The 54,856-nt window shown below is 40.2% G+C and carries 68 protein-coding genes and 1 riboswitch (2 of these 69 only partly in view); of the genes, 58 read left to right on the top strand and 10 right to left on the bottom strand.

Going from position 1 to position 54,856, the window contains the following annotated elements:
* Nucleotides 1-367: the beginning of a magnesium transporter CorA family protein gene (locus GEZ84_RS01675; RefSeq protein ID WP_023945117.1), read on the bottom strand. 578 nt of this gene lie to the left of the window's left edge; only the first 367 of its 945 coding nucleotides appear in the window; its start codon is at nt 365-367; its stop codon lies beyond the left edge, outside the window.
* Nucleotides 368-498: 131 nt separating this feature from the next.
* On the opposite strand from GEZ84_RS01675, the gene uvrA reads away from it, so the two are divergent.
* The 48 genes from uvrA to GEZ84_RS01430 all read left to right on the top strand — a co-directional run bounded on the left by uvrA (nt 499) and on the right by GEZ84_RS01430 (nt 37,109).
* Complete coding sequence (gene uvrA, locus GEZ84_RS01670; RefSeq protein ID WP_153223086.1) at nt 499-3,330, top strand: excinuclease ABC subunit UvrA; 2,832 nt, start codon at nt 499-501, stop codon at nt 3,328-3,330.
* Nucleotides 3,323-4,384: a M24 family metallopeptidase gene (locus GEZ84_RS01665; RefSeq protein WP_050114637.1), complete on the top strand. Its 1,062-nt coding sequence runs from the start codon at nt 3,323-3,325 to the stop codon at nt 4,382-4,384. Before uvrA ends, GEZ84_RS01665 begins: the two co-directional genes overlap by 8 nt.
* 57 nt (nt 4,385-4,441) lie before the next feature.
* Nucleotides 4,442-4,592: riboswitch (M-box (ykoK) riboswitch) on the top strand.
* A gap of 373 nt (nt 4,593-4,965) precedes the next feature.
* On the top strand, nt 4,966-7,626 hold the full coding sequence (gene mgtA, locus GEZ84_RS01660; RefSeq protein WP_153223084.1) for a magnesium-translocating P-type ATPase: 2,661 nt from the start codon (nt 4,966-4,968) through the stop codon (nt 7,624-7,626).
* A gap of 135 nt (nt 7,627-7,761) precedes the next feature.
* Nucleotides 7,762-8,160 carry a transcriptional regulator Spx gene (spx, locus tag GEZ84_RS01655; protein ID WP_000591165.1) on the top strand — a complete coding sequence of 133 codons (399 nt, stop codon included), beginning with the start codon at nt 7,762-7,764 and terminating at the stop codon, nt 8,158-8,160.
* A 65-nt stretch (nt 8,161-8,225) separates the two neighbouring features.
* On the top strand, nt 8,226-8,795 hold the full coding sequence (locus GEZ84_RS01650; RefSeq protein ID WP_153223082.1) for an SP0191 family lipoprotein: 570 nt from the start codon (nt 8,226-8,228) through the stop codon (nt 8,793-8,795).
* Nucleotides 8,796-8,881: 86 nt separating this feature from the next.
* Nucleotides 8,882-9,148 (top strand): IreB family regulatory phosphoprotein, encoded by a 267-nt coding sequence (locus GEZ84_RS01645; RefSeq protein ID WP_000507059.1) that lies wholly within the window; start codon nt 8,882-8,884, stop codon nt 9,146-9,148.
* A gap of 3 nt (nt 9,149-9,151) precedes the next feature.
* Nucleotides 9,152-9,571 carry a Holliday junction resolvase RuvX gene (ruvX, locus tag GEZ84_RS01640; RefSeq protein ID WP_033609357.1) on the top strand — a complete coding sequence of 140 codons (420 nt, stop codon included), beginning with the start codon at nt 9,152-9,154 and terminating at the stop codon, nt 9,569-9,571.
* A 15-nt stretch (nt 9,572-9,586) separates the two neighbouring features.
* Nucleotides 9,587-9,892: a DUF1292 domain-containing protein gene (locus tag GEZ84_RS01635; protein WP_000017620.1), complete on the top strand. Its 306-nt coding sequence runs from the start codon at nt 9,587-9,589 to the stop codon at nt 9,890-9,892.
* 407 nt (nt 9,893-10,299) lie between these two features.
* Nucleotides 10,300-11,550 carry a bifunctional folylpolyglutamate synthase/dihydrofolate synthase gene (locus tag GEZ84_RS01630; protein ID WP_153223080.1) on the top strand — a complete coding sequence of 417 codons (1,251 nt, stop codon included), beginning with the start codon at nt 10,300-10,302 and terminating at the stop codon, nt 11,548-11,550.
* 76 nt (nt 11,551-11,626) lie between these two features.
* Nucleotides 11,627-12,091 carry an SP_0198 family lipoprotein gene (locus GEZ84_RS01625; RefSeq protein ID WP_153223078.1) on the top strand — a complete coding sequence of 155 codons (465 nt, stop codon included), beginning with the start codon at nt 11,627-11,629 and terminating at the stop codon, nt 12,089-12,091.
* Nucleotides 12,092-12,344: 253 nt separating this feature from the next.
* Nucleotides 12,345-13,877: a cardiolipin synthase gene (gene cls / locus GEZ84_RS01620; RefSeq protein ID WP_050114622.1), complete on the top strand. Its 1,533-nt coding sequence runs from the start codon at nt 12,345-12,347 to the stop codon at nt 13,875-13,877.
* A gap of 256 nt (nt 13,878-14,133) precedes the next feature.
* Nucleotides 14,134-15,687, top strand: a complete 1,554-nt coding sequence (locus GEZ84_RS01610) for a damage-inducible protein CinA (protein ID WP_153223076.1) — start codon at nt 14,134-14,136, stop codon at nt 15,685-15,687.
* 119 nt (nt 15,688-15,806) lie between these two features.
* Nucleotides 15,807-18,014: an anaerobic ribonucleoside-triphosphate reductase gene (gene nrdD / locus GEZ84_RS01605; protein ID WP_050114614.1), complete on the top strand. Its 2,208-nt coding sequence runs from the start codon at nt 15,807-15,809 to the stop codon at nt 18,012-18,014.
* An 11-nt stretch (nt 18,015-18,025) separates the two neighbouring features.
* Nucleotides 18,026-18,166: a hypothetical protein gene (locus GEZ84_RS01600; protein ID WP_000521618.1), complete on the top strand. Its 141-nt coding sequence runs from the start codon at nt 18,026-18,028 to the stop codon at nt 18,164-18,166.
* A gap of 43 nt (nt 18,167-18,209) precedes the next feature.
* On the top strand, nt 18,210-18,716 hold the full coding sequence (locus GEZ84_RS01595; RefSeq protein ID WP_153223074.1) for a GNAT family N-acetyltransferase: 507 nt from the start codon (nt 18,210-18,212) through the stop codon (nt 18,714-18,716).
* Nucleotides 18,709-19,299: an anaerobic ribonucleoside-triphosphate reductase activating protein gene (nrdG, locus tag GEZ84_RS01590; RefSeq protein ID WP_153223072.1), complete on the top strand. Its 591-nt coding sequence runs from the start codon at nt 18,709-18,711 to the stop codon at nt 19,297-19,299. Before GEZ84_RS01595 ends, nrdG begins: the two co-directional genes overlap by 8 nt.
* A gap of 252 nt (nt 19,300-19,551) precedes the next feature.
* Nucleotides 19,552-19,860 (top strand): 30S ribosomal protein S10, encoded by a 309-nt coding sequence (gene rpsJ / locus GEZ84_RS01585; protein WP_001284513.1) that lies wholly within the window; start codon nt 19,552-19,554, stop codon nt 19,858-19,860.
* 217 nt (nt 19,861-20,077) lie between these two features.
* A complete protein-coding gene (gene rplC, locus GEZ84_RS01580) occupies nt 20,078-20,704 on the top strand; it encodes a 50S ribosomal protein L3 (protein ID WP_000160197.1) in 627 nt (208 codons plus the stop codon).
* A 24-nt stretch (nt 20,705-20,728) separates the two neighbouring features.
* Nucleotides 20,729-21,352 carry a 50S ribosomal protein L4 gene (gene rplD / locus GEZ84_RS01575; RefSeq protein ID WP_000024537.1) on the top strand — a complete coding sequence of 208 codons (624 nt, stop codon included), beginning with the start codon at nt 20,729-20,731 and terminating at the stop codon, nt 21,350-21,352.
* Complete coding sequence (locus GEZ84_RS01570) at nt 21,352-21,648, top strand: 50S ribosomal protein L23 (RefSeq protein ID WP_001055347.1); 297 nt, start codon at nt 21,352-21,354, stop codon at nt 21,646-21,648. Before rplD ends, GEZ84_RS01570 begins: the two co-directional genes overlap by 1 nt.
* Nucleotides 21,649-21,665: 17 nt before the next feature.
* Nucleotides 21,666-22,499 (top strand): 50S ribosomal protein L2, encoded by an 834-nt coding sequence (gene rplB, locus GEZ84_RS01565; RefSeq protein ID WP_000512911.1) that lies wholly within the window; start codon nt 21,666-21,668, stop codon nt 22,497-22,499.
* A 103-nt stretch (nt 22,500-22,602) separates the two neighbouring features.
* Complete coding sequence (gene rpsS / locus GEZ84_RS01560; RefSeq protein ID WP_000533766.1) at nt 22,603-22,884, top strand: 30S ribosomal protein S19; 282 nt, start codon at nt 22,603-22,605, stop codon at nt 22,882-22,884.
* Between the two features lie 11 nt (nt 22,885-22,895).
* Nucleotides 22,896-23,240, top strand: a complete 345-nt coding sequence (gene rplV, locus GEZ84_RS01555) for a 50S ribosomal protein L22 (RefSeq protein ID WP_000818137.1) — start codon at nt 22,896-22,898, stop codon at nt 23,238-23,240.
* Between the two features lie 12 nt (nt 23,241-23,252).
* Nucleotides 23,253-23,906, top strand: coding sequence for a 30S ribosomal protein S3 (gene rpsC, locus GEZ84_RS01550; RefSeq protein ID WP_000529936.1), 654 nt, complete (start codon nt 23,253-23,255; stop codon nt 23,904-23,906).
* A gap of 3 nt (nt 23,907-23,909) precedes the next feature.
* Complete coding sequence (gene rplP, locus GEZ84_RS01545) at nt 23,910-24,323, top strand: 50S ribosomal protein L16 (RefSeq protein ID WP_000960946.1); 414 nt, start codon at nt 23,910-23,912, stop codon at nt 24,321-24,323.
* A gap of 9 nt (nt 24,324-24,332) precedes the next feature.
* Nucleotides 24,333-24,539 (top strand): 50S ribosomal protein L29, encoded by a 207-nt coding sequence (gene rpmC / locus GEZ84_RS01540; protein WP_000772918.1) that lies wholly within the window; start codon nt 24,333-24,335, stop codon nt 24,537-24,539.
* 24 nt (nt 24,540-24,563) lie between these two features.
* Nucleotides 24,564-24,824: a 30S ribosomal protein S17 gene (gene rpsQ / locus GEZ84_RS01535; protein ID WP_000440801.1), complete on the top strand. Its 261-nt coding sequence runs from the start codon at nt 24,564-24,566 to the stop codon at nt 24,822-24,824.
* Nucleotides 24,825-24,849: 25 nt separating this feature from the next.
* A complete protein-coding gene (gene rplN / locus GEZ84_RS01530; protein WP_000616545.1) occupies nt 24,850-25,218 on the top strand; it encodes a 50S ribosomal protein L14 in 369 nt (122 codons plus the stop codon).
* 77 nt (nt 25,219-25,295) lie between these two features.
* Nucleotides 25,296-25,601 carry a 50S ribosomal protein L24 gene (rplX, locus tag GEZ84_RS01525; protein WP_000497691.1) on the top strand — a complete coding sequence of 102 codons (306 nt, stop codon included), beginning with the start codon at nt 25,296-25,298 and terminating at the stop codon, nt 25,599-25,601.
* A gap of 23 nt (nt 25,602-25,624) precedes the next feature.
* The gene (gene rplE, locus GEZ84_RS01520) at nt 25,625-26,167 is read left to right on the top strand and encodes a 50S ribosomal protein L5 (RefSeq protein WP_000013542.1); all 543 of its coding nucleotides are present in this window, start codon (nt 25,625-25,627) and stop codon (nt 26,165-26,167) included.
* 17 nt (nt 26,168-26,184) lie between these two features.
* The gene (locus GEZ84_RS01515; RefSeq protein ID WP_001085697.1) at nt 26,185-26,370 is read left to right on the top strand and encodes a type Z 30S ribosomal protein S14; all 186 of its coding nucleotides are present in this window, start codon (nt 26,185-26,187) and stop codon (nt 26,368-26,370) included.
* 284 nt (nt 26,371-26,654) lie between these two features.
* Nucleotides 26,655-27,053: a 30S ribosomal protein S8 gene (rpsH, locus tag GEZ84_RS01510; protein ID WP_000245504.1), complete on the top strand. Its 399-nt coding sequence runs from the start codon at nt 26,655-26,657 to the stop codon at nt 27,051-27,053.
* 224 nt (nt 27,054-27,277) lie between these two features.
* A complete protein-coding gene (gene rplF / locus GEZ84_RS01505; RefSeq protein ID WP_000086637.1) occupies nt 27,278-27,814 on the top strand; it encodes a 50S ribosomal protein L6 in 537 nt (178 codons plus the stop codon).
* 83 nt (nt 27,815-27,897) lie between these two features.
* Nucleotides 27,898-28,254, top strand: a complete 357-nt coding sequence (gene rplR, locus GEZ84_RS01500; protein ID WP_000624044.1) for a 50S ribosomal protein L18 — start codon at nt 27,898-27,900, stop codon at nt 28,252-28,254.
* A gap of 17 nt (nt 28,255-28,271) precedes the next feature.
* Entirely contained in the window at nt 28,272-28,766 is a 495-nt protein-coding gene (gene rpsE, locus GEZ84_RS01495) for a 30S ribosomal protein S5 (protein ID WP_000874202.1), read from the top strand.
* A 13-nt stretch (nt 28,767-28,779) separates the two neighbouring features.
* Complete coding sequence (gene rpmD, locus GEZ84_RS01490; protein WP_000057241.1) at nt 28,780-28,962, top strand: 50S ribosomal protein L30; 183 nt, start codon at nt 28,780-28,782, stop codon at nt 28,960-28,962.
* 144 nt (nt 28,963-29,106) lie between these two features.
* On the top strand, nt 29,107-29,547 hold the full coding sequence (rplO, locus tag GEZ84_RS01485; protein ID WP_000766077.1) for a 50S ribosomal protein L15: 441 nt from the start codon (nt 29,107-29,109) through the stop codon (nt 29,545-29,547).
* Between the two features lie 12 nt (nt 29,548-29,559).
* The gene (secY, locus tag GEZ84_RS01480) at nt 29,560-30,870 is read left to right on the top strand and encodes a preprotein translocase subunit SecY (protein WP_153223070.1); all 1,311 of its coding nucleotides are present in this window, start codon (nt 29,560-29,562) and stop codon (nt 30,868-30,870) included.
* A gap of 150 nt (nt 30,871-31,020) precedes the next feature.
* Nucleotides 31,021-31,659, top strand: a complete 639-nt coding sequence (locus GEZ84_RS01475; RefSeq protein ID WP_153223068.1) for an adenylate kinase — start codon at nt 31,021-31,023, stop codon at nt 31,657-31,659.
* Nucleotides 31,660-31,775: 116 nt separating this feature from the next.
* Entirely contained in the window at nt 31,776-31,994 is a 219-nt protein-coding gene (gene infA, locus GEZ84_RS01470) for a translation initiation factor IF-1 (protein ID WP_001029883.1), read from the top strand.
* A gap of 24 nt (nt 31,995-32,018) precedes the next feature.
* A complete protein-coding gene (gene rpmJ / locus GEZ84_RS01465; protein WP_001808836.1) occupies nt 32,019-32,135 on the top strand; it encodes a 50S ribosomal protein L36 in 117 nt (38 codons plus the stop codon).
* A 17-nt stretch (nt 32,136-32,152) separates the two neighbouring features.
* Complete coding sequence (gene rpsM, locus GEZ84_RS01460) at nt 32,153-32,518, top strand: 30S ribosomal protein S13 (RefSeq protein WP_000090781.1); 366 nt, start codon at nt 32,153-32,155, stop codon at nt 32,516-32,518.
* 17 nt (nt 32,519-32,535) lie between these two features.
* Complete coding sequence (gene rpsK, locus GEZ84_RS01455) at nt 32,536-32,919, top strand: 30S ribosomal protein S11 (protein WP_001118385.1); 384 nt, start codon at nt 32,536-32,538, stop codon at nt 32,917-32,919.
* Nucleotides 32,920-32,961: 42 nt separating this feature from the next.
* Nucleotides 32,962-33,897, top strand: coding sequence for a DNA-directed RNA polymerase subunit alpha (locus tag GEZ84_RS01450; RefSeq protein ID WP_000568987.1), 936 nt, complete (start codon nt 32,962-32,964; stop codon nt 33,895-33,897).
* 11 nt (nt 33,898-33,908) lie between these two features.
* On the top strand, nt 33,909-34,295 hold the full coding sequence (rplQ, locus tag GEZ84_RS01445; RefSeq protein ID WP_000331493.1) for a 50S ribosomal protein L17: 387 nt from the start codon (nt 33,909-33,911) through the stop codon (nt 34,293-34,295).
* A gap of 264 nt (nt 34,296-34,559) precedes the next feature.
* Nucleotides 34,560-34,826: an ACT domain-containing protein gene (locus GEZ84_RS01440; protein ID WP_000644124.1), complete on the top strand. Its 267-nt coding sequence runs from the start codon at nt 34,560-34,562 to the stop codon at nt 34,824-34,826.
* Between the two features lie 9 nt (nt 34,827-34,835).
* Nucleotides 34,836-36,173 carry a PFL family protein gene (locus GEZ84_RS01435; protein WP_153223066.1) on the top strand — a complete coding sequence of 446 codons (1,338 nt, stop codon included), beginning with the start codon at nt 34,836-34,838 and terminating at the stop codon, nt 36,171-36,173.
* Nucleotides 36,174-36,416: 243 nt separating this feature from the next.
* Nucleotides 36,417-37,109 carry a histidine phosphatase family protein gene (locus tag GEZ84_RS01430; protein WP_153223065.1) on the top strand — a complete coding sequence of 231 codons (693 nt, stop codon included), beginning with the start codon at nt 36,417-36,419 and terminating at the stop codon, nt 37,107-37,109.
* Here the strand turns inward: GEZ84_RS01430 and GEZ84_RS10770 are convergent.
* The 4 genes from GEZ84_RS10770 to GEZ84_RS01410 all read right to left on the bottom strand — a co-directional run bounded on the left by GEZ84_RS10770 (nt 37,106) and on the right by GEZ84_RS01410 (nt 41,195).
* Entirely contained in the window at nt 37,106-37,297 is a 192-nt protein-coding gene (locus tag GEZ84_RS10770) for a hypothetical protein (RefSeq protein WP_228113004.1), read from the bottom strand. The genes GEZ84_RS01430 and GEZ84_RS10770 overlap by 4 nt on opposite strands.
* Nucleotides 37,298-37,408: 111 nt before the next feature.
* Nucleotides 37,409-39,067: an ABC transporter permease gene (locus GEZ84_RS01420; protein ID WP_153223064.1), complete on the bottom strand. Its 1,659-nt coding sequence runs from the start codon at nt 39,065-39,067 to the stop codon at nt 37,409-37,411.
* Complete coding sequence (locus GEZ84_RS01415; protein WP_153223063.1) at nt 39,057-40,148, bottom strand: ABC transporter ATP-binding protein; 1,092 nt, start codon at nt 40,146-40,148, stop codon at nt 39,057-39,059. Before GEZ84_RS01415 ends, GEZ84_RS01420 begins: the two co-directional genes overlap by 11 nt.
* 12 nt (nt 40,149-40,160) lie before the next feature.
* A complete protein-coding gene (locus GEZ84_RS01410) occupies nt 40,161-41,195 on the bottom strand; it encodes an ABC transporter substrate-binding protein (protein WP_153223062.1) in 1,035 nt (344 codons plus the stop codon).
* Between the two features lie 320 nt (nt 41,196-41,515).
* Between GEZ84_RS01410 and leuS the strand changes: the two genes are divergently transcribed.
* The 7 genes from leuS to GEZ84_RS01375 all read left to right on the top strand — a co-directional run bounded on the left by leuS (nt 41,516) and on the right by GEZ84_RS01375 (nt 48,011).
* Entirely contained in the window at nt 41,516-44,017 is a 2,502-nt protein-coding gene (gene leuS / locus GEZ84_RS01405; RefSeq protein WP_153223061.1) for a leucine--tRNA ligase, read from the top strand.
* Nucleotides 44,018-44,181: 164 nt separating this feature from the next.
* Complete coding sequence (locus GEZ84_RS01400) at nt 44,182-45,048, top strand: ABC transporter ATP-binding protein (RefSeq protein WP_153223059.1); 867 nt, start codon at nt 44,182-44,184, stop codon at nt 45,046-45,048.
* Complete coding sequence (locus tag GEZ84_RS01395; RefSeq protein ID WP_153223056.1) at nt 45,048-45,890, top strand: ABC transporter permease; 843 nt, start codon at nt 45,048-45,050, stop codon at nt 45,888-45,890. Before GEZ84_RS01400 ends, GEZ84_RS01395 begins: the two co-directional genes overlap by 1 nt.
* A gap of 18 nt (nt 45,891-45,908) precedes the next feature.
* A complete protein-coding gene (locus GEZ84_RS01390; protein WP_153223054.1) occupies nt 45,909-46,364 on the top strand; it encodes a LytTR family DNA-binding domain-containing protein in 456 nt (151 codons plus the stop codon).
* A gap of 9 nt (nt 46,365-46,373) precedes the next feature.
* A complete protein-coding gene (locus GEZ84_RS01385) occupies nt 46,374-46,793 on the top strand; it encodes a DUF3021 domain-containing protein (RefSeq protein WP_153223052.1) in 420 nt (139 codons plus the stop codon).
* A gap of 94 nt (nt 46,794-46,887) precedes the next feature.
* Complete coding sequence (locus tag GEZ84_RS01380) at nt 46,888-47,583, top strand: GNAT family N-acetyltransferase (protein ID WP_153223051.1); 696 nt, start codon at nt 46,888-46,890, stop codon at nt 47,581-47,583.
* Between the two features lie 11 nt (nt 47,584-47,594).
* A complete protein-coding gene (locus GEZ84_RS01375; RefSeq protein WP_153223049.1) occupies nt 47,595-48,011 on the top strand; it encodes a GNAT family N-acetyltransferase in 417 nt (138 codons plus the stop codon).
* Nucleotides 48,012-48,839: 828 nt separating this feature from the next.
* Here the strand turns inward: GEZ84_RS01375 and GEZ84_RS01370 are convergent.
* The 5 genes from GEZ84_RS01370 to GEZ84_RS01350 form a co-directional block, all read right to left on the bottom strand.
* Nucleotides 48,840-48,932 carry a type I toxin-antitoxin system Fst family toxin gene (locus GEZ84_RS01370; protein ID WP_000970382.1) on the bottom strand — a complete coding sequence of 31 codons (93 nt, stop codon included), beginning with the start codon at nt 48,930-48,932 and terminating at the stop codon, nt 48,840-48,842.
* A 304-nt stretch (nt 48,933-49,236) separates the two neighbouring features.
* Complete coding sequence (locus GEZ84_RS01365; RefSeq protein ID WP_084928040.1) at nt 49,237-50,352, bottom strand: tyrosine-type recombinase/integrase; 1,116 nt, start codon at nt 50,350-50,352, stop codon at nt 49,237-49,239.
* On the bottom strand, nt 50,345-50,563 hold the full coding sequence (locus GEZ84_RS01360) for a DUF3173 family protein (protein WP_084927962.1): 219 nt from the start codon (nt 50,561-50,563) through the stop codon (nt 50,345-50,347). Before GEZ84_RS01360 ends, GEZ84_RS01365 begins: the two co-directional genes overlap by 8 nt.
* Nucleotides 50,564-50,790: 227 nt before the next feature.
* Nucleotides 50,791-51,852, bottom strand: coding sequence for a replication initiation factor domain-containing protein (locus GEZ84_RS01355; protein WP_228113003.1), 1,062 nt, complete (start codon nt 51,850-51,852; stop codon nt 50,791-50,793).
* Nucleotides 51,839-52,261 carry a hypothetical protein gene (locus tag GEZ84_RS01350; RefSeq protein WP_142358337.1) on the bottom strand — a complete coding sequence of 141 codons (423 nt, stop codon included), beginning with the start codon at nt 52,259-52,261 and terminating at the stop codon, nt 51,839-51,841. The genes GEZ84_RS01355 and GEZ84_RS01350 overlap by 14 nt, the downstream gene beginning before the upstream one ends.
* A 618-nt stretch (nt 52,262-52,879) precedes the next feature.
* On the opposite strand from GEZ84_RS01350, the gene GEZ84_RS01345 reads away from it, so the two are divergent.
* From GEZ84_RS01345 to GEZ84_RS01335, 3 genes are all read left to right on the top strand, one after another.
* Nucleotides 52,880-53,290, top strand: coding sequence for a helix-turn-helix domain-containing protein (locus tag GEZ84_RS01345; protein WP_228113002.1), 411 nt, complete (start codon nt 52,880-52,882; stop codon nt 53,288-53,290).
* 87 nt (nt 53,291-53,377) lie between these two features.
* Nucleotides 53,378-54,376, top strand: coding sequence for a Holliday junction branch migration DNA helicase RuvB (gene ruvB, locus GEZ84_RS01340; protein ID WP_153223047.1), 999 nt, complete (start codon nt 53,378-53,380; stop codon nt 54,374-54,376).
* Nucleotides 54,357-54,856, top strand: partial view of a nucleotidyltransferase family protein gene (locus tag GEZ84_RS01335; RefSeq protein ID WP_153223045.1) — the 5' portion only. It continues 73 nt past the right edge of the window; the window shows 500 of its 573 coding nt (coding positions 1-500); it begins with the start codon at nt 54,357-54,359; its stop codon lies beyond the right edge, outside the window. The genes ruvB and GEZ84_RS01335 overlap by 20 nt, the downstream gene beginning before the upstream one ends.

The raw sequence follows: 54,856 nt of genomic DNA, 5'->3' as shown, positions 1-54,856 counted from the left end.
TGTAGAAATTACGCAAGCGACGGTTGATAAAGACATCAAGGACTGGTAATGGTTCCAAACACGTAGTGATAATGGTTTCCTCGGTGATGATAATACCAAGTGGGATGGTTACGTAGTAGGTGCGGTTATTTCTTTCCTCTGTGACTGGCACGTCAACGATAATTAGGGTGTACTCGTCTTCAATCGTAATACGAGACATTTCTTCCGCATCGAGCGGTGCTCGAAGGTCGGCAATATCAATATCAAAGGCATTAGCGATTTCGAGTGATTCATGTTGAGTCGGATTGACGAGATTGATCCAAGTACCCGGTTCAAGCGTATCGATCTCTTTAAATTCAGTTGTTGTAGAGAGAAAAACTTGTTTCATATCCCTTATCCTTTCTCATTTTTCAGATTTTTTCACACCGTACTATTATACTACAAATTCAGCCTTTTGGGTAATAGAATCTCACTTTTTTTGGTATAATGGTAAGCAATAATGGACTAGAAAGAACAAAGATGCAAGATAAAATTGTCATTCATGGGGCGCGTGCCCATAATTTAAAAAATATTGATGTGGAGATTCCACGAGACAAGTTGGTTGTCGTGACCGGCTTGTCAGGTTCAGGGAAATCCAGTCTGGCCTTTGATACCCTCTATGCGGAGGGACAACGTCGCTATGTGGAGAGTTTGTCAGCCTACGCTCGTCAATTTTTGGGGAACATGGAGAAACCTGATGTAGATGCCATTGATGGTCTGAGCCCAGCTATTTCCATCGACCAGAAAACGACTAGCAAAAACCCTCGCTCGACGGTGGGAACAACGACTGAAATCAATGACTATCTGCGTCTCCTCTACGCACGTGTGGGGACACCTTACTGTATCAACGGGCATGGAGCTATCAAGGCCTCTTCTGTGGAGCAAATTGTGGATAAGGTTTTGGAATTGCCAGAACGCCAGCGTCTGCAAATCTTAGCTCCTGTCATCCGCAAGAAAAAAGGGCAACATAAGACTGTTATTGAGAAGGTTCAGAAAGACGGTTATGTTCGTGTCCGTGTGGATGGGGAAGTCTATGATGTGACTGAAGTGCCAGACTTGTCTAAGAGCAAGCAACACAATATTGATGTCGTAGTTGACCGTATTGTTATCAAGGAGGGCATTCGTAGCCGTCTCTTTGATTCCATTGAGGCAGCCCTTCGCATCGCAGAAGGCTATGTCATTATCGATACTATGGACGACTCTGAGTTGTTGTTCTCTGAGCATTATGCCTGTCCAGTTTGTGGTTTTACTGTCCCTGAGTTAGAGCCTCGTCTCTTCTCTTTCAATGCTCCTTTTGGCTCTTGTAGTGAGTGTGATGGATTGGGCATCAAGCTGGAGGTGGATACTGATTTGGTAGTTCCAGATGCCAGCAAAACCTTACGTGAGGGGGCGCTAGCACCTTGGAATCCTATCTCATCCAACTACTATCCAAACATGCTAGAGCAGGCCATGACAGCCTTTGGAGTGGATATGGATAAGCCTTTTGAGGACTTGTCAGAAGAAGATAAAAACTTGATTCTATACGGGTCAGATGGCAAGGAATTCCATTTCCACTATGAGAATGAATTTGGTGGCGTGCGCGATATCGATATTCCTTTTGAGGGAGTTGTCAATAATATCAAACGTCGCTACCATGAAACTAATAGTGACTACACTCGCACCCAGATGCGCCTCTACATGAATGAGCTGAGCTGCGGAACCTGTCACGGCTATCGCCTAAATGATCAGGCCTTGTCTGTCCGTGTGGGTGGCGAGCAAGGGCCACATATCGGAGAAATTTCAGACCTGTCTATTGCAGATCACTTGGAATTGGTGAGTCAGCTAACCTTATCTGAAAATGAAGCCATCATTGCTCGTCCTATTCTCAAGGAAATCAAGGATCGTTTGACCTTCCTTAATAACGTGGGTCTTAACTATCTGACCCTGTCTCGTTCGGCAGGAACCCTTTCAGGTGGGGAAAGCCAGCGTATTCGCTTGGCAACACAAATTGGTTCCAACCTATCAGGCGTCCTCTATATCCTAGATGAGCCATCGATTGGGCTCCACCAGAGGGACAATGATCGTTTGATCGCCAGTCTCAAAAAGATGCGCGACTTGGGTAATACTCTCATAGTAGTGGAACACGATGAAGATACCATGCGCGAGGCGGATTATCTGATTGACGTTGGTCCTGGTGCCGGTGTTTTTGGTGGGGAGATTGTTGCGGCAGGAACCCCTAAACAGGTAGCTCGAAACAGCAAGTCTATCACAGGCCAGTACTTGTCAGGCAAACGTGCCATTCCAGTGCCAGAAGAGCGCCGTGTGGGAAATGGTCGTTTTATTGAAGTGACAGGAGCGTGTGAAAACAACTTGCAAAATGTCACGGCTCGCTTTCCTCTAGGAAAATTCATCGCAGTGACAGGGGTGTCAGGTTCAGGGAAATCGACCTTGATCAACAGCATTCTCAAAAAAGCCATTGCTCAAAAACTCAACCGTAATTCAGATAAACCTGGTAAGTTTAAAACCATTACAGGGATTGAGCATGTAGACCGCTTGATTGATATTGACCAGAGCCCTATCGGACGAACGCCGAGGTCTAACCCAGCTACCTATACAGGAGTTTTTGACGATATACGTGACCTATTTGCCCAGACAAATGAAGCCAAGATTAGAGGCTACAAGAAGGGGCGTTTCAGTTTCAACGTCAAGGGTGGTCGCTGTGAAGCCTGCTCAGGTGACGGGATTATCAAGATTGAGATGCACTTCTTGCCAGATGTTTATGTGGCTTGTGAAGTTTGCCACGGGACTCGCTACAACAGTGAAACCCTAGAAGTTCACTACAAGGAAAAAAATATCTCGCAGGTCTTGGATATGACCGTCAACGATGCGGTAGAATTCTTCCAACACATTCCAAAGATTCAACGCAAACTTCAGACCATCAAGGATGTGGGATTGGGATATGTAACGCTAGGGCAACCAGCTACCACCCTTTCTGGGGGAGAAGCCCAGCGTATGAAACTGGCTAGTGAACTCCACAAACGCTCGACAGGAAAATCTTTCTACATTTTAGATGAGCCGACGACAGGACTTCATACGGAGGACATCGCTCGCTTGCTTAAGGTTTTGGCTCGCTTTGTCGACGATGGCAATACAGTCCTCGTCATTGAGCACAATCTAGATGTTATCAAGACGGCAGACCATATCATTGACTTGGGACCTGAGGGCGGTGTCGGTGGTGGAACCATTATCGCAACAGGAACTCCAGAAGAAGTAGCGGCCAACGAAGCTAGCTACACAGGACATTATTTGAAAGGAAAGTTACATCATGAATAAACGTGTACAAGCATTTCTAGCTAAAATGCAAGAAAAAGAACTAGATGGAATTATCATCAACAATCTTAAAAACGTCTATTATTTGACTGGTTTTTGGGGTTCAAATGGAACAGTCTTCATCAGTCATGACCGTCAGGTCTTGGTAACGGATTCTCGCTATATTATCGCAGCCAAACAAGAAACCAGTGGTTTTGAGATTGTAGCAGATCGTGATGAATTGGCTGTCATTGCAGGTATTGTTAAGGACATGGGCTTGTCTCGAATTGGTTTTGAGGACGAGATTTCGATTTCTTATTACCACCGTATGCAGGCAGCCTTTGCAGGAATTGACTTGTTTCCACAGACACAGTTTGTTGAAGGCCTTCGAATGATTAAGGATGAGGCGGAGATTGCAGCGATTCGCAAGGCTTGTTCTATCTCTGACCAAGCTTTTCGCGATGCGCTTGACTTTATCAAACCTGGAAAAACTGAAATTGAAATTGCCAACTTCCTTGACTTCCGCATGCGTGAGTTGGGAGCATCTGGCTTGTCTTTTGACACTATCCTAGCTAGCGGTATCAACTCTTCCAAACCTCATGCTCATCCTATGCACAAACCAGTGGAGCTGGGAGAAGCCATTACTATGGACTTCGGTTGCCTCTATGACCACTATGTCAGCGATATGACACGGACTATCTATCTGGGGCATGTCAGTGACGAGCAGGCGGAGATTTACAATACGGTTCTCAAAGCCAATCAAGCTTTGATTGACCAGGCTAAGGCAGGATTAGGTTTCCGTGACTTTGACAAAATTCCTCGTGATATTATCATCGAGGCAGGCTATGGCGACTACTTTACCCACGGTATCGGACACGGTATTGGACTGGATATTCATGAGGAACCATACTTTAGTCAAACTTCTACAGAAACCATCAAGGCAGGTATGGCTTTGACTGATGAACCAGGCATCTATATCGAAGGAAAATATGGCGTTCGGATTGAGGATGATATCTTGATTACAGAGACAGGTTGTGAATTATTGACCCTAGCTCCAAAAGAGCTGATAGTCATTTAAGAGTCAAACAACTCAAATGATTGACTTTTAAAATTTAAAGGTTTATACTGAAAGACGAAAACGGTAGGTGAGGCTACCATAGGGATACGGATGACTACCGCAAAGCAGTGGAGACACTACTCGTTGGTCAACAGTCCTGGTCGCGAAGGCCAAGACTAAGCTCATTACATTGCCCTATGGAGTTAAAGCTTGAACGAAAAACAGATAATTAGTTTTTTAATCCTGCCATTTTTTGATGGTAGGATTTTCTACTGTTTAAAAACAAAGAAAGGAGAAGAGTATGCAAATTGATGATCATCCAGAGCCGCAGTATATGAGTCAGTTACTGTTTTGTATACTCGCCTTTGAGATTTATACTCTTCTAAAATCAAATTCAAACTACGTCAACGTCGCCTTGCCGCATATATAGGTAACTGACTTTGTCAGTTTTATCCACAATCTCAAAACGGTGTTTTGAGCAACCTGCGGCTAGTTTCCTAGTTTGCTCTTTGATTTTCATTGAGTATTAGACAGTGAGTGACTCCTTGTTTAGAGTGAGAAAGTGAGTAAAAATCGCTATTTTTGCTAAGGAAGGAGAATACATGAAAACTACAAAAGAAAGATTAGCAACAGCTATTAAAGTCTCTTTAGATGAGAGTTTTACTTTTTATCACACCAGTTTAAACGGATTGACAGAGGAACAAGTCGAAAAAAATCGTAGTCTCTATGGCGAAAATATGATTACCAAAGGCCAAGAAGATTCGATTTTGAAAAAGATTTACGAATCCATTATCAACCCTTTCACAATTATCTTGCTTGTCATTGCTACTATATCTTTAGTGACCAATGTCTGGTTGGCAAAACCAGGTCAAGAGGATCCGACGACTTCTATTATCATCGTTGTCCTAGTCCTCATTTCTGGTGGCATACGCTTTGTCCAAGAACTCCGTAGTGATAAGGCAGCCACCAATCTTTCAAAAATGATTGTCAACACAGCGACTGTCATTCGTCAAGGTGAAATTCAAGAAGTACCTATTGATGATTTGGTAGTAGGTGACGTGGTTAAATTAAGCGCTGGTGACATGATTCCAGCAGATCTTCTTTTATTTGAGTCGCGCGACTTCTTTGTACAACAGTCTGGTTTGACAGGAGAAAGTGATGCAGTTGAAAAATTGGCCTTGACCAAGGCAACAGACCAACAATCTGATAGCCTTCTCGAAGCTGAATCCTTGGCCTTTATGGGAACCAATGTTTTGTCTGGTAGTGCTAAGGCCGTGGTTTTGGCGGTTGGTGATGCTACCATGATGGGAGCTATTGAGCAGACTCTAAACACCTATGATGAGCCCACTTCGTTTGAACGGGAGATGAATAGTATTTCTTGGCTCTTGATTCGCTTGATGTTAGTTATGGTTCCCATTGTTTTCTTGTCCAATGGTTTAACAGATGGTGATTGGTTAGAAGCAGGTGTATTTGCACTGAGTGTTGGTGTTGGATTGACACCTGAGATGCTTCCTATGATTATTACCGCTAGCCTAGCAAAGGGTTCTATTATCATGGCCAAGGAAAAAGTAGTTATCAAGAAACTCAATGCCATACAGGACTTAGGGGCGATTGATATCTTGTGTACAGATAAAACAGGAACTCTAACCCAAGATGAAATTGTCCTTGAATATCCCTTGGACATCCACGGACGCTTGGATTTGACCGTCTTGAGACGAGCTTATCTCAATTCCTATTTTCAAACGGGCTTGAAAAATTTGATGGACAGAGCCATCATCAAACGGACTGAAAAGGAAGCAAAAGAACACGCCCTCTTGCAAAATCTGGATAAAACCTTTCAAAAAATAGATGAGCTTCCCTTTGATTTTGAACGTAGACGGATGAGTGTTATCGTTAAGGATGAACACGAAACGGTTAGTTTGGTAACTAAGGGAGCCCTTGAAGAAATGTTGACGATTTCCAGTCATGTGGAATACCATGGAATGATTACTCCCTTGACAGATGCTATTAGAGAAGAAATTTTAGCAGAAGTCAGACAACTAAATCAACAAGGTTTGCGTGTCTTGGGAGTGGCCTATAAGTCAGGTTTGAGGGAAGGTCATGCCTATACAGTTGATGATGAAGGGGATATGATTTTAACTGGTTATTTAGCCTTCCTAGATCCTCCTAAACCATCTGCAGCACCAGCAATTAAGGCTCTGTTAGAACATGGGGTTCAAACAAAGATTTTGACGGGAGACAACGAAAAAGTTACCCAAGCAGTCTGTGAAAAGGTTGGTTTGGATATCAATCAGATGCTGTTAGGATCTGAAATTGATCAGATGAGTGATCAAGAATTGGCTCAAGCCGTAGAGGAAGTAACAGTCTTTGCCAAACTTTCTCCTGACCAAAAAGCAAGAATTATTTTGCAATTTAAGGCCAATGGTCATGCTGTAGGCTATATGGGAGATGGAATCAATGATGCTCCTTCTATGAAAGTTGCAGATGTGGGGATTTCTGTTGATACAGCAGTAGATATTGCCAAAGAAACAGCTGATGTTATCCTACTTGATAAGGATCTCATGGTGCTTGAAAAAGGACTTGTTGAAGGTCGTAAGGTCTATGCCAATATGACCAAATATATCAAAATGACAGTGAGTTCTAATTTTGGGAATATCTTATCCCTTTTGGTTTCTGGGATCTTTTTACCTTTTCTACCGATGGCACCAGTCCATTTGATTATTCTAAATCTAGTCTATGATTTGTCTTGTATTGCCTTGCCTTTTGACAAGGTGGACAAAGATTTTTTGAGAAATCCGCATACCTGGGAAGCTAAGTCTATCACACGTTTCATGATTTGGATGGGGCCTATCTCTTCTGTCTTTGATATTTTGACCTTCAGTTTGCTCTATTTTATCATTGTACCTATGACAACAGGTCAAACTTATGTTCATGGGGCAGAGTCTGCAGTAGGCTTTATTGTTTTGTTCCAAACGGGTTGGTTTATCGAGTCCATGTGGTCGCAGACCATGGTTATCCATATGTTGCGTTCAACTAAAATTCCTTTTTTACAAAGTCGTCCAGCTTGGCTAGTACTTGTGACAACCTTATTGGCTGCAGCTTTTGTGACCTTCCTTCCCTACAGTCCACTAGCTAGCCTTCTTCGTCTAACTCCTTTGAAACCGATCTATTTCATCTTTTTGATTTTCATCATCATTTTGTACATGATTAGCGTGACAATTGTGAAAAAAATCTATATCAAGAAATATAAAGAATGGCTGTAAATTTCATTTTGTCAAGAAAAAAGTACGAAAATGACGAAAAAAGTCAAAAAAATTTAAAAATAGGTCGCAAGTCGGATGTTTTTTATGGTATAATAGACTAAACTGATAGTAACATGTAGCGAAAGGGGTAGGTACATGATTAAAATTTATACAGTCTCAAGTTGTACTAGTTGTAAAAAAGCAAAAACCTGGCTCAATGCCCACCAGTTAAGTTATAAAGAACAAAACCTTGGTAAAGAAGGAATTACGAGAGAAGAATTACTGGATATTCTAACCAAAACAGATAACGGAATAGCCAGCATCGTTTCATCTAAAAACCGCTATGCCAAAGCCCTTGGAGTGGATATTGAAGATTTGAGTGTCAACGAAGTCCTCAATCTGATTATGGAAACGCCGAGAATTTTAAAGAGCCCAATCCTTGTAGATGAAAAACGCCTGCAAGTTGGCTATAAGGAAGACGATATTCGTGCCTTCCTACCACGCTCTGTCCGTAATGTAGAAAATGCAGAAGCACGTTTGCGTGCAGCTCTATAAACATCAAGGCTGGGGGCAACTCCCAGTCTTATTCTATTTTAATTTCAAAAAGAAAGAAGAAAGAAATGAAAAAAATAGTTCTTGTTAGTCTAGCTTTCCTTTTCGTCCTGGTTGGTTGCGGACAGAAAAAAGAAACTGGGACAGCTACAAAAACAGAAAAGGATACGCTTCAGTCGGCATTGCCAGTTATTGAGAATGCTGAGAAGAATACAGTTGTAACCAAGACTTTAGTCTTGCCCAAGTCAGATGATGGTAGCCAGCAAACTCAAACTATTACTTATAAAGACAAGACTTTTTTGAGCCTAACCATCCAACAAAAACGTCCAGTTTCTGATGAGTTGAAGACTTATATCGACCAACACGGAGTGGAAGAAACCCAAAAAGCTCTTCTCGAGGCGGAGGAGAAGGATGAATCCATTATAGAAGCTCGTAAATTGGCAGGCTTTAAGCTTGAAACAAAACTATTGAGCGCAACGGAACTTCAAACAACGACTAGTTATGATTTTCAAGTTTTAGACGTCAAGAAGGCTTCTCAGTTAGAATATCTGAAGAACATTGGCTTAGAAAATCTCTTGAAGAATGAACCAAGCAAATATATTTCAGACAGATTGGCAAATGGTGCGACAGAACAGTAGAAAATCCAAATAAATAAACTGCCTGATTTGTAGAACGTAAGGAATTATGCTATAATGGTACTATTCTAAGGAAAGAGGGTGTTAGAATGGGATTTACTGAAGAAACAGTACGTTTTAAATTGGACGATTCCAATAAAAAAGAAATTAGCGAAACTTTGACTGATGTCTATGCTTCGTTGAACGATAAGGGCTACAACCCAATTAACCAAATCGTTGGTTACGTATTGAGTGGAGACCCTGCCTACGTTCCTCGTTATAATAATGCACGAAATCAAATCCGTAAATATGAGCGTGATGAAATCGTTGAGGAATTGGTCCGCTACTACCTTAAAGGACAAGGAGTCGATCTGTAATCTATGAGAATTATGGGATTGGACGTCGGTTCAAAAACGGTAGGGGTGGCTATTAGCGATCCGCTCGGTTTTACAGCTCAAGGGCTTGAAATCATCCAAATCAATGAGGAGCAAGGCCAATTTGGTTTTGACCGCGTTAAGGAGTTGGTTGATGCTTACAAGGTGGAACGATTTGTAGTGGGCTTACCTAAAAACATGAACAATACAAGCGGGCCGCGCGTGGAAGCTAGTCAAGCCTACGGAGCAAAGTTGGAAGAGCTTTTTGGTTTACCAGTAGACTATCAAGATGAACGCTTGACAACAGTTGCTGCTGAGCGCATGTTGATTGAACAAGCGGATATCAGCCGTAACAAGCGCAAGAAAGTCATTGATAAGTTAGCAGCTCAGCTGATTTTACAAAATTATTTAGATAGAAAATTTTAATATAAAGGAGAGGCTATGTCACACGATCATAACCACGACCACGAAGAACGTGAACTAATCACACTAGTAGATGAACAAGGAAACGAAACCTTGTTTGAAATCCTTTTGACCATTGACGGAAAAGAAGAATTTGGTAAAAACTATGTTCTTCTAGTACCAGTTAACGCAGAAGAAGATGAAGACGGACAAGTTGAAATCCAAGCTTACTCATTCATCGAAAACGAAGATGGAACAGAAGGCGAATTGCAACCAATCCCAGAAGACTCAGAAGACGAATGGAACATGATTGAAGAAGTCTTCAACAGCTTTATGGAGGAGTAAAAATGTTCAGTGAACATTTTTACCCTTACGCTAAAAATAAAGATCGTAAGTAAGTCTGGGAGACTGTATCAGCCCAACTCCCTGAAATTGGGAAGAGTTGGAAAGTCCAGTGGACGTGTTTAGCCCAGCGCTAGAAATTAGAAACGCAGGTAGTCTGGGAGACTGTATCAGCCCAACTCCCAGAAATCGGGAAGAGTTGGAACATCCAGGGGATATTTTTACTCCAGCTCTTTGAAATAAGAGAGAACTGGTAAGTTCAGGGGATGTTTTTAGCCCAAGTTAATATTCATAGTTGCTAGTGATTAGCTAACCAGGTGAGAGGTCGGGACGAAAATCCTGACCTCATTTTTTTGTTATCTACGGAATTTTGCTAGGTAATTGATTAGGCATTTATCAAGGAGATGTGTATGTTTGAAGTAGAAGAATGGCTCCATAGTCGGATTGGTTTGAATTTTCGATCAGGCTTGGACCGAATGCAAGAAGCGGTGGATTTGTTAGGAAATCCCGAGAAGTCTTACCCTATTATCCACGTAACAGGAACTAATGGGAAAGGCTCTACCATTGCTTTTATGAGGGAGTTATTTATGGGGCATGGCAAAAAAGTTGCGACCTTTACCTCTCCTCATATCGTCTCCATCAATGACCGAATCTGCATTAATGGACAACCTATAGCAGACGCAGACTTTATCCGTTTAGCTGAGCAGGTCAAGGAAATGGAGAAAACACTTCTGCAAACCCATGATCAGTTGTCTTTTTTTGAATTGCTGACCTTGATTGCTTTTCTCTATTTTAGGGAGCAAGCGGTGGATTTGGTTTTACTAGAAGTGGGAATTGGTGGCTTACTTGACACGACCAATGTGGTAACTGGAGAGCTTGCTGTCATCACCTCCATCGGACTTGACCATCAGGAGACTCTGGGCGATAGTCTAGAAGCAATTGCAGAGCAGAAAGCTGGTATTTTCAAGGCTGGTAAAAAGGCAGTAATTGCGAAAATACCTTCAGCAGCTAGGCTTGTTTGTCAGGAAAAAGCTGAATCTTTAGCTGTTGCCCTTTATCAGGCAGGTCAGGATTTTTCAATGCTGAATGGTGATTTTTCAAGTTCTTTACTAAATCTTTCACAGCTGAAAATAGGTTTAGAAGGAGCTTATCAGCAGGAGAATGCGGCCTTGGCGTTGCAAACTTTTCTTCTCTTTATGAGAGAAGGAAAGGAATCTATTGATGAGCAGGCTGTAAGACAGGCTTTGGAGAAGACCTATTGGGCTGGGCGTTTGGAGCGTATTCGCCCACAGATTTACTTGGATGGTGCTCATAACCTCCCTGCCTTGACTCGCTTGGTTGAGTTTATCAAAGAAAAAGAGCAGGAAGGCTATCGTCCTCAAATCCTCTTTGGAGCCTTGAAACGTAAGGATTATCAAGGGATGTTGGGGTATCTGAATGAGAATTTGCCACAGGTGGAACTCAAGGTGACTGGATTTGACTATCAAGGGGCTCTTGAGGAGACGGATGTAATAGGTTACGATGTGATTCCTTCTTACCGAGAATTTATTAGCAGTTTTGAAGCAAGGGCAGACGCGCAGGACTTGTTGTTCATTACAGGGTCTCTCTATTTTATCTCAGAAGTACGGGGCTACCTGCTGGACCGTGAGCAGATAAATTGACCGCCTTTTTTGAACTTGTTATACTAGGAGAACTACCAGTTAGAAGGAAAAATTGGTAGAAGAAAGGAAATTCATCATGAAATTAAAAAGATTCACACTTTCTCTTGCTTCTCTAGCAAGTCTTAGTCTCTTAGTAGCTTGTTCACAGAGAGCTCAACAAGTTCAACAACCAGTAGCTCAATCGCAAACTCAACAAACTCAGCAATCACAACCTGCTGCCTCATCTTCAACAGAAAATACAAACCAGGTAGCAACAAGTTCTTCACAAAATGCGCCTGAGGCTCAACCAACCAATATTGATGGAACTTATACCGGTCAGGACGAAGGAGACCGTATCACTTTAGTAGTAACTGGAACAACTGGTACATGGACACAGGTAGAAACTGACGGAGATCAAGAAATCAAGCAGGTTAGCTTCGATGCCGCCAATCAACGCATGATTATTGGGGATGATGCTAAGATTTATACAATTAATGGAAATCAGATGATTATTGACGATATGGATAGAGAAGCGTCTGATCGCATTGTTTTATCAAAATAGACTAGAAGGAGACTGGATTCGTCGGTCTCTTTTACTTTTACTTAGAAAATGATGATAAATACTTGCCTTCTACTGAATACCTGCGCTATACTAGTATTAATACTCTTCGAAAATCTCTTCAAACCACGTCAGCTTCCATCTTTAACCTCAAAACAGTGTTTTGAGCAACCTGCGGCTAGCTTCCTAGTTTGCTTTTTGATTTTCATTGAATATAGTTACCTGTTTTTAGCATTCAAAATATCAAGGAGGGGATATGAAATATAGAAAATTTCAATTATTGATGTCCAAGTATGGCTTTAGTCTTTCGATTATGCTTCTTGAACTTTCTCTTGTTTTTGGTCTCTTTCTTTATTTAGGGCGGATGGCTCCTATTCTATGGATAATTGCCTTAATTTTTATGAGTATGGCAACTATTGTCGCCATTGTCAATCGTTCCATGGCCCCTGAAAGCAAAGTAATGTGGCTAGTGGTGACTTTTGTTCCTATTATTGGTCCTTTGCTCTATCTAATGTTTGGTGAAAGGCGATTGTCCAAAAAAGAAATCAAGCAGTTGGACAAACTTGGTTCCATGCATTTTCGGGAGGATAACAGTAAAGCTCTCCGCCAGAAATTGAAGGAAGAGGATAAGGCGGCTTACGGAGTTATCAAATCTTTGTTGAGTATGGATAACAATGCCGATGTATATGATCGAACGGCCTCACAATTCTTTCCTTCAGGTGAAAGCATGTGGCAATATATGTTGGAAGACCTCAAGAAAGCTGAAAAGTTTATCTTTTTAGAGTATTATATTGTTGAAGAAGGTCTGATGTGGAATAGTATACTAGATATACTAGAGCAAAAGGCAGCTCAGGGTGTCGAGGTCAAGATGCTCTATGATGATATCGGCTGTATGGCGACTTTACCTGGCGACTACACTATTCAGCTTCGTAGTCGAGGCATTGAAGCCCATAAGTTTAACAAGGTGATTCCTCGTTTGACGGTGGCTTATAATAATCGAGACCATCGTAAAATCCTTGTCATAGATGGTCAGATAGCCTATACAGGAGGGATTAACTTAGCCGATGAGTACATCAATCATGTAGAACGTTTTGGCTACTGGAAGGACAGTGGGATTCGCTTAGATGGCCCTGGTGTCAAGGCTCTCACCCGTCTCTTTTTGATGACCTGGTACATCAATCGTGGGGAAATCAGCGATTTTGACCAGTATCACTTGGAAAATCAGCCTTGTTCTGGCCAAGGGCTCTGCATTCCTTACGGTAGTGGACCCAAGCCCATCTTCCGTACTCAGGTAGGGAAAAAAGTTTATCAAAGTTTGATTAATCAAGCCACTGATTCAGTCTATATCACAACCCCCTATCTGATTATTGACTATGATTTAACAGAGAGTATAAAAAATGCGGCTATGAGGGGTGTTGATGTCCGCATCGTGACCCCTTTTATTCCAGATAAAAAATTAATCCAACTCATCACGAGAGGGGCTTATTCGGATTTGTTATCGGCAGGAGTAAGAATTTTTGAGTATAGTCCAGGCTTCATCCACAGTAAACAAATCTTAGTGGATAAGGACTTTGCTGCAGTTGGAACCATTAACTTAGATTACAGAAGTTTACTTCACCACTATGAAAATGCAATTTTGCTATATAAAACGAAATCAATCACGGAGATTCAAAAAGATTTTGAGGAGATTTTTTCAGTATCGCAAGAAATTTTTGCTCATACGATAAAAAATAGCTGGTATCAAAAATTGATTAAGGAAATTGCCCAGTTATTTGCCCCTATCTTATAAGAAATCTAGGACTGAGGACACAAACCAGTCCTATTTTTTTCTTGTCTTTTACGAATAAGAAGATATAGGGGGAAGGATGCTGACTCAGAAAGAATTGAACTATATCACGACATTTAAACAGACACATTTACACCGATTTCGAGAAATTGAAACCTTTGTGAAACTATGTAAAAAATCACTCAAACAGCCATCGCAAGCTGACAATTCTAGGTCTTTTTGATATACTAAGACAGATAAATTGAATAGGAGAAACGACATGGCTGTATATGGCAGAATAGAAGAAGTATCTGAAATGATACAGAGTAATGAAATTGAAAATAGACTGGATAGGAACCTTGAATCTCATGTAGAAAAAGAAGAGCAGGTAGCTTTCCCGTTTTTCAGACTCATCATTGGAAGTACGATTGCGACAATTTTTTCTGTGGTGCTTCCTTTACTTTTAGATATGGTAAGTCCTTCTCAGGCGCAGGATTTGTATATAGGGTGGGCTTTGCATCAGGGAGGACAGCTCTACAGTAGTTATTACGCTGGTCAAGGTCTTATTTATTATTTACTACTTTACATTACCCAAGGAGGCATTCTTTTTGCCTTAGTAGAATGGTTAGCTTTCTTAGGAGGGGGCTATTTCCTTTTTTCTGCAACTGACTATTTGACGGGACAAAGGGATCAAGCTAAGCAACTTCTAACGATATTTTATATTCTGGTGTCTGGTCTTGGTTTTGGAGGAGGCTATGCTACGATTTTAGCTCTTCCATTCTTATTTGCAGGCTTTTCTTTAGTAGCACGCTATCTGTCAAATCCTAACCATGACAAGGGATTTCTACGTCTGGGGATTTTCTTGGCCCTAGCATTTTTTATAGAGTCCCTTACAAGTCTTCTCTTTACTGTTGTAGTAACGATTGGTTTATTTGTTTTTAATGTTGGACATGGACGCTTTATACATGGAATTTATCAATTTTTTGCGACAGCACTTGGTTTTTCTCTCCTATTTTATCCTTTAGGCTACTATGTCATCATTTCAGGAGGTTTTGGAGAGGCTCAGGAGAGTCTTTTATATCCAATTACTTCCCTTCAGATATTTACCAACTCCCAACTAATGGATCATCTTTTATTCTATGGTTTATTGACCTTTGGTTTAGGTGCTCTCGTCCTTATTTTTCTAGGCTTGTTCCAATCTAAAGCATCTAGATTATATGTCATCTCAGTGCCAGCTAGCTTTGTTTTCTTATTTGGACTGGTCTTGCTGATTTTTTCTCAAGAACCTCTTCACGGTTCACGTTTGATTCTAATCCTTCCATTTTTACTCCTTCTTTTGATGACCAGTATTCGTGGGGAACACTCGGGAAGGATGGCACGTCGTCGGAGAAGAGAGGAAGTTCCAACTTTATGGAAAAAATTTATGAGGGGAAATCTCTACTTACCTATTCTAGTAGTGGTTTATCTAATTACAGTTCCTTTTGTAGCTCGTTTTGTCTTGCATCCAGCTTCTTATAGTGAACAACATCAAGTAGTAGATAGAATCAAACAAGAGACGAGTGAGGGAGACCGAATCTATATCTGGGATTCCCATGTTCAAATCTATAAAGAAAGCCAGCGTTTGGCTGGATCCATGTTCTCATCACCTCTTCTCTACACAAATACAGAAGAAAATAAAACTAGTTTGATTAATGATTTAAAAGAAAATCAACCCAAGATGATTCTTGTGAATGACAAGGTGCCAGTCTGGTCTGAAGTAGAAACAATTTTGAAAGAAAATTACCAACAACTAAAGACTGATTACTCAGAGTTTAAAGTCTATAAAATTAAATAACAAAATCAATATCTTGTGTATTTTTAAAAATTTTAGGATTTTTAACACAAGATATTGATTTTTCTTTTTAGAGTGGTATAATACTTTTTAGAAAGAACATTTTAGAAAAGAGCATGCATATGATTGCACTAGAAGAAAAAATTACAATTTTGCCAACTCTCTTCGTCGAGAAACGAGATGGGAGACGTGTTGTGTTTGATGTGGACAAGATTGACAAGGCTCTCCACAAGGCGGCAGACAAGGTTATGGATGTGACACCCTTGGTTGAAAAACGCCTAAATGCTCTGACTGAGCGAATTGTCACAGAAATTCATAGTCGCTTTCCAAAGGGAGTTAAGATTTACGAAATTCAAAATATCGTAGAACATGAACTCCTTGAAGCCAAAGAATATGCGCTAGCTGAGGAATATATCACTTATCGGACACAGAGGGATTTTGAGCGCTCAAAAGCGACAGATATCAACTTTAGCATCCATAAACTTCTCAACAAAGACCAGGCAGTTATCAATGAAAATGCGAACAAAGACAGTGATGTTTTTAACACCCAGCGCGATTTGACAGCAGGGATTGTTGGAAAGTCAATCGGACTGCAAATGCTTCCTAAGCACGTAGCCAATGCCCACCAAAAGGGGGATATCCACTATCATGATTTGGACTACAGCCCCTATACACCTATGACCAACTGCTGTTTGATTGATTTTAAGGGTATGTTGGAAAATGGTTTTAAGATTGGAAATGCAGAGGTAGAGAGTCCTAAGTCTATCCAGACTGCGACTGCTCAGATTTCGCAAATCATCGCCAACGTTGCTTCTAGCCAGTATGGCGGCTGTTCAGCTGATCGTATCGATGAAGTCTTGGCACCTTATGCAGAGAAGAATTACCAAAAACACCTCAAGGATGCGGAAGAATGGGTTTTGCCTGAAAAACGGGAAGATTACGCTTGGAAGAAAGCACAAAAAGACATCTATGATGCCATGCAATCTCTCGAGTATGAAATCAACACTCTCTTCACTTCAAACGGACAAACACCTTTTACTTCGCTAGGTTTTGGTCTAGGAACCAATCGTTTTGAACGAGAAATTCAAAAGGCAATTTTAAACATTCGTATCAAGGGTCTTGGTTCAGAACACCGTACGGCTATCTTTCCTAAACTTATTTTTACTCTGAAAAGAGACCTTAATTTAGAGGAAGGAACTCCCAACTACGACATCAAGCAGTTGGCTCTCGAGTGTGCAACCAAGCGAATGTACCCAGATGTTTTATCTTACGATAAGATTGTTGACTTGACAGGCTCCTTCAAGGTGCCCATGGGTTGTCGTTCGTTCCTTCAAGGATGGAAGGATGAAAATGGTGTTGAGGTCAATTCAGGCCGTATGAATCTGGGTGTTGTGACGGTTAACTTACCTCGTATCGCCCTTGAATCTGAAGGAGATATGAACAAGTTCTGGGAAATCTTCAACGAGCGTATGAATATCGCAGAAGATGCTTTGGTTTACCGTGTCGAACGGACCAAGGAAGCTACACCAGCCAATGCTCCTATCCTCTATCAGTACGGTGCTTTTGGCCATCGTCTAGGTAAAGAAGAAAGTGTTGACCAGCTCTTTAAGAATCGTCGTGCGACAGTTTCGCTGGGCTATATCGGCTTGTATGAAGTAGCGACTGTTTTCTTTGGTAATAGCTGGGAAAGTAATCCAGATGCTAAGGAATTCACGCTAGACATCATTCGCGATATGAAACGTCGTGTAGAAGAGTGGTCTGACCAATATGGCTACCATTTCTCTATCTACTCAACACCATCTGAAAGTTTGACAGACCGTTTCTGCCGACTGGATACAGAGAAGTTTGGTTCTATTCCTGATATTACAGATAAGGAATACTACACCAATTCTTTCCACTACGATGTTCGTAAAAATCCAACACCGTTTGAAAAACTGGATTTTGAAAAAATCTATCCAGAAGCAGGTGCGTCAGGTGGTTTCATCCATTACTGTGAGTATCCAGTCCTCCAGCAAAATCCAAAGGCCTTGGAAGCTGTGTGGGATTATGCTTATGATCGTGTGGGTTATTTGGGGACCAATACTCCAATTGACCGTTGCTACAAGTGTGACTTTGAAGGGGATTTTGAACCAACTGAAAGAGGATTTGCTTGTCCTAACTGTGGCAATAGCGACCCTAAAACAGTAGACGTTGTTAAACGGACTTGTGGCTATTTAGGCAATCCTCAAGCCAGACCTATGGTCAACGGTCGTCACAAGGAAATCGCAGCGCGTGTCAAACATATGAATGGCTCAACGATTAAAATAGCTGGGCATCAAGTAACAAATTAGAAAGAAATGAAATGGGAAAATATCAATTAGACGATAAGGGGCGTGCACAAGTGACCCGTTATCACGAGAAACACTCTAAAGGTGGAGCTGGTAAAAAAGAACGCTTGCTCAACCTCAGAGAACAATTTTTAAACAAGAACAAGAAAAAATAAAAGTGAGAGTCAGCTCTCGCTTTTCTCTTAGTGGGAGGTAAGGATGGAATTACGCAGACCAAGATTAGCAGATAAAGAAACAGTTTTAGAGATGATGGCAGAGTTTGAAAAATATCAGTCGCCTCACGACGGTGGTTTCTGGGATACAGAAAATTTTTCTTATGAGGAATGGTTGGAAAGTAATCAGAATCAGGAAATGGGGATTAATCTGCCTGAAGGATGGGTTCCTGCAATTCAGTTAGTGGCTTTTTCTGAGAAAGGTCAAGCAGTTGGATTTCTTAATCTCCGGTTGCGCCTCAGTAACTTTCTACTAGAAGAAGGTGGCCACATTGGCTACTCCATTCGTCCATCAGAAAGAGGCAAAGGTTATGCTAAAGTGACGCTTCGTCAGGGCTTGCAAGTTGCTAAGGAAAAGAACATCAAGAAGGCTCTTGTGACCTGTAGCGTGAATAATCCTGCTAGCAGAGCAGTCATTCTAGCAAATGGAGGTCTCATTGAGGATGTTCGTGATGGAGTCGAGCGTTATTGGATAGAGGTGGAGAATGAATAATCCCAAACCACAAGAATGGAAAAGTGAGGAGCTCAGTCAAGGCCGTATCATTGACTACAAGGCCTTTAACTTTGTAGATGGAGAAGGCGTGCGTAACTCTCTCTATGTAGCAGGCTGTATGTTTCACTGCGAGGGGTGTTATAATGTAGCGACTTGGTCCTTCAATGCTGGCATTCCCTATACAGCAGAGTTAGAAGAACAAATCATGGCAGATCTTGCTCAGCCCTATGTTCAAGGCTTGACTTTGTTGGGAGGGGAGCCCTTTCTCAATACAGGCATTCTTTTGCCACTTGTTAAACGCATTCGGAAGGAATTGCCAGACAAGGACATCTGGTCATGGACAGGTTACACTTGGGAAGAAATGATACTGGAAACTCCAGATAAACTGGAACTCTTATCACTGATTGACATTCTTGTCGATGGAAGATATGACCGAACTAAGAGAAATCTCATGCTCCAGTTTCGAGGTTCGTCCAACCAACGAATTATCGATGTGCAAAAATCCCTCAAAAGTGGGCAAGTAGTGATTTGGGACAAGCTCAATGACGGAAAAGAAAGCTATGAACAGGTGAAGAGAGACTAACTTTCTTCTATGAAAACAGTTAAATAAATGACCTATCAAAAAAGAAAACAGTTTCATCGTAAAAAACGAAAAAATAGCAACAAATCCCTTGCAATCGCAGGGGATTTGTGTTATTCTATTATGGTGCTGTAAATTACAGCCTTAGCTTTGATGCAAGAGGTTGCGATACGCTCGGTTGCATTGCCACGCAACCCGCGTCGGTTTTCTTGTGGAGCTAGCCTATTATCTTAAATAGACGAAAAGGAGAAAAAGATGGCAAACAAAAAAATCCGTATCCGTTTGAAAGCTTACGAACACCGTACGCTTGACACAGCGGCTGCAAAAATCGTAGAATCAGCTACTCGTACAGGTGCACAAGTTGCGGGTCCAATCCCACTTCCAACTGAACGTAGCCTCTACACAATCATTCGTGCGACCCACAAATACAAAGACTCTCGCGAACAATTTGAAATGCGTACACACAAACGTTTGATCGATATCGTTAACCCAACTCAAAAAACAGTTGATGCTTTGATGAAATTGGATCTTCCAAGTGGTGTAAACGTAGAAATCAAACTTTAATCTAAAATATAAAAGAGCAGAGGCTAGTGTTTCAATCTAATTGAACACGGGCTAAACTCGGTGTGAAAAAAGATAAACTTCCTAGTGTCTGCTAGACACTGCATCAGTTTCCTATTTTCACTTTGAGTTTGACGCCCTTTGTATCTTAGACTTGAGCATAAAAAACGCTCGTTAAAAACTTTTTGAATAAAAAATATAGAAAAGGAACTATTTTCTCATGACAAAAGGAATCTTAGGGAAAAAAGTGGGAATGACTCAAATCTTCACTGAAGCTGGCGAATTGATCCCTGTAACAGTTATTGAAGCAACTCCAAACGTTGTTCTTCAAGTTAAAACTGTTGAAACAGACGGATACAACGCTATCCAAGTTGGTTTCGATGACAAACGCGAAGTATTGAGCAACAAACCTGCTAAAGGACATGTAGCGAAAGCTAACACGGCTCCTAAGCGCTTCATTCGTGAATTCAAAAACGTTGAAGGCTTGGAAGTTGGTGCTGAAATTACAGTTGAAACATTCGCAGCTGGGGACGTTGTTGACGTAACTGGTACTTCTAAAGGTAAAGGTTTCCAAGGTGTTATCAAGCGCCACGGACAATCACGTGGACCAATGGCTCACGGTTCTCGTTACCACCGTCGCCCAGGTTCTATGGGACCTGTTGCACCTAACCGTGTATTCAAAGGTAAAAACCTTGCAGGGCGTATGGGTGGCGACCGCGTAACAATTCAAAATCTTGAAGTTGTACAAGTTGTTCCAGAAAAGAACGTTATCCTTATCAAAGGTAACGTACCAGGTGCTAAGAAATCTCTTATCACTATCAAATCAGCAGTTAAAGCTGGTAAATAATAAAGAAAGGGGAAATCAGTCACAATGGCAAACGTAACATTATTTGACCAAACTGGTAAAGAAGCTGGCCAAGTTGTTCTTAACGATGCAGTATTTGGTATTGAACCAAATGAATCAGTTGTGTTTGATGTGATCATCAGCCAACGCGCAAGCCTTCGTCAAGGAACACACGCTGTTAAAAACCGCTCTGCAGTATCAGGTGGTGGACGCAAACCATGGCGTCAAAAAGGAACTGGACGTGCTCGTCAAGGTTCTATCCGCTCACCACAATGGCGTGGTGGTGGTGTTGTCTTCGGACCAACTCCACGTTCATACGGCTACAAACTTCCACAAAAAGTTCGTCGCCTAGCTCTTAAATCAGTTTACTCTGAAAAAGTTGCTGAAAACAAATTCGTAGCTGTAGACGCTCTTTCATTTACAGCTCCAAAAACTGCTGAATTTGCAAAAGTTCTTGCAGCATTGAGCATCGATTCTAAAGTTCTTGTTATCCTTGAAGAAGGAAATGAATTCGCAGCTCTTTCAGCTCGTAACCTTCCAAACGTGAAAGTTGCAACTGCTACAACTGCAAGTGTTCTTGACATCGCAAATAGCGACAAACTTCTTGTCACACAAGCAGCTATCTCTAAAATCGAGGAGGTTCTTGCATAATGAATTTGTATGATGTTATCAAAAAACCTGTCATCACTGAAAGCTCAATGGCTCAACTTGAAGCAGGGAAATATGTATTTGAAGTTGACACTCGTGCACACAAACTTTTGATCAAGCAAGCTGTTGAAGCTGCTTTCGAAGGTGTTAAAGTTGCCAATGTTAACACAATCAACGTAAAACCAAAAGCTAAACGTGTTGGACGTTACACTGGTTTTACTAACAAAACTAAAAAAGCTATCATCACACTTACAGCTGATTCTAAAGCAATCGAGTTGTTTGCTGCTGAAGCTGAATAATCTAAGGAGGAAATATCGTGGGAATTCGTGTTTATAAACCAACAACAAACGGTCGCCGTAATATGACTTCTTTGGATTTCGCTGAAATCACAACAAGCACTCCTGAAAAATCATTGCTTGTTGCATTGAAGAGCAAGGCTGGTCGTAACAACAACGGTCGTATCACAGTTCGTCACCAAGGTGGTGGACACAAACGTTTCTACCGTTTGGTTGACTTCAAACGTAACAAAGACAACGTTGAAGCAGTTGTTAAAACAATCGAGTACGATCCAAACCGTTCTGCAAACATCGCTCTTGTACACTACACTGACGGTGTGAAAGCATACATCATCGCTCCAAAAGGTCTTGAAGTAGGTCAACGTATCGTTTCAGGTCCAGAAGCAGATATCAAAGTCGGAAACGCTCTTCCACTTGCTAACATCCCAGTTGGTACTTTGATCCACAACATCGAGTTGAAACCAGGTCGTGGTGGTGAATTGGTACGTGCTGCTGGAGCATCTGCTCAAGTATTGGGTTCTGAAGGTAAATACGTTCTTGTTCGTCTTCAATCAGGTGAAGTTCGTATGATTCTTGGAACTTGCCGTGCTACAGTTGGTGTTGTCGGAAACGAACAACATGGACTTGTAAATCTTGGTAAAGCAGGACGTAGCCGTTGGAAAGGTATCCGCCCAACAGTTCGTGGTTCTGTAATGAACCCTAACGATCACCCACACGGTGGTGGTGAAGGTAAAGCACCAGTTGGTCGTAAAGCACCATCTACTCCATGGGGCAAACCTGCTCTTGGTCTTAAAACTCGTAACAAGAAAGCGAAATCTGACAAACTTATCGTTCGTCGTCGCAACGAGAAATAATATTAAACTAGTCGCTTAAGCAACTAGTAAATCCGCCAGCTCGGTAGCGCTCCATGTGAGCGCAAGCCGCTGTGGTACAACATTTAAAGGAGAAAATATAAAAATGGGACGCAGTCTTAAAAAAGGACCTTTCGTCGATGAGCATTTGATGAAAAAAGTTGAAGCTCAAGCTAACGACGAAAAGAAAAAAGTTATTAAAACTTGGTCACGTCGTTCAACGATCTTCCCAAGTTTCATTGGTTACACTATCGCAGTTTATGACGGGCGTAAACACGTACCTGTTTACATCCAAGAAGACATGGTAGGTCACAAACTTGGTGAATTTGCACCAACTCGTACTTACAAAGGTCACGCTGCAGACGACAAGAAAACACGTAGAAAATAAGGAGAACATAAATGGCAGAAATTACTTCAGCTAAAGCAATGGCTCGTACAGTACGTGTTTCACCTCGTAAATCACGTCTTGTTCTTGATAACATCCGTGGTAAAAGCGTAGCCGATGCAATCGCAATTTTGACATTCACTCCAAACAAAGCTGCTGAAATCATCTTGAAAGTTTTGAACTCAGCTGTAGCTAACGCTGAAAACAACTTTGGTTTGGATAAAGCTAACTTGGTAGTATCTGAAGCATTCGCAAACGAAGGACCAACTATGAAACGTTTCCGTCCACGTGCGAAAGGTTCAGCTTCACCAATCAACAAACGTACAGCTCACATCACTGTAGCTGTTGCAGAAAAATAAGGAGGTAAAATCGTGGGTCAAAAAGTACATCCAATTGGTATGCGTGTCGGCATCATCCGTGATTGGGATGCCAAATGGTATGCTGAAAAAGAATACGCGGATTACCTTCATGAAGATCTTGCAATCCGTAAATTCGTTCAAAAAGAACTTGCTGACGCAGCAGTTTCAACTATCGAAATCGAACGCGCAGTAAACAAAGTTAACGTTTCACTTCACACTGCTAAACCAGGTATGGTTATCGGTAAAGGTGGTGCTAATGTTGATGCACTCCGTGCAAAACTTAACAAATTGACTGGAAAACAAGTACACATCAACATCATCGAAATCAAACAACCTGATTTGGATGCTCACCTTGTAGGTGAAGGAATTGCTCGTCAATTGGAGCAACGTGTTGCTTTCCGTCGTGCACAAAAACAAGCAATCCAACGTGCAATGCGTGCTGGAGCTAAAGGAATCAAAACTCAAGTATCAGGTCGTTTGAACGGTGCAGATATCGCCCGTGCTGAAGGATACTCTGAAGGAACTGTTCCACTTCACACACTTCGTGCAGATATCGATTACGCTTGGGAAGAAGCAGATACTACATACGGTAAACTTGGTGTTAAAGTATGGATCTACCGTGGTGAAGTTCTTCCAGCTCGCAAAAACACTAAAGGAGGTAAATAACCAATGTTAGTACCTAAACGTGTTAAACACCGTCGTGAATTCCGTGGAAAAATGCGCGGTGAAGCAAAAGGTGGAAAAGAAGTAGCATTCGGTGAATATGGTCTTCAAGCTACAACTAGCCACTGGATCACTAACCGCCAAATCGAAGCTGCTCGTATCGCCATGACTCGTTACATGAAACGTGGTGGTAAAGTTTGGATTAAAATCTTCCCACACAAATCATACACTGCTAAAGCTATCGGTGTGCGTATGGGATCTGGTAAAGGGGCACCTGAAGGTTGGGTAGCACCAGTTAAACGTGGTAAAGTGATGTTCGAAATCGCTGGTGTATCTGAAGAGATCGCTCGCGAAGCGCTTCGTCTTGCTAGCCACAAATTGCCAGTTAAATGTAAATTCGTAAAACGTGAAGCAGAATAAGGAGAAGGCATGAAACTTAATGAAGTAAAAGAATTTGTTAAAGAACTTCGTGGTCTTTCTCAAGAAGAACTCGCGAAGCGCGAAAACGAATTGAAAAAAGAATTGTTTGAACTTCGTTTCCAAGCTGCTACTGGTCAATTGGAACAAACAGCTCGCTTGAAAGAAGTTAAAAAACAAATCGCTCGTATCAAAACAGTTCAATCTGAAGCGAAATAATAGACTAGGGAAGGAGAAATTTCAATGGAACGCAATAATCGTAAAGTTCTTGTTGGACGTGTTGTATCTGACAAAATGGACAAGACAATCACAGTTGTAGTTGAAACAAAACGTAACCACCCAGTCTATGGTAAACGTATTAACTACTCTAAAAAATACAAAGCTCATGATGAAAACAATGTTGCCAAAGAAGGCGATATCGTACGTATCATGGAAACTCGCCCGCTTTCAGCTACAAAACGTTTCCGTCTTGTAGAAGTTGTTGAAGAAGCGGTCATCATCTAATCAAACCTGAAAGGAGAAAACTGAAATGATTCAAACAGAAACTCGTTTGAAAGTCGCAGACAACAGCGGTGCTCGCGAAATCTTGACTATCAAAGTTCTTGGTGGTTCAGGACGTAAATTTGCAAACATCGGTGATGTTATCGTGGCATCTGTAAAACAAGCTACTCCTGGTGGTGCGGTTAAAAAAGGTGACGTTGTTAAAGCAGTTATCGTTCGTACTAAATCAGGTGCTCGTCGTGCTGATGGTTCATACATCAAATTTGACGAAAACGCAGCAGTTATCATCCGTGAAGACAAAACTCCTCGCGGAACACGTATCTTTGGCCCAGTTGCACGTGAATTGCGTGAAGGTGGCTTCATGAAGATCGTGTCACTTGCTCCAGAAGTACTTTAATTTTTAGAAACAAACTAGTCCCCTAGCTTCAAGCTAGGGTGCCCTTATGGGCGTAAGAAAAATCAAGGAGAAACCTAATGTTTGTAAAAAAAGGCGACAAAGTTCGCGTAATCGCTGGTAAAGATAAGGGAACAGAAGCTGTTGTCCTTACTGCCCTTCCAAAAGTAAACAAAGTTATCGTTGAAGGTGTTAACATCGTTAAGAAACACCAACGTCCAACTAACGAGCTTCCTCAAGGTGGTATCATCGAGAAAGAAGCAGCTATCCACGTATCAAACGTTCAAGTTTTGGACAAAAATGGTGTAGCTGGTCGTGTTGGTTACAAATTTGTAGACGGTAAAAAAGTTCGCTACAACAAAAAATCAGGCGAAGTGCTTGATTAATCACGAAGGAAAGGAGAAGTATAATGGCAAATCGTTTAAAAGAAAAATATCTTAATGAAGTAGTTCCTGCTTTGACAGAACAATTCAACTACTCATCAGTGATGGCTGTGCCTAAAGTAGATAAGATCGTTTTGAACATGGGTGTTGGTGAAGCTGTATCAAACGCTAAAAGCCTTGAAAAAGCTGCTGAAGAATTGGCACTTATCTCAGGTCAAAAACCACTTATCACTAAAGCTAAAAAATCAATCGCCGGCTTCCGTCTTCGTGAAGGTGTTGCGATCGGTGCAAAAGTTACCCTTCGTGGTGAACGTATGTACGAATTCTTGGATAAATTGGTTTCAGTTTCACTTCCACGTGTACGTGACTTCCACGGTGTTCCAACAAAATCATTTGACGGACGCGGAAACTACACACTTGGTGTGAAAGAACAATTGATCTTCCCAGAAATCAACTTCGATGACGTTGACAAAACTCGTGGTCTTGACATTGTTATCGTAACAACTGCTAACACTGACGAAGAGTCACGTGCATTGCTTACAGGCCTTGGAATGCCTTTTGCAAAATAATATAGGAGGTAAATCTAATGGCTAAAAAATCAATGATTGCTAAGAACAAACGTCCAGCGAAGTTCTCTACTCAAGCTTATACTCGTTGTGAAAAATGTGGTCGTCCACATTCAGTTTACCGCAAATTTAAACTTTGCCGTGTTTGCTTCCGTGAATTAGCTTACAAAGGACAAATCCCTGGTGTAACAAAAGCATCTTGGTAATTTAAGTTATCAAGGGCGTCAAAACTCCAAGTGAAAATAGGAAACTTGACGAAGAAACTGAAGTTTCTAGGAAAGTTTATCTTTTTCACACAGAGTTTAGCCCGGGTTCAGTTGGGCTTGCCAATTTGAACACGAGCTACAGCTTTGGCAAAAAAGACCAATTTTCTTTGGAGCATCGCTCCTGCATCAAATTGCCTATTTTTGCTCGTGCTGTTACGCTCTTTGTATCATGTATTAACTAGCAAGTGCAACTTGCAAACTACTAGTAAGAGGAGAAAAACAAAATGGTTATGACTGACCCAATCGCAGACTTCCTAACTCGTATTCGTAACGCTAACCAAGCAAAACACGAAGTACTTGAAGTACCTGCATCAAACATCAAAAAAGGGATTGCTGAAATCCTTAAACGCGAAGGTTTTGTAAAAAACGTTGAAATCATCGAAGATGACAAACAAGGCATCATCCGTGTATTCCTTAAATACGGACCAAACGGTGAAAAAGTTATCACTAACTTGAAACGTGTTTCTAAACCAGGACTTCGTGTCTACAAAAAACGTGAAGACCTTCCAAAAGTTCTTAACGGACTTGGAATTGCTATCCTTTCAACTTCTGAAGGTTTGCTTACTGATAAAGAAGCACGCCAAAAGAATGTTGGTGGTGAGGTTATCGCTTACGTTTGGTAATTGATGATGTGAGAGCGTTAAAAGAATGCAGTGAAAATAGGAAGTTTGTAGCAGGAGCGATGCTCCAAGACAAACTTATCTTTTTCACCAAATTCTTAGCTCGAACTCAAATCAAGATACAAAGCTCGTTAGAGCGTGTTCAGTTCAGCTCTTGAACTAAATAAGTATCTTACCCCGTGAAAACTGGCCGTTCTGGCCTGACAATTTAACAGGAGAAAATAAACATGTCACGTATTGGTAATAAAGTTATCGTGTTGCCTGCTGGTGTTGAACTCACTAACAATGACAACGTTGTAACTGTAAAAGGACCTAAAGGAGAACTTACTCGTGAGTTCTCAAAAGATATTGAAATCCGTGTGGAAGGTGCTGAAGTAACTCTTCACCGTCCAAACGATTCAAAAGAAATGAAAACTATCCACGGAACTACTCGTGCCCTTTTGAACAACATGGTTGTTGGTGTATCAGAAGGATTCAAGAAAGAACTTGAAATGCGTGGGGTTGGTTACCGTGCACAACTTCAAGGATCTAAACTTGTTTTGGCTGTTGGTAAATCTCATCCAGACGAAGTTGAAGCTCCAGAAGGAATTACTTTTGAACTTCCAAACCCAACAACAATCGTTGTTAGCGGAATTTCAAAAGAAGTAGTTGGTCAAACAGCTGCTTACGTACGTAGCCTTCGTTCACCAGAACCATATAAAGGTAAAGGTATCCGTTACGTTGGTGAATTCGTTCGCCGTAAAGAAGGTAAAACAGGTAAATAATGTTGAGTGGTTGAGTCTCAACCACCAACCTATTTTCCAACTTTGTGCATAGCACACGATTTAAAACTAAAGAGGTGAAAACTGTGATTTCAAAACCAGATAAAAACAAACTCCGCCAAAAACGCCACCGTCGCGTTCGCGGAAAACTCTCTGGAACTGCTGATCGCCCACGTTTGAACGTATTCCGTTCTAATACAGGCATCTACGCTCAAGTGATTGATGACGTAGCGGGTGTAACGCTCGCAAGTGCTTCAACTCTTGACAAAGAAGTTTCAAAAGGAACTAAAACTGAACAAGCCGTTGCTGTCGGTAAACTCGTTGCAGAACGTGCAAACGCTAAAGGTATTTCAGAAGTGGTGTTCGACCGCGGTGGATATCTATATCACGGACGTGTGAAAGCTTTGGCTGATGCAGCTCGTGAAAACGGATTGAAATTCTAATAGGAGGACACTAGAAAATGGCATTTAAAGACAATGCAGTTGAATTAGAAGAACGCGTAGTTGCTGTCAACCGTGTTACAAAAGTTGTTAAAGGTGGACGTCGTCTTCGTTTCGCAGCTCTTGTTGTTGTTGGTGACCACAACGGTCGCGTAGGATTTGGTACTGGTAAAGCTCAAGAAGTTCCAGAAGCAATCCGTAAAGCAGTAGACGATGCTAAGAAAAACTTGATCGAAGTTCCTATGGTTGGAACAACAATCCCACACGAAGTACTTTCAGAATTCGGTGGAGCTAAAGTATTGTTGAAACCTGCTGTAGAAGGTTCTGGAGTTGCCGCTGGTGGTGCAGTTCGTGCCGTTGTGGAATTGGCAGGTGTGGCAGATATTACATCTAAATCACTTGGTTCTAACACTCCAATCAACATTGTTCGTGCAACTGTTGAAGGTTTGAAACAATTGAAACGCGCTGAAGAAGTTGCAGCACTTCGTGGTATTTCAGTTTCTGATTTAGCATAAGAAAGGGGATAAAATGGCTCAAATTAAAATTACTTTGACTAAGTCTCCAATCGGACGCATTCCATCACAACGTAAAACTGTTGTAGCACTTGGACTTGGCAAATTGAACAGCTCTGTTATTAAAGAAGATAACGCTGCTATCCGTGGTATGATCACTGCAGTATCTCACTTGGTAACAGTTGAAGAAGTAAACTAATGAATTTTTAGGGGATGTGGAGTATACCATCCCCTAAAACTAGATATAGTCATCTATGATGACGTTGTATAGGCGAGTTGATGGGGGAGACAACCTTTTCTCCCTTATCGGCGCTAGCATTTTACAAAAGAGGAGAAAATAAAAATGAAACTTCATGAATTGAAACCTGCAGAAGGTTCTCGTAAACTACGTAACCGCGTTGGTCGTGGTACTTCATCAGGTAACGGTAAAACATCTGGTCGTGGTCAAAAAGGTCAAAAAGCTCGTAGCGGTGGCGGAGTTCGCCTTGGTTTTGAAGGTGGACAAACTCCATTGTTCCGTCGTCTTCCAAAACGTGGATTCACTAACATCAACGCTAAAGAATACGCAATTGTGAACCTTGACCAATTGAACGTCTTTGAAGATGGTGCTGAAGTAACTCCAGTTGTTCTTATCGAAGCAGGAATTGTTAAAGCTGAAAAATCAGGTATTAAAATTCTTGGTAACGGTGAGTTGACTAAGAAATTGACTGTGAAAGCAGCTAAATTCTCTAAATCAGCTGAAGAAGCTATCACTGCTAAAGGTGGTTCAGTAGAAGTCATCTAAGAGAGGTGACCTATGTTTTTTAAATTATTAAGAGAAGCTCTTAAAGTCAAGCAGGTTCGATCAAAAATTTTATTTACAATTTTTGTCGTTTTGGTCTTTCGTATCGGAACTAGCATTACAGTTCCTGGTGTGAATGCTAATAGCTTGAATGCTTTAAGTGGATTATCCTTCTTAAACATGTTGAGCTTGGTGTCAGGGAATGCCATGAAAAACTTCTCAGTTTTTGCTCTTGGTGTTAGCCCCTACATTACGGCCTCTATCGTTGTCCAACTCTTGCAAATGGATATTTTACCCAAGTTTGTAGAGTGGGGTAAACAAGGGGAAGTAGGTCGAAGAAAATTGAATCAAGCTACTCGTTATATTGCTCTTGTTTTAGCCTTTGTGCAATCTATCGGGATTACAGCTGGTTTTAATACTTTGGCTGGAGCTCAATTGTTGAAAACAGCTCTTACACCACAAGTCTTTATCATGATTGGTATCATCTTAACAGCTGGTAGCATGATTGTTACTTGGTTGGGAGAGCAAATTACAGATAAGGGATACGGAAATGGTGTTTCTATGATTATCTTCGCCGGGATTGTTGCCTCAATTCCAGAGATGATTCAGGGCATCTATGTGGACTACTTTGTGAACGTCCCAAGTAGCCGTATTAACTCATCTATCATTTTCGTAATCATTTTGATTATTACTGTATTGTTGATCATTTACTTTACAACTTATGTTCAACAAGCAGAATACAAAATTCCAATCCAATATACTAAGGTTGCACAAGGTGCTCCATCTAGCTCTTACCTTCCATTGAAGGTAAACCCTGCTGGAGTTATCCCTGTTATCTTTGCAAGTTCGATTACTGCGGCGCCAGCAGCTATTCTACAGTTTTTAAGCGCTACAGGTCATGATTGGGCTTGGGTAAGAACAGCACAAGAAATGCTGGCAACAACTTCACCAACTGGTATTGCCATGTATGCTTTGTTGATTATTCTCTTTACATTCTTCTATACGTTTGTACAGATTAATCCTGAAAAAGCGGCAGAAAACCTACAAAAGAGCGGTGCCTATATCCACGGAGTTCGTCCTGGTAAAGGTACAGAAGAATATATGTCTAAACTTCTTCGTCGTCTTGCAACGGTTGGTTCTCTCTTCCTTGGTGTGATTTCTATTTTACCGATCGTAGCAAAAGATGTTTTCGGACTTTCAGAAGCAGTTGCTTTTGGAGGAACCAGTCTTTTGATCATTATCTCTACAGGTATTGAAGGAATCAAACAATTGGAAGGATACTTATTGAAACGTAAGTATGTTGGTTTCATGGATAGAACAGAATAAAAGTATTTACATAATCAGTAAATGCTGAGGGAGTGGAGGTTTAAACTCTGACATTTGTGAGAGTTTGGTCTCCCCTCTTCTATTTTGTTTTTAAATAGGGGTGAAAAGACTTTTTGCTTCTATTTAAAAATAAAATAAGGAGATCAAATCATGAATCTTTTGATTATGGGCTTACCTGGTGCAGGTAAGGGAACTCAAGCAGCAAAAATCGTAGAACAATTCCATGTTGCACATATCTCAACAGGTGATATGTTCCGAGCTGCTATGGCAAATCAAACTGAAATGGGTGTTCTTGCTAAGTCATACATTGACAAGGGTGAATTGGTTCCTGACGAAGTTACAAATGGAATCGTAAAAGAACGTCTTTCACAAGATGATATTAAAGAAACAGGATTCTTATTGGATGGTTACCCACGTACAATCGAACAAGCTCATGCCTTGGACAAAACATTGGCTGAACTTGGTATTGAACTAGAAGGTGTCATCAACATTGAAGTAAATCCAGATAGCCTCTTGGAACGTTTGAGTGGTCGTATCATCCACCGCGTAACTGGAGAAACTTTCCACAAGGTCTTTAACCCACCAGTTAACTATAAAGAAGAAGATTACTACCAACGTGAAGATGATAAACCTGAGACAGTGAAGCGTCGTTTGGATGTGAATATTGCTCAAGGAGAACCAATCATTGCTCACTACCGTGCCAAAGGTTTGGTTCATGACATCGAAGGTAATCAAGATATCAATGATGTCTTCTCAGATATCGAAAAAGTATTGACAAATTTGAAATAAAGCGCTTTTCACACTTGCAAAAATCAGCTACAAATGTTATACTGAGATAGTCTGACTTATAATTGTTGTCTCTGTGTCTAGAGGCATCGAATCGAAATTTATGGAGGTGCTTTTGCGTGGCAAAAGACGATGTGATTGAAGTTGAAGGCAAAGTAGTTGATACAATGCCGAATGCAATGTTTACGGTTGAACTTGAAAATGGACATCAGATTTTAGCAACAGTTTCTGGTAAAATTCGTAAAAACTATATTCGTATTTTAGCGGGAGATCGTGTTACTGTCGAAATGAGTCCATATGACTTGACACGTGGACGTATCACTTACCGCTTTAAATAATCGAAAAACTTGGAGGGATAAGAAATGAAAGTAAGACCATCGGTCAAACCAATTTGCGAATACTGTAAAGTTATTCGTCGTAATGGTCGTGTTATGGTAATTTGCCCAGCAAATCCAAAACACAAACAACGTCAAGGATAAGATAGAAAGGAGAAAACATGGCTCGTATTGCTGGAGTTGACATTCCAAATGACAAACGCGTAGTAATCTCATTGACTTATGTTTATGGTATCGGACTTGCAACATCTAAGAAAATTTTGGCTGCTGCTGGAATCTCAGAAGATGTTCGTGTACGTGATCTTACATCAGATCAAGAAGATGCTATCCGTCGTGAAGTGGATGCAATCAAAGTTGAAGGTGACCTTCGTCGTGAAGTAAACTTGAACATCAAACGTTTGATGGAAATCGGTTCATACCGTGGTATCCGTCACCGTCGTGGACTTCCTGTCCGTGGACAAAACACTAAAAACAACGCTCGCACTCGTAAAGGTAAAGCTGTTGCGATTGCTGGTAAGAAAAAATAATATAGGAGGTAAAAGTCTTGGCTAAACCAACACGTAAACGTCGTGTGAAAAAGAATATCGAATCTGGTATTGCTCATATTCACGCTACATTTAATAACACTATTGTTATGATTACTGATGTGCATGGTAATGCAATTGCTTGGTCATCAGCTGGTGCTCTTGGTTTCAAAGGTTCTCGTAAATCTACACCATTCGCTGCTCAAATGGCTTCTGAAGCTGCTGCTAAATCTGCACAAGAACACGGTCTTAAATCAGTTGAAGTTACTGTAAAAGGTCCAGGTTCTGGTCGTGAGTCAGCTATTCGTGCGCTTGCTGCCGCTGGTCTTGAAGTAACAGCAATTCGTGATGTGACTCCAGTGCCACACAATGGTGCTCGTCCTCCAAAACGTCGCCGTGTATAATCATCGCATTACACTGCTTTTCGTTTAAGAGGGAGTAACTAAATGATCGAGTTTGAAAAACCAAATATAACAAAAATTGATGAAAATAAAGATTATGGCAAGTTTGTAATCGAACCACTTGAACGTGGCTACGGTACAACTCTTGGTAACTCTCTTCGTCGTGTACTTCTAGCTTCTCTACCAGGAGCAGCTGTGACATCTATCAACATTGATGGTGTGTTACATGAGTTTGACACAGTTCCAGGTGTTCGTGAAGATGTGATGCAAATCATTCTGAACATTAAAGGAATTGCAGTGAAATCGTACGTTGAAGACGAAAAAATCATCGAACTAGATGTTGAAGGTCCTGCTGAAGTAACAGCTGGCGACATTTTGACAGATAGCGATATTGAAATTGTAAATCCAGATCATTATCTCTTTACAATCGGTGAAGGTTCTTCTCTAAAAGCGACTATGACTGTTAACAGTGGTCGTGGATATGTACCTGCTGATGAAAATAAAAAAGATAATGCACCAGTTGGAACACTTGCTGTAGATTCTATTTATACACCAGTTACAAAAGTCAACTATCAAGTGGAACCTGCTCGTGTAGGTAGCAATGATGGATTTGATAAATTAACCCTTGAAATCTTGACAAATGGAACAATTATTCCAGAAGATGCTTTAGGGCTTTCAGCACGTATTTTGACAGAACATCTTGATTTGTTTACAAATCTTACTGAGATTGCTAAGTCAACTGAAGTGATGAAAGAAGCTGATACTGAATCTGACGACCGTATCTTGGATCGTACGATTGAGGAACTGGACTTGTCTGTGCGTTCATACAACTGTTTGAAACGTGCCGGTATCAATACTGTGCATGACTTGACAGAAAAATCTGAAGCAGAGATGATGAAAGTACGAAATCTTGGACGCAAGAGTTTGGAAGAAGTGAAATTCAAACTTATTGATTTGGGTCTTGGATTAAAAGATAAATAAAGGAGGAATAAATGGCTTACCGTAAACTAGGACGCACTAGCTCACAACGTAAAGCAATGCTTCGCGATTTGACAACTGACCTTTTGATCAACGAATCAATCGTGACAACTGAAGCTCGTGCTAAAGAAATCCGTAAAACTGTTGAAAAAATGATTACTCTAGGTAAACGTGGTGATTTGCATGCACGTCGTCAAGCAGCTGCTTTCGTACGTAATGAAATCGCATCTGAAAACTATGATGAAGCAACTGATAAGTACACTTCTACTACAGCGCTTCAAAAATTATTCTCAGAAATTGCACCTCGTTATGCTGAACGTAACGGTGGATACACTCGTATCCTTAAAACTGAACCACGTCGTGGTGATGCAGCGCCAATGGCGATTATCGAATTAGTATAAAATCATCAATTTTGTTGAGTGTTATGATGATGGAGTCTTGTGCTCTTAGTCTAGCTCTGGTCTACCGCTAGGATTTCGGTCCTAGCGGGAACACTCATCATAAGTTGGGATAGTAGACGCTTGTTTACGAAATTGTTTTTTTCTTAAGAACAACTTCGTAAGCAGGCGTTTTTGAGTATTTTAGTTAGAATTATGCTATACTATTTGAAAAGAATCCTGTTTAATGTTCAGGTTTCCTATTAAAAAAAGAATTGGGGTTTGCTTATGAAAGCGATTATAACTGTTGTTGGTAAAGATAAATCTGGAATTGTTGCAGGTGTTTCTGGTAAAATTGCAGAATTAGGTTTGAATATCGACGATATCTCTCAAACTGTCTTGGATGAATATTTTACGATGATGGCTGTCGTCTCTAGTGATGAAAAGCAGGATTTTACCTATCTTCGTAATGAATTTGAAGCTTTTGGGCAAACTTTGAATGTGAAAATCAACATTCAGAGTGCAGCGATTTTCGAAGCTATGTATAATATCTAGGAGGCGCATATGGATATTAGACAAGTTACTGAAACCATTGCCATGATTGAGGAGCAGAACTTCGATATCAGAACCATTACTATGGGGATTTCCCTTTTGGACTGTATTGATCCAGATATCAATCGTGCTGCGGAGAAAATTTATCATAAGATTACGACCAAGGCGGCTAATTTAGTGGCTGTTGGCGATGAAATTGCAGCTGAGTTGGGAATTCCTATCGTTAATAAGCGTGTATCGGTGACTCCTATTTCTCTGATTGGGGCAGCTACAGATGCGACGGACTACGTGGTTTTGGCAAAAGCGCTTGATAAGGCTGCGAAAGAGATTGGTGTGGACTTTATTGGTGGTTTCTCTGCCTTGGTACAAAAAGGTTATCAAAAGGGGGATGAGATTCTCATCAATTCCATTCCTCGTGCTTTGGCTGAAACGGATAAGGTTTGCTCGTCAGTTAATATTGGCTCAACCAAGTCTGGTATTAATATGACGGCTGTGGCAGATATGGGACGAGTTATTAAGGAAACGGCTAATCTATCAGATATGGGAGCGGCCAAGTTGGTTGTATTCGCTAATGCTGTTGAGGACAATCCATTTATGGCGGGTGCCTTTCATGGTGTTGGGGAGGCAGATGTTATCATCAATGTCGGAGTTTCTGGTCCTGGTGTGGTGAAACGTGCCTTGGAAAAAGTTCGTGGACAGAGCTTTGATGTAGTAGCCGAAACAGTTAAGAAAACTGCCTTTAAAATCACTCGTATCGGTCAATTGGTTGGTCAGATGGCTAGTGAAAGACTGGGTGTGGAGTTTGGTATTGTGGACTTGAGTTTGGCGCCAACTCCTGCGGTTGGAGATTCTGTAGCACGTGTCCTAGAAGAAATGGGACTAGAGACAGTTGGTGCGCATGGAACGACGGCTGCCTTGGCTCTCTTGAACGATCAAGTTAAGAAGGGTGGAGTGATGGCCTGCAACCAAGTCGGTGGTTTGTCTGGTGCCTTTATCCCTGTTTCAGAGGATGAAGGAATGATTGCTGCAGTGCAAAATGGCTCTCTTAATTTAGAAAAACTAGAAGCCATGACGGCTATCTGTTCTGTTGGTTTGGATATGATTGCCATTCCAGAAGATACACCTGCTGAAACCATTGCTGCCATGATTGCAGACGAAGCTGCAATTGGTGTCATTAACATGAAAACAACAGCTGTTCGTATCATTCCAAAAGGAAAAGAAGGCGATATGATTGAGTTTGGTGGCCTATTAGGAACTGCGCCTGTTATGAAGGTCAATGGGGCTTCGTCTGTTGATTTCATCTCTCGTGGAGGACAAATCCCAGCACCAATTCATAGTTTTAAAAATTAAGAAAATAGGAGAAATTTTAAGTTCTATTTAAGGTTGGAAGTGTATACTTTAATCATTAAATAAAGACCTCCTAATATTATTTGAAACAGATAACACTGATTTAGTTTGAATTTGATTTTCATCTAATATCTTTATTTAATGAACTCCTAAACTTTTTCATAATAATCTCCTGCAAAAGTCGCCTGTATGGGTGGCTTTTGTTTTATCATCCATGATATAATAGAAGCAAACGGAGGACGGAAAATGGTAAAAGTACGATTGTATTTGGTACGTCATGGCAAGACCATGTTTAACACGATTGGTCGCGCGCAAGGTTGGAGCGATACTCCCTTAACAGCTGAAGGTGAACGAGGGATTCAAGAATTAGGAATCGGTTTGCGAGAAACTGGTTTGCAGTTTGAGCGCGCTTATTCGAGTGATTCTGGTCGCACCATTCAGACTATGGGAATTATCCTTGAAGAACTTGGTTTGCAGGGGAAAATCCCTTATCGCATGGACAAGCGTATCAGAGAATGGTGTTTTGGTAGCTTTGACGGAGCTTATGATGGTGATCTTTTCATGGGCATTATTCCTCGTATCTTTAATGTGGATCACGTTCACCAATTGTCTTATGCTGAACTGGCTGAGGGCTTGGTAGAGGTCGATACAGCTGGTTGGGCTGAAGGCTGGGAAAAACTCAGTGGTCGTATCAAAGAAGGCTTTGAAGCGATTGCAAAAGAAATGGAAGAGCAAGGTGGAGGCAACGCCCTTGTTGTCAGCCACGGAATGACCATTGGAACCATTGTTTATTTGATTAATGGCATGCATCCGCATGGTCTCGATAATGGTAGCGTGACGATCCTTGAATATGAGGACGGTCAGTTTAGCGTAGGAGTTGTCGGCGACCGTAGTTACCGAGAACTAGGATGTGAGAAGATGGAGGAAGCCTCTATTTAATACTCTTCGAAAATCTCTTCAAACCGCGTCAACGTCGTCTTGCAGTAGATATGGTTACTGACTTCGTCAGTTCTATCCACAACCTCAAAACAGTGTTTTGAGCTGACTTCGTCAGTCTTATCTACAACCTCAAAGCACTGCTTTGAGCAACCTGCGGCTAGTTTCCTAGTTTGCTCTTTGATTTTCATTGAGTATAATCAGTCTAGACTTACTTGCCATGAGCTAGGGATTTGATAGGAATATCAAGATAAGAAAAAACAGCCGAAGGTAATCCTTTCGGCTGTTTTTGATGGGGAAAACTAAAGTGTAATGCTATTGCTTTTAGAGATTTTCATAAACAAGAGCAAGGAACCTACTGTTAGAACAGTCAGGATAGTTGACAAGGCTGCGGCTACACCGTAATTCCCTCTGAGAACCTCTGTATAAATGGCTACAGTCATTGTTCTTGTTTTGACATTGTAGAGGAGGATAGAAGTAGAGAGTTCTGAAATCATTGTAACCCAAGATAGGATAGCTCCAGAAATAATACCAGATAGCATCATTGGAGTTGTAATCTTGGCAAAGGTATTGAGGCGACTACTTCCTAAGCTCTCAGCGGCTTCTTCAATACTTGGTGCTATTTGTTGCAAACTAGCAACAGATGAGCGAATAGTATAAGGCAATCTTCTAACGGATAGAGACATAATCAAGATGAAAGCAGTACCTGTAATCATAAGAAATCCACTTCCAAATAGACCAGTATTGAAGGAAGAAATGAAGGCAATCCCTAGAACGGTTCCTGGTACAATATAAGGTACCATACTGAGGCTATCAATTAAGTTTGTGAATAAATTCCGTTTTCTAACGGCTAGGTAGGAGATAAATGTTGCAAATAGAACAACTAGAACCAAGGCAATCAACGGGATACGAATGGTATTGAAAATAGCAGATCCCATACGATTGAAAGCTACCTTGTAACTGTTTAGAGAATAGCCTTTGACAAATACCATACCTGATGTTTTTAGGAAGGAAGTATAAATCAAGTAGACTTGAGGTAGAACAGAGAACAAGATAATTCCGTAGACTGTTGCGTAAATGGCAGCCATTTTTCCTTTTGTAGTTTTTTTAGGCTCAATTGGATGGAGCGAATTCATGCTGAAACTGTAGCGGTTTGAGATGTATTTTTGGATAAGGAAAATCGCCAAGGCAATGACAATCGCCATAACTGCTAAAGCAGATGCAAAGGCAGAATTTCCTCCAACCTCGCTAATAAATTGGGTATAAATCAGGACAGGGAAAGTCCGATATCCTTCACCAATCAACATAGGCGTTCCAAAGTCTGAGAATGCTCTCATAAATACAAGCAGAGAAGCTGCTAGTAAGGTTGGAACTAGGAGAGGTAAAATAACTGTTACGATACGCTTAAATCCGAAGGAACCCATGCTTTCAGCAGCTTCAAGTAGAGAATTGTCAATACTTTTCATTGTCCCAGCAACGTATAGAAATACCAGTGGAAATAGTTGCAGTGTAAAGACAAGTACAATTCCTTTGAAGCCATAAATATCAATAGCTGGAAGATGAAGGGCACTTGTCATGAATTTTGTGATGACCCCATTTCGTCCCAGCAAGAGAATCCAGGAGTAGGCTCCCACGAAAGGAGCTGACATGGAAGCAATGATAATCAATATTTGTAGAAATTTCTTCCCCTTGAAGTCATACATGGAAAAGAGGTAAGCTAATAAGGTTCCTACAACTAAGGAAGTGACAGTAGCGGTAATGGAAACCTTGAAACTGTTGACAAGTGTCTCAGAGTAGTAGGCTTTACTAAAAAAAGTGACGAAATTAGCTAGTGAAAATTGTCCTTCATGTATGAGTGCTTGCTTGAGCACGGTAACGATAGGATAAACGAGAAAGACAAGATAGGTAAGAAAGATGAAGAAAGAGGAGGCTGTCCAAATATTTAGTTTTTTACGTTCCATGGTTGCCTCCTTTTATCAGGTTTTGTGAACCATCTGCAGAAAAGACGTTTAATTTTTGAGTATTGATTCGTAGACGAATACGATCGCCTTTTTGTAGATCTTCTTCAAAAGTTGATTCTTCGCTAACTTGAATTTTTGAGGCAAATCCTGTTTCGATGAAGTATTCAGTATTCAGTCCAAGATAGACGCTATCGCTAATAGTTCCTTCAATATCTCCAGATTCATCTTTGATAAACTCTTCGGGACGAATGCTTACATGAATAGCTTGCTCCTCAGCTTGATCAAGAGCTGGCATTCGAAGGGCATAGCCATCTGAAAAGATGATATAAGCGCCGTCGCTTCGTTTTTCAAGATTGGCAGGGATAATATTTGTTCGTCCGATAAAGGTTGCTACAAACTCATTAGCTGGTTTATGATAGAGTTCTTTTGGTCGGCCGATTTGTTGGATGACTCCGTCTTTCATAACAGCAATTTGGTCTGAAATAGCCATCGCTTCTTCTTGGTCGTGGGTTACATAAACAGTTGTAATTCCCACTTCGTGTTGGATTTCTCGAATGGCTTGACGCATATCCAAGCGAAGTTTGGCATCCAGATTACTAAGTGGCTCATCCATGAGGAGAACACTTGGATTAACCGCTAAGGCACGTGCCAAGGCGACACGTTGTTGTTGTCCACCACTGAGTTTATCGGGCTTCCGATCTGCATATTGAGCAATTTGCATGAGTTCAAGATATTTATTGGTTTGTTGAATCAATTCTTCTTTTGGAACCTTCTTTTGCTTGAGACCAAAAGCGACATTATCTCGGACAGTCAAATGTGGGAAAATAGCGTAGTTTTGGAAAACCATCCCGATATTGCGTTTGCTGGGTTCCATATTATTGATTTTTGTATCATCGAAGTAAAATTCTCCGCCTTCGATACTGTTGAAACCTGCAATCATACGAAGAAGAGTCGTTTTCCCACACCCTGAAGGACCAAGGATGGTAAAGAGACTTCCTTTGGGAACTGTAATATTTAAATTATCAATAACAGGAACATCGTGGTAGATTTTTTTGGCGTTAATAATTTTGATCTCACTCATAGTGAACCTCTTTTACTGTTTAGATTGAATATCTGTGAAAATATCATTGTACTTTTTAAGAATAGCAGATTTGTTCTTGATGACATAATCTGAATCTTCAGTGGCAACATTGATTTCTGTCATAGCCTTCATATTTTTATTGGTTTTAGCATTTTTACGAATGGGTCTGATTGTAGTTTCAGTTCCTAGTTTATCTTGGATTTCTTGAGAAAGGAGGAAATCGATAAACTTCTTAGCATTGTCCATATGTTTGGCGTTTTTGACGATAGCTGCGTTACCAGGTAAAAAGACGGTTCCTTCTTTTGGATAAATGACTTTTACATCAACTCCATCGTTTAAGAGTTTTAAGGCAGGATCTTCATAGGTGAGTCCTACAGCCATTTCTCCATCGGCGACAGCTTTGTAAACATTTGAAGAGCTAGATGCAATCTTTCCATCTACTAGGGTAAAGAGATTTTTCACATAGGTCCAAGCTTGTTCATTTTCGTATCCACCTTGATCTACAAGCATGTTTGTTAATTGTGCAAAGGCGCTAGATGCGTTACTTGGATCAGCAGTAGCGATTTTTCCTTTTAATTTAGGATTGAGCAGATCATTGTAGCCTTCAATTTTAATATCTTTTGTAAGAGCTGAATTGGCAATGATAACACTGACATCCAGTGTATAAGGGGTGTAGAATCCTGTTTTATTTTGATATTCAGGGATGATCTGGTCGTTTTCTTGGGAAATATAAGGTTCAAAAAGTTTTTCGTTAGAAGAGAAGAGGGCGTAGGAGCCTCCGAAAATGACATCGGCTACTGGGGCTTCTTTTTCGGCCTCAGCTTTTTTGAACAACTCACCCGTGCTGGCTTGTACTAAATCAACCTTAATACCATATTTTTCTTCGAAGGCAGGGATTGTCTCTTCGATAAGATCTTCAGGGTTAGGCGAGTAGATAACCAAAGCATTATCCGAATCTGTTTCAGTTTCCGCTTCTGTTGTTGAAGAACATCCTGATAAAGTAAGAAATATCCATCCACAAGAGAGAAAGAATAGTAGTTTTTTCATAAGAATCTCCTTTTTTTACGAACGTTTTTACTCTACAATTTGGTCAACATTTATAATTTGCAGAGTTCTATAGGATATAATAAAAACCTTAAAGAAATCTAAAACAGGAAATATGAGTCAAAGACGCTAGGGGAAAAAGATGGAAGAGTTAAATAATCGATATAAGTTAATTTTAAGTGAGAGCTAATTTTTTATACTGATAAATAAGTTGGATTTGCTATTCGAACTTTCTTGTCATCCAAATCTAAAAGAACATTTCTCGTCTTTCAAATTCCCTCAAAAATGGTATAATAGTAACATCACAAAATTGGAGAGAGACCATGAGTTTTTACAATCATAAAGAAATTGAGCCTAAGTGGCAGGGCTACTGGGCAGAACATCATACATTTAAGACAGGAACAGATGCATCAAAACCGAAGTTTTATGCGCTTGACATGTTCCCTTATCCGTCTGGAGCGGGTCTGCACGTAGGACACCCAGAAGGTTATACAGCAACCGATATCCTCAGTCGTTACAAACGTGCGCAAGGCTACAATGTCCTTCACCCAATGGGTTGGGATGCCTTTGGTTTGCCTGCGGAGCAATACGCTATGGATACGGGGAATGACCCAGCAGAATTTACAGCTGAAAACATTGCCAACTTCAAACGCCAAATTAATGCGCTTGGATTTTCTTACGACTGGGATCGTGAAGTTAACACGACAGATCCAAACTACTACAAGTGGACACAGTGGATTTTTACCAAGCTTTATGAAAAAGGCTTGGCCTATGAAGCGGAAGTGCCCGTAAACTGGGTTGAGGAATTGGGAACTGCCATTGCCAATGAAGAAGTTCTTCCTGACGGAACTTCTGAACGTGGAGGCTATCCAGTTGTCCGCAAACCAATGCGCCAATGGATGCTCAAAATCACGGCTTACGCAGAGCGCTTGCTCAATGACTTAGATGAACTTGACTGGCCAGAGTCTATCAAGGACATGCAACGCAACTGGATTGGTAAATCAACTGGTGCAAATGTAACTTTCAAAGTAAAAGGAACAGACAAGGAATTCACAGTCTTTACCACTCGTCCTGATACTCTTTTTGGTGCGACTTTCACTGTCTTGGCTCCTGAGCATGACTTGGTTGATGCAATCACAAGTTCAGAGCAAGCAGAAGCAGTAGCAGACTACAAACATCAAGCCAGCCTCAAGTCAGACTTGGCTCGTACAGACCTTGCCAAAGAAAAAACTGGTGTTTGGACTGGTGCTTATGCCATCAATCCTGTCAATGGCAAGGAAATTCCAATCTGGATTGCGGACTATGTTCTTGCTAGCTATGGTACAGGTGCCGTTATGGCTGTGCCTGCCCACGATCAACGTGACTGGGAATTTGCCAAACAATTTGATCTTTCAATCGTAGAAGTGCTTGAAGGTGGAAACGTTGAAGAAGCTGCCTACACAGAAGATGGCCTGCATGTCAATTCAGACTTCCTAGATGGATTGAACAAAGAAGCTGCTATTGCCAAGATTGTAACTTGGTTGGAAGAAAACGGCTGTGGACAAGAGAAGGTTACCTACCGTCTCCGCGACTGGCTCTTTAGCCGTCAACGTTACTGGGGTGAACCAATTCCTATCATTCATTGGGAAGATGGAACGTCAACAGCTGTCCCTGAAAGTGAATTGCCACTTGTCTTGCCAGTAACCAAGGACATCCGTCCCTCAGGTACTGGTGAAAGTCCACTAGCTAACTTGACAGACTGGCTTGAAGTGACTCGTGAAGATGGTGTCAAAGGTCGTCGTGAAACCAACACCATGCCACAATGGGCAGGTTCAAGCTGGTACTATCTCCGCTATATTGACCCACACAATACTGAGAAATTGGCCGATGAGGACCTTCTCAAACAATGGTTGCCAGTAGATATCTACGTGGGTGGAGCAGAGCATGCCGTTCTTCACTTGCTTTACGCTCGTTTCTGGCACAAATTCCTCTATGACCTTGGTGTCGTTCCAACTAAGGAACCATTCCAAAAACTCTTTAACCAAGGAATGATTTTGGGAACAAGCTACCGTGACCACCGTGGGGCTCTTGTGGCAACTGATAAGGTTGAAAAACGTGACGGTTCCTTCTTCCATGTGGAAACAGGAGAAGAATTGGAACAAGCGCCAGCCAAGATGTCTAAGTCCCTCAAGAACGTTGTTAACCCAGACGATGTGGTAGAGCAATACGGTGCCGATACCCTTCGTGTTTATGAAATGTTTATGGGACCACTTGATGCTTCGATTGCTTGGTCAGAAGAAGGTCTGGAAGGAAGTCGTAAGTTCCTTGACCGTGTTTACCGTTTGATTACAAGTAAGGACATTGTTGCGAAAAACAATGGCGCTCTTGACAAGGTTTACAACGAAACTGTTAAAGCTGTCACTGAGCAAATTGAGTCCCTCAAATTCAACACAGCCATTGCCCAACTTATGGTCTTTGTCAACGCGGCTAACAAGGAAGACAAGCTTTATGTAGACTACGCTAAAGGATTTATCCAATTGATCGCACCATTTGCGCCTCACTTGGCAGAAGAGCTCTGGCAAACAGTTGCAGCAACAGGAGAATCTATCTCTTACGTGGCTTGGCCAACTTGGGATGAAAGCAAATTGGTTGAAGACGAAATCGAAATCGTCGTCCAAATCAAAGGTAAAGTCCGTGCCAAACTCATGGTCGCTAAAGACCTATCACGTGAAGAATTACAAGAAATTGCTCTCGCTGACGAAAAAGTCAGAGCGGAAATTGACGGTAAGGAAATCGTGAAGGTGATTGCAGTACCTAACAAACTCGTTAATATCGTTGTGAAATAAGATAGGAATCCTTCAGAGTAGAATCTGGAGGATTTTTTGAATGAAAATATAATTCTGTTTCCACCATCTCACCACTTAACCTCTCATTTCAACCACTTATCTCAAAAGTCGATTTTTCTTTCATACTTTTTGTTAAACTAGTGAGATAAAAGGAGGGAAGAAATATGATTTTACAAGCTAAACATTTGACCAAATGGTACGGCGATTATATGGCTGTTGACGATATTCAGTTAGAGTTTGAAAAAGGGAGTTTTAATGCTATTTTGGGTCCCAATGGTGCAGGGAAATCAACCACCATTTCCATGTTAATCGGTTTGAAAAAGCCTACAAAAGGTCAGATTCGATATGCGCCAAATACGAAAATAGGAGTTGTTTTTCAAGCTAGTGTACTGGATGAGATGTTGACGGTTAGAGAAAATCTTACGATTCGTGCTCAACAGTATAAGGAGATTGTAGCAAGTCGTGTGGATGATTTGATCCATCAACTGGGTTTGACTGCTTTCCAGAAGCAACTATATGGGACTTTGTCAGGTGGGCAAAAACGTAGGGTTGATATTGCGCGTGCTCTTCTTTCACAGCCAGATATTCTTTTCTTAGATGAACCAACGACAGGTCTAGATATTCAGACTCGCAAAGCCATTTGGGATTTACTGTCTAGACTACAAAAGGATGAAGGGATGACTATTATCTTAACGACTCATTATCTGGATGAAGCGGATGAAGCAAATCAGATCTATATCGTTGATCATGGGAAAGTGATTGCGCAAGGTTCTGCGACGGCTATTAAAAGTCAGTATGCATCTAATATTCTAAAAATTCGTTTTAAGGAAATGAAGGATTTAGAAAAGTTGCTACAGACTGGAATGACAGTAAAGGAAGAAAATGAGTTGGAATATCTTTTTTACCCAGGGACATCACTGGAAGCTATTGAATATTTGGCAAAAGTACGAGAAGAAATTGATTCTTTTGAGTTTCGTCCAGGTACCATGGATGATGCCTTTATTGCACTTACAGGAAGAGAGGTTCGGTAATGTTAGCTTTATTGAAACGGAATTTTATCTTATATTTTCGTAATCGTTCAGGAGTATTTTTCTCATTATTGGGGGCATTGATTTCCTTCCTCCTTTATATCATTTTTTTGCAGAAGAACTTGACGGATGCTTGGTCCCAACTCCCTGATAATACGAACCTTTTAAATAACTGGCTGATGGGTGGGACCTTGGCTGTGACTGGGATTACAACCAGTTTTACGGCTCTTACACAAATGGTACAGGATCGTGAAAATCAAGTGGATCAAGATCTCTTCTTGACAGATTTAGGTAGCTGGGGTTTACAGGTGTCCTATCTAATCAGTAGTATTGCCATCTCTTTTGTCATGCAGGTGTTTATGTTTGCTGTTATGGGGCTTTATTTTAAAGAAAGTCCAGTTATCAGTCATTTACCGGAAATTGCTTTGATTATGTTGTTAAGTAGTCTGCTTTCAAGTTTGATAAATATTCTCTTGATTTATCGTTTTCAATCTGTAGATAGTCTTGGCAAACTGGCAACTATAGTGGGAACTGCTTCTGGATTTTTAGTAGGAACTTATGTCCCTATTGGAGTTTTACCTGATTTTGCACAGATTATCATGAAGTGTACCCCTGCAACTTATATTGCTTCTCTTTATCGACAAATTTTAATGAAAGAACCATTAGAGACCGCATTTACAGGAAATAGCAGATTGTTAAAGGAATTTCAAGAAAAAATGGGAATCCAAATCAACTGGCAAGAACTATTGACAAAGGAAGAGACATACTTTATAGTGGTTATTATCAGTCTCGTCGCTATTCTTCTTTGGCTTTTATTTGTTAAAGTATTTAGTAGGAGAAAATAAAAGTATATTGGAGAGAAAATGAAGATTCGTTTTGAAATGAAGGCAGAATTTTCCGAAAAGGACCCACATATTGTAATTCAGGCAGCTCAGTTAACTGACCAAGCAAGGGAAGTCATGGAGTATTTAGAACAATTTTCAACGACCAATCAGGTGGTCATTCCTATTCGAACGGATGATCATCTGCTTATGGTGAAAATTGAGGATCTTATTTTAGCAGATATCGATAAGAACTTGTTGACCATTTATACGGTAGACGGGATTTATAAAACTAAGGAAACATTGACAAACTTTCAGAATAGGATTAACCGACGTAACTTTATACAGATATCACGCCATTCAATTATAAACATTGACCACTTAGAATCGTTATCAGATAGTTTTTCAGGGAACATGATGGCTAAAATGACTCGGGGCATCAAATCTAGTGTGAGTCGGAAATACGTTAAGTCCTTAATGAATTATCTAGGTTTATAGGAGAAAATCATGAAACGATTAATTGATTATTTTGTATCGGGAATGCGTACGGCTTCCTTCTTTTATTTGAGTATGATGCTATTAGCTCAGTGTTATCCAGGTATTACCTATCCTGAACCAATGATAAAAAATATTCTAGCTCTGTTTTTAATGGGTGGAATTATGGGGGTATTGACTTTAATACTTGAAAAGCTAGAGTTTCTTGCTTTTAGTATACGTGTAGGAGTTCATTTATTAGTGACGGCTACTATCTTAGTATTGATCTCTCTATTTTTTGGTTGGGGTTCAGACTTGTGGAGTCCCTTGCTTTGGTTCTTTTTCTTGTTAATTTATGGATTGATATGGTTGTATCAAATCTGGCAAACTCACAAACTCACTCAACGAATTAATCAAGCCTTAGAGGATAAAAGACAGAAAACGGGTCACTAATATAGTGTTGAGGATGAAGTTTTAAGCCAGTGTCAGTTTCCAAAGAGAACAATTTGTGATATAGTATTTTCAGCGTAAAACAAGGAGAAGAAAAATGCCAGTAAATGAATATGGTCAAATGATTGGGGAGTCAATGGAAGGTTATACACCAGGTGAATTGCCTTCTATTGATTTCTTAGAAGGGCGTTATGCTAGGATAGAGGCTCTATCGGTAGAAAAGCATGCGAGGGATTTGCTAGCTGTTTATGGCCCTGATACGCCTCGGGAAATGTGGACCTACCTCTTTCAGGAGTCAGTCGCAGATATAGAGGAGTTGGTCAGCCTTTTAAATCAGATGTTGGCTCGTAAGGATCGCTTTTACTATGCGATTGTAGACAAGGCAACTGGTAAGGCTTTGGGAACATTTTCTCTCATGCGCATTGACCAGAATAACCGAGTAATAGAAGTGGGAGCTGTCACTTTTTCTCCAGAGCTCAGGGGGACACGGATAGGAACAGAAGCCCAGTATCTCTTGGCTTGCTATGTCTTTGAGGAGCTTAACTATCGTCGCTATGAGTGGAAATGCGATGCTCTTAACCTGCCATCCAGACGAGCTGCGGATCGTTTGGGATTTGTCTATGAAGGAACTTTCCGTCAGGCAGTGGTTTATAAGGGGCGTACGAGGGATACGGATTGGTTGTCTATGATTGATAAGGACTGGCCCAAAGTCAAAGATCGTTTGGAAACGTGGTTGGTTCCTGAAAACTTTGATAAAAATGGACGACAGTACAAGAGCTTGAGAGAGATTTAAGAGGTGTTGAGATGATTACTATTAAAAAGCAAGAAATTGTCAAGCTAGAGGATGTTTTGCATCTCTATCAGGCTGTCGGTTGGACAAATTATACCCATCAACCTCAGATGCTGGCTCAGGCCTTGTCTCATTCATTAGTAATTTATCTGGCACTTGATGGTGATGCTGTGGTGGGCTTGATTCGTTTGGTTGGAGATGGATTCTCATCAGTATTGGTTCAGGATTTAATTGTTTTACCAATCTATCAGCGTCAAGGGATTGGTAGCGCCTTGATGAAAGAGGCTTTAGAGGATTACAAAGATGCCTATCAAGTCCAGCTGGTGACAGACCAGACAGAAAGAACCTTGGGATTCTATCGTTCTATGGGCTTTGAAATCTTATCCACCTATAATTGTATAGGGATGACTTGGATAAACAGAGAAAAATAACAAAATTAGTTTTTTCTTAAGCAAAGTTTAAGGATGGTCTAGTATCATATAGTCATTAAATAAAGACCTCCTAACTTTATTTAATGAAATCCTAAAACTTTTTTTCATCATAATCTCCTAATGAAGTCACCCAATCAGGTGGCTTTTTTGTGGGGTGAGGTGATGGTAATAGAAATTTTTTGAAAAATGGTAGAATTTGAAAAAAGTTAAGCTAGTTTTAAGCTTCGTCTTGTATCATATAGTTATTAAATAAAGACCTCCTAACTTTATTTAATAAAATCCTAAACTTTTCTTTTTCATAATAATCTCCCTTAACTCCACCCAATCAGGTGGAGTTTTTTGGCTCTATTTCAGGCTTTTGGGGACTATTCTAAAAATCATTTTTCGATATTTTTCGATATTTTTCGGATTTTGGTCGGGGAATTGGCGGGGATCTTTTTAGCGAATATGACTAAGAAATAGGTTTGCTGTTACTTCAGCTACTTCAACCTCACTTTGAATGTAAGTGACTGTTAATTGAAGGACTGGAACTACTGTAATAATGATTTTGCTTGTCTAGTAGTGGCGTATTAAATGAGGAGTGACATGTAAGCTTGTCTCTTCGTTTACGAAATCAAAATTTTTATGAAATTGATAGAATCCCTAACTTTCTCTTAATCTTGACCGTTTTGTTGTACAGTAGTTAAATCTTGAGAAGTCGAGAATGTAAAACTTTGACAAATTTTGTGAACTATGGGATAATAAAAAGGAATTGAGTACTAGTTCTATATCATAGGCTAGAAAAGACCCCAAGCTCACGTCCAAATAAGCTTGAGGTCTTTTTTGACACTATTTGTCCTTGTTTAGCCATTTGTCGACTAATCGAAGAACGACACCGACCACAATTGGTCCGATGATAGTTTTGAGTACTAATTCCATCATGGGCTATCTCACCTCCTTTCGTAGGCGGTGTGGCAGTGCCGTAGAATATTATACCACATAAGTGCTAAACTTGGGAGTCATCCAATTAGGTGGCTTTTTTGTTTGTGTCTTGGTTTTTTGATATAATAGAGCTATAAGTAATAAATTAGTGAAAGTAGCGTGAAATCAAGGTCTATTGCAAGTATATAGCAAAACGGCAACAATTTTGGAAACTTAAAAGGCAATAAGTGAAATCTTATTGCCTTTTGCAATACTTTTTAATCTGCAAAAGACTTCGCTATTTACAGACTAAAAAATATTTAAATCATTTAATTGAGAGTATGCCATCTAGCTTATCTGCTACCTCCTTCATAGCCGTAGGACGTAAATGGGAGTATGTACCTAGCGTAGTGCTTATATTCGTATGTCCTAGCCTATTTTGGAGTTCCAAATCATTCATTCCTAAAGAAAGCAGTAAACTAGCATGGGAGTGTCTTAAAGCGTGTATACGGATAGGTTTAACATTAACAAGTTCACAATGTTTTTTTAACATATACTGAAAACTAGTAGGGGACATAGGAGAACCTTTTTGAGAAAAAACAAAATCGTTATTTTCTACCTTTTGCCATTTTTCCCAATCAGAAAGGATTTTTACAGTTGTTTTGTCTAAATAGATTTTTCTAATACCTGTTATTGTCTTTGTCGGATTAATAATCCAATCATTTTTACTCTTATAGTATAAAGATTTGTTGACCATAAGAGAATTATCAGAGAAATCTATATCTTGCCATGTTAGGGCTTGTAACTCACTTTTTCTCAAACCAGTCATAAAGAATAAAGTAAAAGCAGTATAATATAAACGCTCCTTATACTTGTTTAAGTCGAAACTTGATATAAAAGTCTGAAATTCTTCTACCGTCCAAAAATCGACCTCTTGTCGCTTTTTGGAAACATTACCTAGTTTTGTAGCCGAATTTTCATAGATGACTTCTAGCTTTAAAGCAAAGTTGAAAATTGATACCAAAGTTCCATGTAACAATCTAACATAAGTATTTGATAACTCTTCCTTTAATAATTCTGTCTGCCAATATCCTACATGGATCGGCTTAATATCCACTATTTTCATATCATAAAAATATGCTAACCTTTTTAAATTTGACGAAAAGGTATAAAAAGTACGTGCTGACACCGTTTTTTCATAGTGTGGGATATAATAGTTATCAAGAAACATCTTAAAAGTCAACTTTATGCCGTTTGTAATTGCCTTTTTAGAGTGTTTTGCCATGGTTTCAGTATGCCAGTCTTTGGCTTCTTTTTGTGTTTTAAAACCACGCTTTTTCTTCTGCATTCTCTTGCCAGTAATTTTATCAAAACCAAGAGACGCAACGGAATAATATGTTTTTGTCTCTTTATCATAATAGACATTACTTTTTTTAGGCATAGTCTTGAGTATCTTCGACATTCTCAAAGTCAATTTTAACTCCAAGAAGTTCCTCAACAGTTTCTAAAGGAACTCGTCCAAGTCCTTTACTTTCGTACCATGTTAAGCCCTGACTAGCAAGTTTTGCCTTAGCTTGTTTAACTAACATCATTCCTTGCCATGATGAAAAACCTAATTTCATTAAGTCTTTTTTAGTTACAAATTTTGTCATTGTCTTTCTCCTTTTTGTATGTTATACTTTATATAGTTTTTTTATATTTGATGTGTGATTGATTTTCACGCATCTTTTTTTGCATCTAGTCCATAAATTCCTATCATTCAGGAACATATAAATATTATCTATTTCTTGCCTTACTGATATACACTTCCCAAAGCGTACTATACGAAAGCTAGTATTTAACCTTTCATCAAAGAACATCACAATTTTTTTAGTCATTTTTATTTCCCCCAGGAAAAACTATTATTTTGCTCTACGGAAAATTCTTTGACTTCTGTATGGTCTTTATCATTCATCTTTTCAAGGCCAAGAGCTAACAAATAATTTATATACGCATTTGCAGATTCTACCCCTTGAGAACTCTCATAAGCCTTATAAACCTTGGTAAGTGTTCGAGCAACTTGAGTTTCTAAAAATTCTTTTGACTTAAGCAAAGTGGTTTCTTCTCTAACTGTCTTCAATTTTGTACGTTCCTTTGTTTGAATATATTCATTCCACCATGAAACAGTTTCCCTTCTAGATTTTTTTGTATCTATTGAGTATTTGTCTGATAAAACAAAACGATAGTGACTTGCTAATACAGAGAAAAACAAATCTTTCAATGGTTTCTTCATAGCCATATTTTGAGCAAATAATACAGCCTTGTCACCGAACAATCTTAACTCTGAACGAATCCACGAAGTAATTCCAATATCGCTTGCTTTCTCTCCTTGTTCCATTAACTTATTATATACACCCCACTGTTGCGAGTTACTTCCTTTTTTCCCAATATTTATAGTTTCTCCAACGATTTCTCCATCTTCAAGTCTGCCAGTTTCATGATACTCATATTTTTTTGAATAGCTAATGCATAGACCTTGTTTGCAATATTCGTATATTTTCTGAACTGATAAACTTCCATCATAAATATCATTCGCTACATCTAGCCTTGTAAAATGAGCACAATCATTTAAATACCTACTTACTAAAGCACTCCAGTTATTAACCGAACCGTCCATAAATTGTTCATATTGCCTACATCCATGCCCTCTCATCTCGGTAAATATTCCCATTCCATAATTCATTGAATTATCATCATTAAGAGAAAAATATACCTTAATATCTGCATAGGCAAAATGATGATTATATCGGTTTGTACCGTACAACTCAAGAACGAAATCATTAAAATTTAATTTTAATAGTTCTTCAATTACATATTTACAAGATTTCATATAGTCGACATCATCAACTGGTTTAACTGTATTAGCAAACCAGTCAATAGTGACCGTATTACTCCTCTTCAAATTCTCTCACCTCTAATTTAATACCATCAAAGCATTGTCTTGAACCATTCCATTTTGGTTTAATAGCATAATCTGTCAGAGTGATATAACGAGTTAGACCTTTTTCTTTAAACATTTTAACTTTTTCTAAATCTCCTGAAATCTCAAAGGCAAAATCCTTCAATTCTTCAATCTCGGAAAACATACCTTTTTCTTCTAAGAATTGAGCCAATTCTCCATCTTTAGAATAAGCCGTGTAACGTTCAATTTTATCAGTTTTTGTACTTTCTCCGTTAATTTCAACATATTCATATTTTTCTCTAGCTCTGGAGAAATCAACTCTTAACACTTCCGGTATCTCAAATTGCTCCTTGTCGAATTCAAATTCACCTTTAATAAATTGTGTTGCAGTTATTTTAAATTTTTCCATTTTTATATTTCCTTTTCTATACATTTGATAAAATTTCACAATCTTTTTTCGCTTGCTGAAATATCCTTGTCTTTCGGCAAAAGACATCAAACAGGCTCTATTCCCTTGTGGCTCTAAGCGCCAATGCGATTTCGTTCAATAAAATGCACTCCGCGCCTACTCTCCCAAGGGTTTGAAGGTTCTTCAATGTCTTTTAGACCTACCTATTAGAGATTGTAGGTCTATTTTCAACTAAAAGTTTGTGAAATATACTGTGTTACTGATAGTTACTAATACACACTAAAATCCGTAGTCAGAATATAAGCAAAAGTGCGGTCGGTGCGGTGCATGGTGCTAGCCAACGGCTTCACCCCCTGCTTTGCACCTACACTTTTGCTTAACTTATCAATGGACTGCTATCAGCTACTAGTAACTAGAGACTAAAATTACTGAAATACAGGTCTTTGAGGATTTTTTCTTCAAAGACTTTTTTATACAATCATAGACAGTTACCCCCAATTCTTGCCAAACATGGTATAGTTTGATATAATTTGAATATACCTATTAGGTATGGTTTAATTATATACTCGCTAGGTATATTTGTCAACTGGAAACTTAAAACTTTTTGAGGTAAATTATATGGCATTAAATAATACTGCATTAAAAGAGTTGCGTAAAGAAAAAAAACTAACTCAAACCGAACTAGCATCTAAATTAGATATAAGTCAGAAATCATATAGCAATTGGGAAAGTGGCAAGGCAGAACCTACTTTAGACAATATTATAAAATTAGCTAACATACTAGATACAACCACTGATTTTTTACTTGGAAGAACTAATATAGACTTTGGAAATGATAGTAAAGTATATGAAGAGTATAAAGAATTATTTTCTCAAAATAAAAAAGAGGAAATAAAAGAAAGATATGACCATTCTTTTGAATTTTTCATAAAGGCAGTTGCGAAACAGTTAAATATATCAGTAGAAGAATCCTTGGAAAAGATAATTTCAGATATTGGCAACAAAACGGAAACCAACGATACAAAATAACTCTATTTTTAGTAATTTAGGACTTATTCAAACAAATAGAAAATCTCTAGTAAAATAGAACGAATGATTTTCTGATATAATAGAGCCATGAGTAGAATTTTAGATAATGAGATAGTGGGGGATGAGGAGTTGGTAGAACGCACGCTCCGTCCTCAGTACTTACGTGAATATATTGGACAGGACAAGGTCAAGGATCAGCTCCAAATCTTTATCGAGGCTGCCAAAATGCGGGATGAAGCGCTGGATCATGTGCTCTTATTTGGGCCTCCAGGCTTGGGAAAAACGACCATGGCTTTTGTTATTGCCAACGAACTGGGTGTCAATCTCAAGCAGACTTCGGGTCCAGTCATTGAAAAAGCTGGTGATTTGGTAGCGATTTTGAATGACTTAGATCCTGGGGATGTCCTCTTTATTGATGAGATTCATCGCTTGCCCATGTCAGTGGAAGAGGTGCTTTACAGTGCCATGGAGGACTTCTACATTGATATCATGATTGGGGCTGGTGAGGGTAGTCGTAGTGTTCATTTGGAGTTGCCACCTTTTACCTTGATTGGTGCGACGACTCGGGCTGGTATGCTTTCCAATCCGCTACGGGCACGTTTTGGGATTACAGGTCATATGGAGTATTATGCCCATGCTGACTTGACAGAAATTGTCGAGCGGACGGCAGATATTTTTGAGATGGAAATCACTCATGAGGCAGCGTCTGAGTTGGCCCTGCGTAGTCGTGGAACTCCCCGTATTGCCAATCGTCTCCTTAAGCGCGTGCGCGATTTTGCCCAGATTATGGGGAATGGGGTGATCGATGATCTTATTACCGATAAGGCTTTGACCATGCTGGATGTTGACCATGAAGGTTTGGACTATGTGGATCAAAAAATCCTTCGTACCATGATTGAGATGTACGGTGGTGGTCCTGTCGGATTAGGAACTCTTTCTGTCAATATCGCCGAAGAGCGCGAGACGGTGGAGGACATGTACGAACCCTACCTCATCCAAAAGGGCTTTATTATGCGGACGCGGTCTGGACGGGTTGCAACGGCTAAGGCCTATGAGCATTTGGGGTATGAGTACAATGAAAAATAAGCAAGAAATTCTAGAGGCTTTTAGAGAAAATTCGGATATGATGGCTATTCTGACGATCATCCGAAACTTTGGTTTGAAAGACTCGTGGTTGGCAGCAGGTTCTGTCAGAAATTTCATCTGGAATCTTTTGTCAGACAAATCCCCTTTTGACCATGAAACAGATGTAGATGTGATTTTCTTTGATCTAGATATTTCTTATGAGGAAACCTTGTCTCTAGAGAAAAAGTTGAGAGCGGATTTTCCTCAGTACCAGTGGGAATTGAAAAATCAGGTCTATATGCATCAGCATAGCCCTCATACTGCTCCCTATACCAGTTCCCGTGATGCTATGAGTAAGTATCCAGAACGGTGTACGGCGCTTGGACTGCGCTTGAATGAAGAAGCAGATTTTGAACTCTATGCACCTTATGGTTTGGAGGATATTTTGAATTTTCAAGTTCGCCCAACTCCTCATTTTTTAGAGAATGAAGACCGAATGGA

This window comes from Streptococcus mitis (assembly GCF_009496155.1).
Taxonomy (GTDB): domain Bacteria; phylum Bacillota; class Bacilli; order Lactobacillales; family Streptococcaceae; genus Streptococcus; species Streptococcus mitis_BQ.
Note: the sequence above shows the minus strand (reverse complement) of the source record. Positions and strands in the feature narration are given on the sequence as shown.

What these genes read in the sequence shown, in the direction of transcription:
- nrdD (WP_050114614.1), top strand. Translation starts at nt 15,807, where the DNA reads ATGATTGCACTAGAAGAAAAAATTACAATTTTGCCAACTCTCTTCGTC.
- rpsS (WP_000533766.1), top strand. Translation starts at nt 22,603, where the DNA reads ATGGGACGCAGTCTTAAAAAAGGACCTTTCGTCGATGAGCATTTGATG.
- GEZ84_RS01365 (WP_084928040.1), bottom strand. Translation starts at nt 50,352, where the DNA reads ATGCCTAAAAAAAGTAATGTCTATTATGATAAAGAGACAAAAACATAT.
- spx (WP_000591165.1), top strand. Translation starts at nt 7,762, where the DNA reads ATGATTAAAATTTATACAGTCTCAAGTTGTACTAGTTGTAAAAAAGCA.
- GEZ84_RS01345 (WP_228113002.1), top strand. Translation starts at nt 52,880, where the DNA reads ATGGCATTAAATAATACTGCATTAAAAGAGTTGCGTAAAGAAAAAAAA.
- GEZ84_RS01610 (WP_153223076.1), top strand. Translation starts at nt 14,134, where the DNA reads ATGGCTGTATATGGCAGAATAGAAGAAGTATCTGAAATGATACAGAGT.
- rpmC (WP_000772918.1), top strand. Translation starts at nt 24,333, where the DNA reads ATGAAACTTAATGAAGTAAAAGAATTTGTTAAAGAACTTCGTGGTCTT.
- rpsQ (WP_000440801.1), top strand. Translation starts at nt 24,564, where the DNA reads ATGGAACGCAATAATCGTAAAGTTCTTGTTGGACGTGTTGTATCTGAC.
- GEZ84_RS01420 (WP_153223064.1), bottom strand. Translation starts at nt 39,067, where the DNA reads ATGGAACGTAAAAAACTAAATATTTGGACAGCCTCCTCTTTCTTCATC.
- rplO (WP_000766077.1), top strand. Translation starts at nt 29,107, where the DNA reads ATGAAACTTCATGAATTGAAACCTGCAGAAGGTTCTCGTAAACTACGT.
- rpsJ (WP_001284513.1), top strand. Translation starts at nt 19,552, where the DNA reads ATGGCAAACAAAAAAATCCGTATCCGTTTGAAAGCTTACGAACACCGT.
- rpsH (WP_000245504.1), top strand. Translation starts at nt 26,655, where the DNA reads ATGGTTATGACTGACCCAATCGCAGACTTCCTAACTCGTATTCGTAAC.
- GEZ84_RS01515 (WP_001085697.1), top strand. Translation starts at nt 26,185, where the DNA reads ATGGCTAAAAAATCAATGATTGCTAAGAACAAACGTCCAGCGAAGTTC.
- GEZ84_RS01630 (WP_153223080.1), top strand. Translation starts at nt 10,300, where the DNA reads ATGTTTGAAGTAGAAGAATGGCTCCATAGTCGGATTGGTTTGAATTTT.
- nrdG (WP_153223072.1), top strand. Translation starts at nt 18,709, where the DNA reads ATGAATAATCCCAAACCACAAGAATGGAAAAGTGAGGAGCTCAGTCAA.
- rplX (WP_000497691.1), top strand. Translation starts at nt 25,296, where the DNA reads ATGTTTGTAAAAAAAGGCGACAAAGTTCGCGTAATCGCTGGTAAAGAT.
- GEZ84_RS01595 (WP_153223074.1), top strand. Translation starts at nt 18,210, where the DNA reads ATGGAATTACGCAGACCAAGATTAGCAGATAAAGAAACAGTTTTAGAG.
- mgtA (WP_153223084.1), top strand. Translation starts at nt 4,966, where the DNA reads ATGAAAACTACAAAAGAAAGATTAGCAACAGCTATTAAAGTCTCTTTA.
- GEZ84_RS01440 (WP_000644124.1), top strand. Translation starts at nt 34,560, where the DNA reads ATGAAAGCGATTATAACTGTTGTTGGTAAAGATAAATCTGGAATTGTT.
- GEZ84_RS01350 (WP_142358337.1), bottom strand. Translation starts at nt 52,261, where the DNA reads ATGGAAAAATTTAAAATAACTGCAACACAATTTATTAAAGGTGAATTT.
- rplD (WP_000024537.1), top strand. Translation starts at nt 20,729, where the DNA reads ATGGCAAACGTAACATTATTTGACCAAACTGGTAAAGAAGCTGGCCAA.
- rpmJ (WP_001808836.1), top strand. Translation starts at nt 32,019, where the DNA reads ATGAAAGTAAGACCATCGGTCAAACCAATTTGCGAATACTGTAAAGTT.
- ruvX (WP_033609357.1), top strand. Translation starts at nt 9,152, where the DNA reads ATGAGAATTATGGGATTGGACGTCGGTTCAAAAACGGTAGGGGTGGCT.
- rplF (WP_000086637.1), top strand. Translation starts at nt 27,278, where the DNA reads ATGTCACGTATTGGTAATAAAGTTATCGTGTTGCCTGCTGGTGTTGAA.
- GEZ84_RS01370 (WP_000970382.1), bottom strand. Translation starts at nt 48,932, where the DNA reads ATGATGGAATTAGTACTCAAAACTATCATCGGACCAATTGTGGTCGGT.
- uvrA (WP_153223086.1), top strand. Translation starts at nt 499, where the DNA reads ATGCAAGATAAAATTGTCATTCATGGGGCGCGTGCCCATAATTTAAAA.
- rpsE (WP_000874202.1), top strand. Translation starts at nt 28,272, where the DNA reads ATGGCATTTAAAGACAATGCAGTTGAATTAGAAGAACGCGTAGTTGCT.
- GEZ84_RS01410 (WP_153223062.1), bottom strand. Translation starts at nt 41,195, where the DNA reads ATGAAAAAACTACTATTCTTTCTCTCTTGTGGATGGATATTTCTTACT.
- GEZ84_RS01475 (WP_153223068.1), top strand. Translation starts at nt 31,021, where the DNA reads ATGAATCTTTTGATTATGGGCTTACCTGGTGCAGGTAAGGGAACTCAA.
- GEZ84_RS01600 (WP_000521618.1), top strand. Translation starts at nt 18,026, where the DNA reads ATGGGAAAATATCAATTAGACGATAAGGGGCGTGCACAAGTGACCCGT.
- GEZ84_RS01450 (WP_000568987.1), top strand. Translation starts at nt 32,962, where the DNA reads ATGATCGAGTTTGAAAAACCAAATATAACAAAAATTGATGAAAATAAA.
- ruvB (WP_153223047.1), top strand. Translation starts at nt 53,378, where the DNA reads ATGAGTAGAATTTTAGATAATGAGATAGTGGGGGATGAGGAGTTGGTA.
- GEZ84_RS10770 (WP_228113004.1), bottom strand. Translation starts at nt 37,297, where the DNA reads ATGAAAATCAAAGAGCAAACTAGGAAACTAGCCGCAGGTTGCTCAAAG.
- secY (WP_153223070.1), top strand. Translation starts at nt 29,560, where the DNA reads ATGTTTTTTAAATTATTAAGAGAAGCTCTTAAAGTCAAGCAGGTTCGA.
- rplV (WP_000818137.1), top strand. Translation starts at nt 22,896, where the DNA reads ATGGCAGAAATTACTTCAGCTAAAGCAATGGCTCGTACAGTACGTGTT.
- rpmD (WP_000057241.1), top strand. Translation starts at nt 28,780, where the DNA reads ATGGCTCAAATTAAAATTACTTTGACTAAGTCTCCAATCGGACGCATT.
- GEZ84_RS01415 (WP_153223063.1), bottom strand. Translation starts at nt 40,148, where the DNA reads ATGAGTGAGATCAAAATTATTAACGCCAAAAAAATCTACCACGATGTT.
- GEZ84_RS01625 (WP_153223078.1), top strand. Translation starts at nt 11,627, where the DNA reads ATGAAATTAAAAAGATTCACACTTTCTCTTGCTTCTCTAGCAAGTCTT.
- rplC (WP_000160197.1), top strand. Translation starts at nt 20,078, where the DNA reads ATGACAAAAGGAATCTTAGGGAAAAAAGTGGGAATGACTCAAATCTTC.
- GEZ84_RS01430 (WP_153223065.1), top strand. Translation starts at nt 36,417, where the DNA reads ATGGTAAAAGTACGATTGTATTTGGTACGTCATGGCAAGACCATGTTT.
- GEZ84_RS01570 (WP_001055347.1), top strand. Translation starts at nt 21,352, where the DNA reads ATGAATTTGTATGATGTTATCAAAAAACCTGTCATCACTGAAAGCTCA.
- GEZ84_RS01390 (WP_153223054.1), top strand. Translation starts at nt 45,909, where the DNA reads ATGAAGATTCGTTTTGAAATGAAGGCAGAATTTTCCGAAAAGGACCCA.
- GEZ84_RS01665 (WP_050114637.1), top strand. Translation starts at nt 3,323, where the DNA reads ATGAATAAACGTGTACAAGCATTTCTAGCTAAAATGCAAGAAAAAGAA.
- rplE (WP_000013542.1), top strand. Translation starts at nt 25,625, where the DNA reads ATGGCAAATCGTTTAAAAGAAAAATATCTTAATGAAGTAGTTCCTGCT.
- rplP (WP_000960946.1), top strand. Translation starts at nt 23,910, where the DNA reads ATGTTAGTACCTAAACGTGTTAAACACCGTCGTGAATTCCGTGGAAAA.
- GEZ84_RS01435 (WP_153223066.1), top strand. Translation starts at nt 34,836, where the DNA reads ATGGATATTAGACAAGTTACTGAAACCATTGCCATGATTGAGGAGCAG.
- GEZ84_RS01385 (WP_153223052.1), top strand. Translation starts at nt 46,374, where the DNA reads ATGAAACGATTAATTGATTATTTTGTATCGGGAATGCGTACGGCTTCC.
- GEZ84_RS01650 (WP_153223082.1), top strand. Translation starts at nt 8,226, where the DNA reads ATGAAAAAAATAGTTCTTGTTAGTCTAGCTTTCCTTTTCGTCCTGGTT.
- GEZ84_RS01395 (WP_153223056.1), top strand. Translation starts at nt 45,048, where the DNA reads ATGTTAGCTTTATTGAAACGGAATTTTATCTTATATTTTCGTAATCGT.
- leuS (WP_153223061.1), top strand. Translation starts at nt 41,516, where the DNA reads ATGAGTTTTTACAATCATAAAGAAATTGAGCCTAAGTGGCAGGGCTAC.
- GEZ84_RS01360 (WP_084927962.1), bottom strand. Translation starts at nt 50,563, where the DNA reads ATGACAAAATTTGTAACTAAAAAAGACTTAATGAAATTAGGTTTTTCA.
- GEZ84_RS01375 (WP_153223049.1), top strand. Translation starts at nt 47,595, where the DNA reads ATGATTACTATTAAAAAGCAAGAAATTGTCAAGCTAGAGGATGTTTTG.
- rplN (WP_000616545.1), top strand. Translation starts at nt 24,850, where the DNA reads ATGATTCAAACAGAAACTCGTTTGAAAGTCGCAGACAACAGCGGTGCT.
- GEZ84_RS01400 (WP_153223059.1), top strand. Translation starts at nt 44,182, where the DNA reads ATGATTTTACAAGCTAAACATTTGACCAAATGGTACGGCGATTATATG.
- rpsM (WP_000090781.1), top strand. Translation starts at nt 32,153, where the DNA reads ATGGCTCGTATTGCTGGAGTTGACATTCCAAATGACAAACGCGTAGTA.
- GEZ84_RS01380 (WP_153223051.1), top strand. Translation starts at nt 46,888, where the DNA reads ATGCCAGTAAATGAATATGGTCAAATGATTGGGGAGTCAATGGAAGGT.
- GEZ84_RS01645 (WP_000507059.1), top strand. Translation starts at nt 8,882, where the DNA reads ATGGGATTTACTGAAGAAACAGTACGTTTTAAATTGGACGATTCCAAT.
- rplQ (WP_000331493.1), top strand. Translation starts at nt 33,909, where the DNA reads ATGGCTTACCGTAAACTAGGACGCACTAGCTCACAACGTAAAGCAATG.
- GEZ84_RS01635 (WP_000017620.1), top strand. Translation starts at nt 9,587, where the DNA reads ATGTCACACGATCATAACCACGACCACGAAGAACGTGAACTAATCACA.
- cls (WP_050114622.1), top strand. Translation starts at nt 12,345, where the DNA reads ATGAAATATAGAAAATTTCAATTATTGATGTCCAAGTATGGCTTTAGT.